This window comes from Bradyrhizobium sp. SMVTL-02, from assembly GCF_051853005.1.
GTDB lineage: Bacteria > Pseudomonadota > Alphaproteobacteria > Rhizobiales > Xanthobacteraceae > Bradyrhizobium.
On the sequence record NZ_CP182469.1, the window covers coordinates 6,052,601 to 6,110,087 of the forward strand.

The following is a 57,487-nucleotide window of genomic DNA, read 5'->3' on the forward strand; positions in this document are numbered from 1 at the left end:
TTGACGTCGCGGGTCGGAACGAGGTTCGAGGCAGGGCGAGCTTTCAGGGCCGCCTACTCCACCGCTCGGCGTTGACGGCGCCTTGCGGCACCTCGCCCCGCACGATCGCCTCCACCTGCCGCACGGTTTCCAGCGACTGGTACTCGATCGCCTGCGGCGTCAAACCGCCGACATGCGGGGTCGCGATGACGTTCGGCAGCTTCGCAAGCTCGGGCGTCGGCATCTGGTCCGGTGCACGACCGACGTCCATCGCAGCACCTGCGATGCGGTTCTCGCGCAGCGCGCGTGCCAGCGCCGCCTCGTCGACGAGATTGCCGCGGGAGAGATTGATGAAGACGGCATGCTTCTGCATGCGCGCCAGCGCGGCCTCCCCGATCAGGTTCTCGGTCTGCTCGTTGGCGATGGCGAGGCAGACGACATAGTCCGATGCGGCGAGAAGCTCGCCGAGACCGACTTGCCGGATTGCGGCAACGGTGACGGTTGCGAAGGGATCGGAGACCAGCACCCCCATGCGCAGCGCCTTTGCGATCTCGGCGAGATAGCGCCCGATGCTGCCATAGCCGATGATGCCAACCTTGCTGCCGGCGAGCTGGCGGCCCATCCGTGCTTCCGGCTTGCGGCCGGCCTGATAGTCCGCGGTCGTCCGCGACACGCCGCGCGAGAGATCGACCATGAAGCCGAGCGCGAGCTCGGCGACGGCCTGCACGAAGCCGGGCCCCGCGCGGGTCACGAGCACGCCGGCCTCCGAGGCTGCGTCCACGTTGACGTTGCGGATGTCGACGGCGCAGCGGACGAACGCACGCAGACGCGGCAACTGCGCAAAGATCTCACCGCGCCCCTCCGTCATGCGATCGGCGACGATGATGTCGACGTCCTTGGCGGCGCGCACGAGGCCGGCTGCATCCAAAGTCTCATCGCTGTCGTGCAGGATCACCTCGGCGGCCGCGCGCAGGCCGTTCAGGCTGCGATCGCCATAGTAATTGCGCCGCATCCCCGGCGTGTGCGCGAGCAGAACCTTCACGACAAGACTCCTTCAGTAGCCGAATGCCCGCGGCAGCGCGGTCGAGAGCCATGGCACGAAGGCGATGACGAGCAGGCAGAGGAACAGCAGGCCCAGATAGCCCATGATCGGCTTCACCGTCTGCTCGATCGGCACGTTGCCGATCAGGCAGGCGCCGTAGAGCCCGAGCCCGAGCGGCGGCGCGAACAGGCCGATGCCCATCGCGATGACGAGCACGACGCCGAAATGCAGGGGATCGACGCCGAGCTGCACCGCGACCGGCAAGAGCAGCGGCCCGAAAATGATCAGCGCGGCCGCGCCTTCCAGCACCGAGCCCATCACGATCAGCACGACGATCGCGAGCAGGATGAACAGCCAGACGCCCGAGGTCTTCGACAGCCCCAGCATGAAGTCGCCGACCGCGTGCGGCACCTGCTGCAGCGTCAGCGTGAACGCGAGCGACTGCGCGGCGGCGACGATGAACAGCACGAGGCCCGCGCGCGTTGCAGCCTGGACGAAGCTGTGCGCGGCCGTCCTGAAGTCGAGCTCGCGAAACACCAGGCTCCCGACGACCAGCGCATAGGCCACGGCAAAGGCGGAGATTTCGGTGGCCGTGGCAAAGCCGCTCTTGAAGCCGAAGAAGATCATGAAGATCAGGCCGAACGCGGCGATCGCGCCGCTCCAGAGCCCGGACACCGGCGCCTGCGGCGCGACTTCCTCGGCTTCCGCCGGCGGCTTGCCGAAGATGATGGAGACCGCGATCAGCACCAGCGCCATCAGCGCGGCCGGCAGCAGCCCGGCCATGAACAGGCCGCCGATCGACAGGTTGGCGACGAAGCCGAGGATGATCAGGTTGATGCAGGGCGGAATGGTTTCCGCCATGACCGCGGAGGCCGCCAGCAGCGCCACCGCGCCCCCCGGATTCTGCCTGGAGCGGCGCGCAGCCGGGATCAACACCGAGCCGACCGCGGCGACATCCGCCATCTTCGAGCCTGATATCCCCGAGAACAGCACCATCGAGGCGACCATCACGACGTTGAGGCCGCCGCGCATGCGGCCCACCGCGCGCTGCAGCAGCTCGATCAGGCGTACCGACATGCCGTTGGCTTCCATGAGGTAGCCGACGAGGATGAAGAACGGGATCGCTAGCAGCACGAAATTGTCGATGCCGCGTGCCATCTGCTGGGCGAAGATCACGCCGGGCAGCGCGCCCTCGACCCAGATGAAGATCAGCGCGGCGAGCGCCAGCGCAAAGCCGATCGGCAAGCCGCCGAACAGCGTTGCAAAGAAGCCGATCAGCATCAAGGTGCCTGCCGACGGCACCGAGGACGGCGACAGATAATCCCAGGCGAGATAAAGGCCGGTCACCGCGATGATTGCGACCAGCCCCCTGACGATATCAGGCAGCGGCCGCGCGCAGAGATGGTCGATCGCGAACACCGCCATGAACAACGCACCGATGCCCATCGGGTAGAAGGTCAATTCCAGCGGCAGCCCGGAGCCGGTGGTCTGGCCGGCGGTGAGCGAGCCCAGCTTGATGGCATTGTAGGCGACATAGCCGGAGATCAGCACGATCAGCAGCGCGCTGGCGGCATCGACCAGCGTGCGCAGCCGCACCGGCAACAGGTCGCGGAAGAAGGAGACGCCGACATTCTCGCCGCGCGCGAGCGCGCTCGCCGCGCCGAAGAAGGCCGAGCCGACCATCAATCCGCGGGCGACGTCGTCGGACCATTCGACCGGCGCGTTGAAGAAGAAGCGCAGCAGCACGGAAGCGCAGACCACCACGAGATCGGCGGCCAGCAGGATGGCCGCGATCGCGTCGCTGAGGCGAAGCAGAAGCGTCATGCTGCCGTGGCGGCCGCCCGAGAGCGGCACGGCCCCTGTCATCGCCATTTCGGACTTGGCCATCAGGCTTGCGTCGCGCGGATCATGTCGATGACCGGCTTGGATTCCGGCCGCGCCTTGATGAAGTTCTCGATCTGCGGCGCGACGCGCTTCTTGAAGGCTTCGCGGTCGCATTCGGCCACCGTCACGCCCTTCTCGCCGAGCGCCGCCAGCGCCTCCTTCTCGACTGCGAGCCCATGAGCACGTGTGTCGACCGCGGCCTTCTTCGCGGCATCGAGAAAACCCTCGCGCAGCTTCGGATCCATGCGGTTGTAGGTCATGTCGCTGAAATAGATCGCGAGCGGCGAGAAATTGTGCTGCGTCAGCCCGTAGAATTTCGACGTCTCGAAGAACTTGCTGGCGAGGATCGTCGGCGGATCGTGCTCGAGGCCATCGAGCACGCCGGCCTGCAAGGCCGTATAGATCTCGCCGAACGCCAGCGGCGTCGCAGCCGCCCCCATCAGGCGCAAACATTCGGTGATGACGGGGTTGGGCAGGGTGCGGATCTTGAGGCCGGCGAGATCCTCCGGAGTCTTCACCGGCTTCTTCGCCAGCACGCTGCGCGAGCCGAAATTGTAGGCCCAGGCGATGATGCGGATGTTGCCACCCTTGAGCAGGGCATCCTCGATCGGCTTGGCGGCGCCGGCATCGAACGCCTTGGTCTGCTGCGGGAAACTCGAGAACAGGAAGCCGAGATCGAAGGTGCCGACCAGCGGTACCAGATTGGCCGAGATCGACGAGCCCGACACCATGAGGTCGATGACGCCGAGCTTCACCGAATTGATGACGTCGATCTCCTGGCCGAGCTGGTTGTCCGGAAAAAACGCGACCTCGACCTGCTCGCCCAGCCCATTGCCCTTCAGGTTCTTGACGAGGTTGTCGTAAAAGACGCGGCCGTTGGCGTATTTGGGATCGTTCGGCAGCGAGGAGGAGCATTTCAGCTTCATCGTCGCAGCCTCGGCGCGGCCGATGATCGCGGGAGAGAGAACGAGGCCGGCGGTGACCGCCGCCGATGACTTGATGAACGCGCGACGGTTCACGGGCACGATGGTCATGGTGCGGTCTCTCCCCAATTATTCTTTTTGCAGCCGCGATCATTGTCGCGGCGTGTTGGCTCGACTGTATGGCCAAAGCGACGGCACAGGCAAGGGATGCGGCGGCGGCGTCGCGATGGCACGAGCGACAGGCGCTGTGCGGAAGCCGCGACGGAACGCCTTTGTTTATCGGTGTTTTCGCGCATGCCGCACGGCAGCGACAACTCCTGCCATGCAGGATTGCGAGGGATCGATCCAATTCAGGTATGGATCAATGCCGAACGCATATCGATTGGATTGTACGAAGCACACGAACGAAAGCCGCGGGATCGTGGTCCCGCGGCTCGCGAGGTCTAAGCTAAACGTCAGCGCGAATGCGCGGCGCTGAGCTGGCCGCCCGCAGCGTGGACATCACGCGAGGGACGCAGCGCGTGGGCGCCGTCGCCGAGCAGGGCCTGCGCCGCGAGCGCGATCGCCCAGAAGGCGGGGAATTCCCAGCCGCCCTTCGGATTGGTGAAGAAGAAGCCGGCCGCGCCATGCACCGTGAAGATCGCGCCGAGCAGGATCGGAATGCCGGCCAGCGCAGCGTAGCGGGTCCAGACGCCGAGGATGAGGGCGACGCCGCCGAGAACTTCCACGGTCATGATGAGATAGGCGAGCTCGGGCGGGAAGCCGAGGCTGCCGAAGAACTTTGCGGTGCCAGCCGGGGTGAACACGAACAGCTTCAGGCTGGCATGGGCGAGGAACAGCGCGCCCAGGGTCACGCGCAGCACCAGTGCGGCATAAGGGGCGGTACGGGAATCGATCATGGCGGTCTCCTTTGCGGCGCACCATGATCTATTCTCAAATCGATGATAATCTGCTATTTTCGAAATATACTTCACACCAATGGAGTGAGTAGCTCTTGCTCGACCGCCTGACCAGCCTGGAAGTCTTCGCGAAGGTGGCCGCCACCGGCAGCCTCTCCGGCGCGGCCCGGGCGATGGGACTATCGCAGACCATGGTCACCAAGCATGTCGCTTCGCTGGAGACCCGGCTCGGCACAAAGCTGTTCCATCGCACCACGCGGCGGCTCTCCATCACCGAGGCCGGACGGAGCTATCTGGAAGCCGCCGAGCGCATCCTCGCCGACATGGAGGCCGCCGACGCCGCGATCGCGCTCGAACGCGTCGAGCCGCGGGGGCTGCTGCGCGTCAATGTCCCGGTCGTGTTCGGCACAAGACAGATTGCGCCTGCGATCGCAGAGTTCTCGGCAGCCCATCCCGAGGTCACCGTCGAGCTCGGTCTCAACGATCGCCTCGTCGACCTCGCCGAGGAAGGCTGGGACCTCGCGATCCGCATCGGCAGCTTGCGCGACTCCAGCATGGTGGCCCGAAAGCTCGCGCCGAACCGCCTCGTGGTCTGTGCCGCACCTTCCTATCTTGCCAGCCACGGCACGCCGCGCACCGTCGCCGACCTCGCCGGGCATAATTGCCTCGGCTACACGCTCTCGCAGCAGGCGAGCGCGGCGGAATGGCTGTTCGGCGCCGAGGGCGAGATCCGCGTCCAGGTCAGCGGCACCTTGCGTGCCAACAACGGCGATGCGCTGCGCGCGGCGACGCTGGCCGGCCTCGGCCTTGCACGACAACCCACCTTCATCATCGCCGATGATCTGCGCTCGCGCGCACTGGTCGCGCTGCCGCTCGACCAGCCGGAGATCCAAACCTCGGCGGTGCATGCGGTCTACCTGCCCGACCGCCGACCGCCGGCCAAGGTGCGCGCCTTCATCGACTTTCTCGCCGCGCGCTTTGCGCCCGTGACGCCCTGGGACCGCGGACTGCCGTGAGGCGCTACGGCCGGACGCGCCGGCCGGGCAGACATCCTGCCCGATCTGTCGCACGCCAAGCGTGAGCCGGCGCACAGACAGTGTCATGGCCGGGACGTAGAAAAGGTGTCATCATCGCGCGCATTGCCGATGGAGGTGACATCATGCGCCGTCCAGTCCTTTCCAATTTGCTGCTTGCGTCCGGCCTTCTTGCTCTCACACAACTGACAATGCCGGCCGGTGCCGCGGCCGAAGCACGGCTCGCGCTGGTAATCGGCCAGTCCGCCTATCGCACCGTGCCGGAACTGCCCAACGCCGCCAACGATGCCAAGGGCATGACCGAGCTGCTCGGCAATGCCGGCTTCACCGTCACATCGGCAGCCAATCTCGATCAGAACGAGATGCGCGCGACGATCTCGGACTTCGCCGGCAGGGTCAGCGCCAGCGGCGCCGACACCGTCGCGCTGGTGTTCTATGCCGGCCATGGCCTGCAGATCGACGGCGAGAACTATCTGGTGCCCGTCGACCTCGATCCGAAGCGCGAGGCCGACATTCCGCTCCAGGGCGTGCGGCTGAACGACATGCTCAACACGCTCGGTGCGCTGCCGACGCGGGCGCGCATCTTCATGCTTGATGCCTGCCGCAACAATCCGTTCCCCGCGCTCAGCGGCGCCGGCCACGGGCTTGCGATCGTCGACACCAAGGCCGGCGCGCCCGGCTCCTTCATTTCCTATTCGACCTCGCCCGGCGCCGAGGCGGAGGACGGCAACGGCATCGACAGCCCCTACACCACGGCTGCGCTGACCATCGCCAAGCAGCCCAATCTGCCGATCGAGGAGGTGTTCAAGCGCATCCGCATCGCGGTGGCGCAATCGACCGACGGACGGCAGATCCCCTGGGAAAGCTCGTCGCTGACGACCGACTTCAAGTTCTTCGGCGGCGACAGCAGCGGTCAGCCAGCTCTCCCGGGCGCATCCGCCATGGCGCTCGCCAGCGGCTCGCGCAGCGTCGCGGACTGGCGCCGGGATCTGCAGGGCAAGGAGCCGAAGGCCGCCTATGAGCTCGTGATCGCGGACGACACCGTAGAGGCGTATCAGGCCTACATCGAGCTGTACGCGCAGGACGCCCGCACGCCGCGCCTGCGCACGGTCGTGGAGCGCCGGCGCCAGATGCTGGCCTGGGAGCGCGCGGTCGCGATCAACACCCGCGCCTCGTTCGAGGCGTATCTGGCGAACTGGGACAATAGCGATCTCGCGGCAACCGCGCGCAGGCTGCTGCTCCGCGTGCAGAACCGCAACTATGCCCTGCCCGTGGCCGCGGCGTCGACGCCTGCTCCGATCGCCGTCGCGATGGCGCCGACCTGCCCGTGCTCGACGCCCACGCCTCCGGCCTCTCCGGTCAACCCGGCCGTGGCGCCCGTGATCAAGAAGCGCGTCGACGACACCCCGCCGAAGCGCAAGGTGGTCGAAACGCCGCCGAAGCCGCGCCGTCCGCCGCCTGAGAACGTGGTCTACGAGCGCGCACCGCCGCCGGATCGCGGCCCGCCGCCCGCCGCCGTGATGCAAGGCATCGGCATCGGATTGGCCTCGGCATGGGCCTGGGTGGCGGCGGCGGAGGGATGGGACACGGCGACTACAACCGCGGCAGGTATTGAGAGGACGTCGCGAGATTCGGAGGGCAAACATGCCCTCCGTCATTGCGAGCGCAGCGAAGCAATCCAGATTGCCGCCGCGGTGGAATCTGGATTGCTTCGCTTCGCTCGCAACGACGTCGGATGTCGAGAGATTGCGTCTGCCGCCTTCCAATCCGGAAATGCTGTAGTCTAATCGATCGACACAGGCTTTCCGGGGACCTCGATGCCGCACGACGCCGACGCCAAGAGCGCAAAAGAGCACGCATGGCCGCTGCTCCGCTCGCTCGCCTCCTATTCGCTGCCGGGCGATCTGATCGCGGGGCTGACGCTGGCGGCGATAGCGATCCCGGAGCAGATGGCCACGGCGCGGCTCGGCGGCTTTGAGCCGCAGATCGGCTTCTTCGCGTTCATGGCCGGCTCGCTCGGCTTCGCGCTGCTCGGCGGCAACCGCTTCCTGTCCTGCGGCGCCGATTCCACGATCACTCCAATCTTCGCCGGCGGGCTTGCGGCGCTCGCCACTGTCGGCTCGCCGCAATATCAGGGGTTTGCGATCGCACTGTCGCTGATGGTCGGCGCGATGATGCTTGCCGGCGGCGCCTTTCGCCTCGGGGGCATCGCCAACCTGCTGTCGGTGCCGGTGATGGTCGGCTTCCTCGCCGGCATCTCCGTCCACATCATCGTGTCGCAATTGCCCGGCGTGCTGGGGCTGAGGTCGCCGAGCGGGCCGACGCTCGATCGCATCGGCGTGCTCGCAGGCGAACTTAACCGCAGCAATCCCTTCACGCTGTGCATCGGCCTCGGTGTGCTCGCAACGGTCTTCGTCTCCGAGAAGATCAGCGCGAAAATTCCGGGCGCGCTGATCGGGCTCGTCGTCGCGACGCTGGCCGTGATCGCGCTCGGTCTCGAGAGCAAGGGCGTGAGCGTGGTCGGCGCGGTGCCGGGGACGCTGCCGCGGCTCACCCTGCCCGAGCTTGCGCTGGAGCATTGGGTGCATCTGGTGCCGCTCGCCTTCGTGATCACGGTCGTGGTGATGGTGCAGACCGCCGCGACCACGCGCTCGTTCCCGTCCGATCCCGACAAGCCTGCCGACGTCGATCGCGACTTCCTCGGCGCCGGCGCCGGCAGCGTGCTGTCCGGCCTGTTCGGCGCGTTTCCGGTCAATGCCAGCCCGCCGCGCACGGGGATCGTCGCCGAGACCGGCGGACAATCGCAGCTCGCGGGGCTTGCAGCGGCGGCGATCGTGCTGGCGCTGCTCGCATTCGGCACCGGGCTGCTGCGGCACGTTCCGGACGCGGCGCTCGGCGGCATTTTGCTGTTCGTCGCGCTGCGCATCGTCCGCACGAAGCAGATCGTGACGGTCTACCGGCAATCCCGAAGCGAATTCCTCCTGATCCTCGCCACGGCGGCACTGATCATCGTGCTCCCGATCCAGCAGGGCGCGTTCCTCGGCATCGTGCTGTCGCTGCTGCACGGCATCTGGAGCACGACGCGGGCGCGGCTGGTCGAGTTCGAGCGCGTGCCGGGCACCACGATCTGGTGGCCGGCCCATCCGCACATCGGCGGCGAGCGGATCGACGGCGTTGCCGTGATCGGGCTGCAGGCGCCGCTCTCGTTCCTGAACGCACCGGGTTTCCGCAGCGACGTCGCGAAGGTGCTCGGCACGGCGAGGCCGCAACTCCTGGTGTTGGAAGCGAGCGGCATGGTCGAGATCGACTTCACCGCGGCGCAGATCCTGCTCGACATCTTCAAGGCGTGCAACGAGCAGGGCGTCACCGTCGCACTGGCCCGGCTGGAATCGGTGCGCGCACAGGACGCGTTCGAGCGCTTCAGATTGTACGAAGCCCTGCCCCGCGAGCGCGTCTTCCACAGCGTGGACGAGGCCGTGCGCAAGCTGGCGAAATAGTCGTCCTTACTGCGCCAGCTCGGGATGGTCCTGCTGCACCCTCTCGCGCATCCAGCTGGCATGGATCGCGCGAAACAGGATCTGCGCGGTCTTGAGATCGCCCGCCTCCATGCAGAGATCGACGATGCGACGGACCGCATCGTCGCGCATCAGTCCATCCGATATCTTCATCGCGATCTCCATCGCGACCTTGGCGGCGCGCTCGTAGCGCGCGCTTTCGCGCTTGTCGTTGCGTGCGGCCCCCGCGGCGCTCGCGGCCGCCGCCTCGCAGATCGCACGAATGCGCGCCGCGGCCTCGATGTCGCCGAGCGGCCCCTCGATGGCTTCGTCCCAGATCTCCCGCCGCGTCTTGCGCGCGAACCAACTCATCGCTCCACCGTCCGCGCTCTTCGCGCCGTCATCTCGCCGCGCTGCCGCCTCTCCCCAGCATAGAGAGCCCCGCCGAGATCGGCGAGGCGATTCTTCCGTCACGCTCCATACGCATTCAGGACGTCCGCCGTGGGCCGATGGCCTCGAACTGCGCCTTCTGCTCGTCATTCAGCGTGGCGTAGAAATCCTCCAGCGCTGCGCGCACCGACTTGACGCCGTCGAGCATCACATCGAGCCGCTTGCGGACCGCGGCCAATCGCGCCGGCGGCGTCATCACCTCGCTGGGCTGGCAGGCCGCCTTCAGCGATGCACTGACCTTGGCACTGGTATCCTGGAGCACCTGCAGCGCGGCGCGCTGGGTGTCGTTGGGGTGAAGCCTCGCCTCGATGTCGGTGCCGGGCCAATCGAGCGCGGCAGACGCACCGCAGGTCTGGACCAGCGATCCCCCGCTGCCGTTGGACGCCGTTGTGCGACGCTGATCTTCGGCCAGCGCATTGAACCGCGCCTTCTGTTCGTCGGTGAGCGAGCCATAGAAGCCGTCGAGGGCGGGCTGAACGAGATCGACGGCCTTCACCATGGCCTCGACACGCTGCTGCATCGCCGCCAGCCGGCCGGGTGCCGTCGCTGCGACCTGCGACGGACAGGACGCGCGGATCAGCGCGGCAGCGTCGATCGAGGCACTGCCGAGCGCATCGAGACTGGCGCCTTGCGCCTCGGTCGGCTGCACCACCGCGGCGATCTGGTCGATCGGCAGACCGACGATCTCGCGGCGGTCGCTGCCGCACAGCTGATCCAGCGCAACGCCGCGCGCTTGCCGCCGTCCCTGCGGGCGCTGCGGCAGATAGGCCGAGAGGCCGTCATAGCCATAGGGCCCGAAGAGGCCGGCATAGATGTCCGGATAGCCGTAGCCCCAGAAGCCGAGACCGTCGCCCCAGATGGTGTAGTCGTAGAAGTCGTTGTAGGCGAACGGCCAGAACAGCGGTCCGACCCAGCCGTAGCCGCCGCCTGGATGCTGCCACCATCCGCTGCTGGCGCCATGCCAGCCCGCAAGCGCGGCCGCAGCCGTGATCTGGGCGCGCGCTGCCGGGTTGCTGATGAGACGACCGTTCTGGAAGGCGCTGGAATGCAAATTGAGCGCGTTGCGGAAGTTCGCGGGGCGCACGGACGCGTTGCGGATCTGACCGAAATTCGAACCGTGTCGGGCGCCCGTTGCAAACCGCATCGCGCGATGATGACCGCCGCCGTGCGCGTGCCCGAAACCGTGGCCATGGAAATGGCCGCCGCCGTGATGGCCTCCGCCATGGCCACCGCCGTGATGGCCACCGCCATGGCCGCCACCATGGCCACCGCCGTGGCCACCGCCGTGACCGCCGCCGCCTTTGCCCAAAGCCGTGCCCGTCAGCAGGCAGGCAAGCGCCATCACGGCAATTCCAATGACCGGTCGCAACATCGCATCCTCCCGCAAAGCCGCGCCATTGAGGCATCGGAAATTGTCGGGAATTGGAACCGGTGGGACTGCCGAAAGTTCCCGGATTGCGTTACGCCTCCGGCACGATCTTGCCGGGGTTGAAGATGTTGAGCGGATCGAGTGCCTTCTTCAGTGCCCGCATCGCCTCCAGCGCCTCGGGACCGAGCTCGGCCTTGAGGTATTTCTGCTTGCCCTGGCCGATGCCGTGCTCGCCGGTGCAGGTGCCGTCCATCGCCTGCGCGCGCTCGACCAGGCGGTGCATGAACTCCTCGCCGCGCGCCATCTCGTCGGCGTCGTTGGTATCGCAGACCAGCGAGCAGTGGAAATTGCCGTCACCGACATGGCCGACGATCGGCGACAACAAATTGAGACGCTTGAGATCCTCCTCGGTCTCGCTGACGCAGTCGGCAAGTCGCGAGATCGGCACGCAGACGTCGGTTGCAACCACGCCGATGCTGTCGCCGGGACGCAGCGCCTTCACCGACCAATAGGCGTCGTGCCGCGCCTGCCACAGCTTGGTGCGATCCTCCGGCTTGGTGGTCCAGGAGAATTCGCCGCCGCCGCAGTCCTTTGCGATCTCGCCGAACGCCTTGGACTGCTCGGCGACCTCGATCTCGCTGCCGTGGAACTCCATCAAGAGCAGCGGCGTCTCCGGCAGCGTCAGCTTGGAGTATGCGTTGCAGGCCTTCACCTGCGCGGCATTGAGCAACTCGATGCGCGCCACTGGAATGCCGGTCTGGATCGCCAGGATCACGGCCTGACACGCCCCGTGTACCGTCTCGAACGACACCGCACCGGCCGCAATCGTATCGGGAATGCCGCGCAGGCGGATGGTCAATTCCGAGATGATGCCGAGCGTGCCCTCGGCGCCGACGAACAGATGCGTGAGGTCGTAACCCGCGGATGATTTCTTCGCGCGCGTACCCGTCGTGATGATCTCGCCGTCGCCGCGCACCACCTTCAGCGCCAGCACGCTGTCGCGCATGGTCCCGTAGCGCACCGCGTTGGTGCCCGAGGCGCGGGTCGAGGCCATGCCGCCGAGGGAGGCATCCGCGCCGGGATCGATCGGGAAGAACAGGCCCTGGTCGCGCAGATGCTCGTTCAGCGCCTTGCGGGTGACGCCGGGCTGGATCACGCAGTCGAGGTCCTCGGCATGCACCGCGAGCACCTTGTTCATGTCGCGCAAATCGATCGAGATGCCGCCGGCAGGCGCGTTGACCTGGCCCTCCAGCGAGGTGCCGGTGCCGAAGGCGATCACGGGCACGCGGTTCTTCGCGCAGATCCGCACCACGTCCTGGATGTCGGCGGTCTCCTGCGCCATCACCACGCCGTCCGGCGGCTGATTGACGATCCACGTGGTGGTATGGCCGTGCTGCTCGCGGACGGCCTGCGAGGTGATGAGGCGATTGCCGAAGCGTGCGGCAAGCTGTTCCAGCGCGCTCGCGAGGGCTTTCGGCTCCGGCCGCGGCGGACCATTGGTGATGGTCGTACCCACGGAAATTCCTCCCGACGAGAAGAGACCGTGGCAAAGGACATATAACCGGTCAAGTCAAGGGACCGGACGCATAGCTTGGGAAGGACACATGCCGGAGACCGCCGCCACAGCGCCGAGCGCAGAGCCGTTCCGCTCTTCGATCATGCAGGTCGAGCCGCAATGGATCGACTACAACGGCCATCTCAACATGGCCTATTACAACGTGATGTTCGACCGGGCGATCGACGAGTTCTGGCTCGAGCTCGGGATTGGCCCGGTCTACAAGAAAGAGCGCCACGGCTCGACCTTCACCGCCGAATGCCATGTGCGCTATTTGCGCGAGATCCATCTCGGCGACCCCGTGCAGATCCTGGTGTGGCTGCTGGACGCCGACGACAAGCGGCTGCACACCTTCGAGGAGATGATGCACGGCACCGAGGGCTGGCTGTCGGCGACCTCCGAGAACATGTCGCTGCACATGGACATGAAGGCGCGGCGCGTCGCGCCGTTTCCGCCCGACATCCAGCAGCGCATTGCCGGGGTCGCCAAGTCTCACAGCGCCCTGACGCGCCCCCAGGGCATCGGCCGCAGCGTGGCGATGCCCTCGAAGCGGTAAGTTCAGCGCGATCGAGCAGCAGCGGCTTGATCGCGCGCCGGCCGTAGGGGGCCGTAGGGAAGCACCTATATCCTGTTGCGGCCGCGCGCCAAGCCGACCACGGCCGAGACCAGGAACAGGACGACCGCGATGAAGAAGATGATCTTGGCGATCTCGATCGAAGCGCCGGCGATGCCGCCGAAGCCCAGGATGCCGGCGATCAGTGCGATAACCAGAAACGTCACAACCCAGCCTAGCATGGTCAAACCCTCGTCTTGATGTCTCTCGGCACGGCTGGCCGCGCCACCTGCCCAGACAATCTCGACGCGGGAACGATGGTTCCGGCACGTACAACGGCGAAATTCGCACCTCGCGCTGGAACAAATCGGGCCGCCGCGCACGTGGAAAACCCACCTCGCCGCCCCATATAGGGGCCAATCCCTGTTAAGAAGGCTCCCTCCCGTCACCCCGCGGTGCCATCGTGGGGCCAAATGATTCGCATGACCGAGCCGAGCAAGATCACCAGCGTTTCCGACCACCAGCCCGCAGCCGGCGGCATCGCCGCGCGTGCGCGCGCCTCGGTGGGCCCGAAATATTTGTCCGGGCTCAATCCCGAGCAACGCGAGGCGGTGGAGACGCTGGACGGCCCGGTCCTGGTGCTGGCCGGCGCCGGCACCGGCAAGACGCGCGTGCTGACCACGCGCATCGCCCATATCCTGAGCCAGGGCCGCGCCCGCCCCGCCGAGATCCTGTCGGTGACCTTCACCAACAAGGCCGCGCGCGAGATGAAGCACCGGCTCGGCCAGATGCTCGGCCACGCCGTGGAAGGCATGCCGTGGCTCGGCACCTTCCACTCCATCGGCGGCCGCATCCTGCGTTTCCATGCCGAGCTGGCGCAGCTCAAGTCGAACTTCACCGTGCTCGATGTCGACGACCAGGTGCGGCTCTTGAAGCAGTTGCTGCAGGCCGAGAACATCGACGACAAGCGCTGGCCGGCGCGCATGCTGGCCGGCCTGATCGACGGCTGGAAGAATCGCGGCCTGATGCCCTCGCAGGTGCCCTCGGGCGAAGCCGCGATGTTCGGCAACGGCAAGGGCGGCAAGCTCTATGCGAGTTATCAGGAGCGGCTGAAGATTTTGAACGCCGCCGATTTCGGCGATCTGCTGCTCGAGAACATCCGCATCTTCCGCGAGCACCCGGATATCCTCCGGCAGTACCAGCAGCGCTTCAAGTTCATCCTGGTTGACGAGTACCAGGACACGAACGTCGCGCAATATCTGTGGCTGCGGCTGCTGTCGCAGGCGCCTTCGTTCGCCTCTCCCCGCGTGCGGGGAGAGGCCGACGCACTCGGCAGCGCAATTGCGCGCCAGAGTGCGGCGGGTGAGGGGGACTCTCCGAGCACCGAGCTCATGGAGACAGCCCCTCACCCCGACCCTCTCCCCGTGAAGGACGGGGAGAGGGAGAAAACCAAAAACATCTGCTGCGTCGGCGACGACGATCAGTCGATCTATGGCTGGCGCGGCGCCGAGGTCGACAACATCCTCCGCTTCGAGCACGATTTCCCCGGCGCCAAGGTGATCCGCCTCGAGCGGAACTATCGCTCCACCGGCCACATCCTCGCCGCCGCCTCGCATCTGATCGCGCACAATGAAGGCCGGCTCGGCAAGACGCTGCGCACCGAGGACCAGGACGGCGAGAAAGTCACCGTCACGGGCTCGTGGGATTCGGAAGAGGAAGCCCGCGGCATCGGCGAGGAGATCGAGCAGCTGCAGCGCCAGGGCGAGAAGCTCAACGAGATCGCCATTCTGGTGCGCGCCTCCCACCAGATGCGCGAGTTCGAAGACCGTTTCGTCACGCTCGGCCTGCCCTATCGCGTCATCGGCGGCCCACGCTTCTACGAGCGCGCCGAGATCCGCGACGCGCTGGCCTATCTGCGCGTCATCAATTCGCCCGCGGACGATCTCGCCTTCGAGCGCATCGTCAACACGCCGAAGCGCGGCCTCGGCGATGCCACCATCCAGATGCTGCATGACCACGCCCGCAAGCGCCGCATTCCCCTGTTCGAGGCGGCGCGCGCCGTGGTCGAGACCGACGAGCTGAAGCCGAAGGCGCGCGGGTCCTTGCGCGATCTCGTCGCCCAGTTCGACCGCTGGCGCGCCCAGCGCGAGGTCACCGCCCACACCGATCTCGCCCAGATCGTGCTCGACGAGAGCGGCTATACCGAGATGTGGCAGAAGGACCGCTCGGCTGACGCCGCGAGCCGGCTGGAGAACCTGAAGGAACTTGTGCGCTCGATGGACGAGTTCGAGAACCTGCAAGGCTATCTGGAGCACATCGCGCTGATGATGGACCGCGATGGTGAGACCGATGAAGATAAGGTCTCGCTGATGACGCTGCATTCGGCCAAGGGGCTCGAATTCGACAACGTGTTCCTGCCGGGCTGGGAGGAAGGCCTGTTCCCGAGCCAGCGCACGCTGGACGAACAGGGCCGCGCCGGCCTCGAGGAAGAGCGCCGGCTCGGCCATGTCGGCCTGACCCGCGCGCGCCGCCGCGCCATGATCTATTTCGCGACCAACCGGCGCATCCATGGGACATGGTCGACCACGATCCCGTCGCGCTTCCTCGACGAATTGCCTGCGGCCAATGTCGAGATCACGGAGTCCAAGGGCGGCTCGGCCTGGGGCGGCACCGGCGGCTACGGCGCCTCGCGCTTCGACGACATGGAGGCGTTCGGCTCCAGCTACACGACGCCGGGCTGGCAGCGCGCCCAGGCCAACCGCAACCGAGGTGGTGGCCGCAATAGCGGTGGCCGAAGCGGCGGCTTCGAGGAAGAAGCCACGACGTTCTCGTCGTCCTCGTCATCCGGACCGGATTTCGGCAGCTTCTCCTCGCGCCGGCGCGGACCACTGACGATCGAGGGCGAGCTGGTCGCCAAATCCACAGGAACGACCTCCGAATTCTCGCTCGAAGACCGCGTCTTCCACCAGAAATTCGGCTACGGCCGCGTCACCAAGATCGACGGCAACAAGCTCACCATCGCCTTCGACAAGGCCGGCGAGAAGAAGGTCGTGGACAGCTTCGTGCAGCGGGCGTGAGGCCCGACATGGCTCAATATGTTGCCATCATCGAGGACGCAGATCCCGACGCCGTCAGCCTGTGGTTTCCGGACCTGCCGGGCTGCATCTCCGACGGCGACGACGTGGACGAGGCCCTGGAGAATGCACCCGAGGCACTCGCATTCTACGCGCACGACCTCAGCGACGAGGGCCGCCGGCTTCCCCCGCCGAGGACGCTGGCCGAGCTCGAGGCCGACCCAGAGTTTGCCGAGGACCTCAGGAACCACACGGCCGTCGTGATCGAATGGCCTCCCGCCACGGACGCCGAGTGAGGACTGTTCGCCGCACTTGCCGGACTCTCGACGGTTCTCCCCCGAACAGCCCTTGACCACCGCGAACTTCCCCGTATCAGATAAACCCATGGTCCGGGGCTCCATCACATTGATCGTGCTGGCATTGGTTATGCCGTCGCTTGCGGCGGCCGAGACCATGAGCTTTGGCGATTCGATCGGGAAGCTGGCGGCGAGTTGCGGCGCGGAAATCGTCGCCAATTGCCGCGGCGTCAATCCGGACTCGACCCGGCTCAAGGAGTGCCTGTCGCGCAACCGCGACGTGCTCTCGCCGCAGTGCCAGAGCGACTATCTCCGCGTGTTCGACGCCATCCAGAAGCGCGTCGCCGCGCGCGTCACCGTGGCGCAGGCCTGCCAGCGCGAGATCGTCAAGGTCTGCGGCGGCTCGACCAAGGAGACCAGCAAGTCGATCCCCTGCCTGGTCTCGGCGCCCAAGGGCATCAGCAACAACTGCCTGAAGGCCGTTGACGACGCGGGGTATCGCTGATGCGCGCGAAGGGGCTCTCGACCGTCGGACTAAGCGTTGCGTTCGGTCTCGCCCTGCTCGCGGGCGCCGCGCGCGCGCAGACGGCTGCGCCGACCCGCGACGAGATCGTCGGCAAGCTCAACCATTTCGAACAGGCCGCCGAGGTCGACCTTCCCGCGCTGAAGCAGCAGGTGATGGAGCGCGCCAAGACCAGGATCAAAAACGATCCCGGCCCGGTGAACCGCCCGCTGATCGCGCCTGACCTCGCGAGCCTGCCCGCCTTCAACGCGCAGATCCAGTTCGACGCCGACACGCCGATCATCCAGCCGGCGTCCTACCAGACCGTCGGCCGCATCGCCGACGCCCTGGTTCACGCCTCTCTGCTGCCCTACACCTTCCTGATCGTCGGCCATGTCGAATCCAATTCGAAGACGCGGGAGGCCAACGCGATCCTGAGCCAGCGCCGGGCAGACGCGATCCGCGACGTGCTGGTCAACACGTTCAAGATCTCGACCAAGCGGCTGCATCCGATCGGCCTCGGCGAGGAGCAGTTTCTCGACCGGGCCAAGCCGACCTCGGCCGTCAACGGTCAGTTGCAGATCCTGACCTACGCCAAGGTGCCCGAGGACGCGCCCGCGCATCCGGCCGCGGCACCTGCGCCTGCGGCGAAAAAGCCCGCCAAGAAGCGGTAAGCAGACGCTCCCAAGCGTCCCACGGAACCCTTTGAAGTGCTGACCCTTTTGTGGTCTGTCCCACAGCGCGACGATATGGTCTTGCGCGACAATAGTGCCGGTTTGTGCACCGCTCTATCCGGTGCTATAGCCTTTGCTCGTCCTTCCCCAGACCCCGTGCTGCATGAGACCAAGATGGGTGGCTTTTTTCAACGCCAACTTGCCGTTTATGTCGAGTACCATCGCGATCCCCGGAACACGGCGATGCATGTGGTGGGCATCCTCCTGCTGTTCACGGGCGCGGTGATGCCGCTGACGCTGGTGAAGGTCCCGCTGTTCGGGTCCGAGGTCAGCCTGGCGGTGATCCTGGCCCTGCCGGTCCTGATCTACTGGCTGCTGCTCGATCTGGCGCTCGGGGCCGGCATTCTGGCCGTCTCCATCGTGCTGTTCTCGATCGCGTCGACCATTGCGAACGGAGTCAGCACTGTCGCGATGTGGGGCATTTTCGCTGCCCTGGTCGCGCTCGGCTTCGCCGCGCAGGCCATCGGGCACAAGGTTTTTGAGGGGCGCGAGGCCTCGCTGTTCACGTTTCCCTCGCATCTCTTGCTGGGACCGATGTTCGTCATGGCAAAATTATTCATTGCACTGGGCTTCCGTCGCGACCTTGCCGCGATTCTGGCGCCTCTTCCGGCCAATTCCCTTTCAACCCGATAGCTCCAGAAGCGAAACAGCAAACCTTTCTTCATGGCTCTCGTACTGGTTACCGGTGGCAGCGGTTTCATCGGACATCATCTCGTAGAAGCGCTCCGCGCCCGTGGGCAGCGGGTGCGCGTTCTCGATGTTCGTCCGCCGGCCGCGCCGAACTCTGACGTCGACTATGTTCATGGCTCGGTGCTGGACGGCGCCGCGGTCGATACCGCGCTGTCCGGCGTCGATCAGGTCTATCACCTCGCCGGCCTGCCCGGCATGTGGGTCGCGAACAAGCAGGACTTCCACGACGTGAATTGCCGCGGCACCGAGGTCGTGCTGGCGGCCGCGAGGAAGCGCGGCGTGTCGCGCTTCCTGCACTGCTCGACGGAATCGATCCTGTTCCGCTATACCGACCTCAACGGCGTTCCGGCCGAAGAGGCGCTGCAGCCGGCCGAGGCGATGCCGGGCGCCTATACGCGCTCGAAGTCGCTGGCCGAGCATCATGCCGCCAAGGCCGCGGCCGAGGGCTTTCCGCTGGTGATCGGCACGCCGACCATGCCGATCGGTGCCGCCGACCACAATCTGACGCCGCCGACCGCGATGCTCTGGTACTTCCTGCAGAAGAAGGTGCAGCCGCATCTCAACTTCCTGGTCAATCTGGTCGACGTCCGCGACGTCGCCATGGGACTAGTGCTGACCATGGAGCGCGGCCGCATCGGCCAGCGCTACATCCTCGGCGGCGACTGCGTGCCGCTGGGCAACATCCTGCGGATGATGTCGGCGATGAGCGGTCGCCGCCAGTTCCCGGTCGTCGTGCCCGGCAAGATCGCCGAACTCTCCGGCATCATGCTCGAATATTTGTCCGACAATTTCACGCGCCGCCCGCCCAACGGCACCGCCGAGGGCGTGCGCATCGCGCTGGCCGCGAGCGACCTCTCGATCGGCAAGGCACGCACCGAGCTCGGCTATTCGCCGCGCCCGATCGAACCGGTCCTGCGCGAAACCATCACCCATCTGCTCGCCCGCAACGGCCAGCAGCCTTCCGGCGCCATCGAGCATCACGCGCTGTCCTCGCGCGCGGGCTGACGCCGCCGCCTAACGCAAAGAACCTTCATGTCCTTCGATTTCAGCAAGCTTCTCTCTGTCGCCTGGGGTGGCTGGACCACGACCTGGCCGACGCAACTGCTCGCCCTGATCTGGCTCGCCTGGCTCGCCAGCTGGGTCGGCGCCTCGTTCTGGCAGGGCCGCACCCAGAAGCAGGTCATGACGCTGGAATCCGGGCGCTATCGCATCCCGATCCTGGTCGGCGGCATCCTGTTCACGCCGTGGACCGCGGAAGTGCTGAACGAGAAGCCGCTCTGGGTGTTCAGCAACATCGCTGTCTACATCACGGCGCTGATCGTGCTCGCCGGCATCTCCTTCACCTGGTGGGGACGGCTGCATCTCGGAAAATTCTGGTCCAACACCATCACCCACAAGGAAGACCACCGCGTCATCGACACCGGCCCCTACGGCATCGTGCGCCATCCGATCTACACCGGCCTGATCGCCGGCATGCTCGCGACCGGCATCGCGGTCGGCACGGTGACGGCCATCCTCGGCGCGATCCTGATCTCGCTCGGCATGTGGCAGAAAGGCCGGATGGAAGAGGTGTTCCTGTCGAAAGAGCTCGGCGAGGACGCCTACGGCGCGTATTGCCGCCGCGTGCCTATGATCATTCCGTTCACCTCGCCGCGGTGAAGGCGGACTCCGCCTACTGCTTTCTCCCCGCGACGCTACTGCTCAGTCCCGTCATCCCGAGGTGCGAGGCCTGCGAGGCCGAATGCATCGCAAGCCGAAGCCTCGAAGGATGCACGGCCTAGATCCAGCCGGGCCGTGACGCGTTGCGCCGGTTCGCACCTCAGGATGACGGGGGTAGAGTCGGAACGCTGGCGTCATCAGGAACCGCCCCTTCCCCCGCTTGTTATCTCCCGACACCTGCACCAGCCGCAGAGCATCGAGCCATGTCTGATGCCTACGATTATTTTCGTGCACACGCCATCGCCGCCGCCCGCAAGGCGCGGGCGATGCCGCCGGGACGGCCCAAGCAGAAGCAGCGCACCGTGGCGCGGGTCTATCACCTGCTATCCAAGGAAGCTGCGCTGACTCCGAACGTCCATCATCTCGACGATTTCCGCGCGGCGCGGCGGCTGGAACGGCAAATCGGCCGCTGATGTCGGTCCATGCAAATTTGGTCATCTGCCATTCCGCGGGAATAGACGTCCGTCCAGTTCAGCGACGGTTGACCTTTTTACCGCCAGCCAGTTGGATGCGCGCGCAACGAGGCACGACGACATTCTATCGTGGATCCGGAGAGGTCGACGATCAGGCCTGAGCCCGCGCGGGGTTTCGGGCGATCCGCCGTGGACTGTGCCTCAGAGTTCGACAGGGGCTTCTCATGAGCTTTTCCAGTATCTTCGCGCAGTTCGTCGCGTTCGTCGGCGGCGTCGCGCTGCAATGGCGCAAGATGACCGGCACCGAGCCGCCGCCCGCCTGGGGCCAGGCGCCCGCCATTCCCGAAGCCAAGCCGCAAGGCGCGATCCCGACGCTGAAGATGCCGACCGCGCGCGGCTGGCGCGAGGGCCAGAAGCCGACGGTTGCACCCGGACTCAAGGTCAATGCCTTTGCGACCGGCCTCGACCATCCGCGCTGGATCGAGGTGCTGCCCAATGGCGACGTGCTGATCGCGGAGGCGACGCAGATCGCAGGCGCTCCGCGCAGCGTGTTTCACTACGCGATGCAGGCGACGATGCGGCGCGCCGCGGCGCTCGGGTTCTCCGCCAACCGCATCACGCTGCTGCGCGACAAGGACGGCGACGGCGTTGCCGAAGTTCGCGGCGCCTTCATGGAGAACCTCAACCAGCCGTTCGGCATGGCTCTGGTCGGTGACACCTTCTACGTCGGCAACACCGACGGTGTGATGGCCTTTCCTTATGTCGCCAATGCCGACCGCATCACGGCGCCGGGCAAGCGGCTGACCACCTTCAAGCCGGCCGGACACTGGACACGCAGCCTGCTCGCAAGCCCCGACGGCAAGAAGCTCTATGCCGGCGTCGGCTCGCTCAGCAACATCGCCGAGATGGGCATGGAGGTCGAGGAAGGCCGCGCCGCGATCTACGAGCTCGATCTCGCCGCCGGCACGCATCGCATCTTCGCGGCCGGCCTGCGCAATCCGGTCGGCCTCGCCTGGGAGCCGACGACCGGCGTGCTCTGGACCGTCGTCAACGAGCGCGACGGGCTCGGCGACGAGACGCCGCCGGACTATCTCACCTCGGTGCGCGACGGCGGCTTCTACGGCTGGCCCTATTGCTACTGGGGCAAGACGGTGGACGATCGCGTGCCGCAGGATCCGGCGATGGTCGCCAAGGCGATTCAACCGGACTATGCGCTCGGCGGCCACACCGCTTCGCTCGGCCTGTGCTGGATGCCCGCAGGGACATTGCCCGGCTTCCCCGACGGCATGGTGATCGGCCAGCACGGCTCGTGGAATCGCAGCAAGCTGTCCGGCTACAAGCTGGTGTTCATCCCGTTCGAGAACGGCAAGCCCTCCGGCCCCGGTCGCGACATCCTGTCGGGCTTCCTGTCCCCGGACGAGAAGGAATCCTACGGCCGCCCAGTCGGCGTCGTGATCGGCCCCGACAAGAAGTCGCTGCTGATGGCCGACGACGTCGGCAACGTGATCTGGCGCGTCACGGGGGCGTAAGACGCGATAGTCGAGATAGGAGCCGCGGCTCCCTGCACCTCTCCCGCTTGCGGTAGAGGTCGGCGCGTTCCGGGCGATGCGAAGCATCGTCCCGAGCGCCGGGTGAGGGCTCTCTCCTCTGGGGGAGTGTCCCGCTGCGGAAACACCCTCTCCCAAGCCCTCCCCCGCAAGCCGGGGAGGGAGCGCACCGGTGTTCGGACTAACGAAGTCTCACGCCAACTACGTCCCCACACACAGCGTGGCGCGCTGCTTGCGCAGCAGCGCGATCACGGACAGTGCGGTGATCAGGCCGGTCTTGGGATTTTCGGACGGGATGTTCTCGATCGACATCGAGAAGCGTGCCGAATCGGCCTCGACCTCGACGCGGTGAACGTTGCGCGTCATCGTGGGGTCGGCCCAGACCTGCATCTGGGTGCGATCGGGACCGATGCCCGCCAGCGACAGCGCGACGGCGACGTTGACGTTCGCCGGAAAGCCTCTTGCTGCCTCGCGCGCGCTGCCCTCGAACAGTTTCAGCGGCTCGCGCAGATTGTCGATATCGATGTTGTTCTGGACGATGAAGGGCGCGCCCTTCAGCCCGTCGATCGGCTTGCGCGTCACCATCTTCACCGAATGGATGGTGCCGATCGCGGCGGCGTTGACGGCATCAAGCCCGATCAGCGCACCGGTCGGCACGATGATGCGGCCGCCATTGGCGCGGGCGAGATCGACCAGATCGAAATTGTCGAGCAGCCCGCCGACGCTGACGACGACCGCGGCCCTGCCGCGCTTCACCGCGGGCTCGACGATCGCACGCAATTGGCTGCTCGGCGCGCATTCGACCACGATGTCGGCAGCGTCACCGAGTTGGTCGATCGGCAGGACTTTCGGCGGACGACGCAGGCCGTTGATGAAGGCCTGATGCTTGGCCGGATCGCGCACCGCGACGGCTGACAGCGCCAGTCCCTCGATGCCTTGATCGAGGGCGGCTGCAATCTTGGTGCCAATCGAGCCCAGCCCTGCAATGGCCACCCGCAATTCGCCCGAAACCTTCTGATCCGTCATCGCATCACACCTTCTGTCCAGGCTGATGTCATAGCCTCTCAAGCGTCCCGCGCATAGCTGCGCAGGCGGCCCTCAAGAACGGCCAGCATGGCATCGCGGGCCGGATCGCGCGAACCGCGCAGCCAGGCGAGCGGCAGCCGGCCGACCGGGCCGTTCTGCTTCGGCCGCAGCGGCACGAAGCGCACGCCTGAGACGGCCATCCGCGTGGTCCAGCGCGGCACGATCGCAACCCCGAGCTTCGTTGCCACCAAGTTGATGATGGTCTGCTGCTCGTCGGCAACCTGCACGATGCGCGGCGTCAGGCCGGCCTGCTCGAACAGCTCCACGGCTCGAACGTCTCGCAGATAACGCGAGCTTCGGCCGCCGATCCTACCGTCACTTGACGCCGTAGCGGGCGAACGCGTCGGCGATCTTGAGGTCGATGAGCTTTGCAGCCGAGACGTCGCGGTTGCCGCCGGCGCCGTCACCCTGCCTGAGCCTGGCAAGTCCGCGTCCATAGAGCGCGCTTGCCAGGTTCGGCGCCAGGCGCAACGCGGAATTGTAGTCGTCGATGGCCGCGGCGAACTGGCCCATCTTCAGATGGATCAGCGCGCGTGAATCGTATGTCGCGGCATCGCTCGATCCCGACCGAATCACCCTGTCGCAGTCGACGAGCCCGGCCTGCAGATCGCCGATGATCGCCCGGGTCCAGCAGCGCCCGCTCCATGCCCACGTCAAGTTCGGATCGAGCCGGATGGCCTCGTCGAAATCGAGCGCGGCTCGATCATACTGGTTCAACTTCAGACGGGCTTCGGCACGGTTGGCAAAAGCGCTGCCATAGGCCGGGTTGAGCCTGATCGCCTCGTCGAAGGACTTGACCGCGTCCTCATATGCCCCCTTCCGCAAATAGGCGACGCCGCGATTGTTCACCGGCTTGACATAGCCTGAAGCGAGCTCGATCGCCCGATCGAAATCGCTGATCGCACGGTCGTATTCCGCCGCTGCGGCATAGGCGTTGCCGCGATTGTTGTAAGCCAGAGCCAGCGCCTCCGGCCTGGCATCACCCGAATTGATGAGCGCCGTACAGCCGGCGATCCGAACCTGGGCCGGAATAGTGTCCGCACCGTTGCACTGCTCAATGTTCTGGAGGTGACTTTTCTTCTGCGGCTGCTGCGCGACCGCGGGCGAGCCGATCGACAGCAGCACGAGAACGGCCGCGACGCTGGCGATGATGGCGGCCCTGATCGTCATGTCCGTGCCGCTTCAGCATCCCCTGCAGATGTTCGGCCTGGGACCACTCCCCTGCTCCGGCGCCGCGGCAGTCGTGCGCTTCTTCACCAATTTGCTCTTGCCCTCTTCGATGAGAGTCGAGAACTTGACCGCGCCGTCATCCGCGATTTCGATATGCGGCGTGGTGCCCCGGATTCCCATCGTTGCAACGGGCGTATCGACTTTCATGTCGCCGCTCTTCGCGATCTGGCCGGCGACGAAAGTCGCCGTTCCCCTGGCCAGATTGAAGAACGTTGCGTTGGATTTGCCCGCCGGCTCGTACACGTACTCGTCGAGGGTCATGCGGGCGTTGCTCGACAGATTGAACGACGAGCCATCGCTGAAATTGATGCTGACCCGGCTGTCCGCCCCGGTTCGCACGACGTCGCTCAGATACACGACATCGCCGACCTTGGTTTGCGCAGCCGGATCGCCGAGCTTCGCCTGGACGACGACCGCACCTGCGTGCTCGATCGAGACCGAACCTGCAACGGCGACGACCTTGCCGATGGGTTTCGGCACAACGTTCTCAGGGCCGCGTGTTGCGGGATTGACTTGAGCCTGCGCTGGCGCAGCGAGAACACACGCCGCGGCCCAAATGAAGCCAGTCACAAAAACCGCAATCGTATGCCTGCACATGACCCGCCCCTTTCCGAGAAGATCTGCGTGGCGCCTGATGGGAGCTATGTGAGCTTCGACCAAGCTCGCAATTCGTGCATTGTGAGTATCTACAACCTGGATCGATCCTAACGGACCGGTCCTCCAAAAAAGCAATTCTTCCGTGCATGATCTTAGGCTCAAGCCGTTTGCCTGGCCAGCGAAAGTGGGCTAGATTTCGCATAGCTCAAGCGTCAACTTCTTGAGAGCGCAAATTGCTGTTGCGGGGAAGCATCTCCGCTGAACCTGCCATCACGTTGCCTATACCAATAAAGTTCGCATTTCAAACCAGACGTTTTCGGCGTGCAGGCCTGGGGTTGCTAACGCCAAAAATTGCGCCCGCGGCGTAGCAATACCGACAAGAAGCCGCGGCACCGCGCCGAGCCCGAATTGTTCGGCGCGCGAGGCCACGGCCATGTCAGTTGCGTTCGGCGTTGGCCCCCAGAACGGGGGCACCAAGACCTTTCCCCTCCAGATCATCGGCATCGTTCAAAGCACGTTGGGATACGTTACCCTCACGCGCGATGACGGTCCGGCCACGCAGGTCAGCATCGGCGACCTTGTCTGCCGCCATGACGTAATAGAGACGGCTGCGCATGCGCAGATCGGGATTCGGCTTCTCGACGACACCATATTCAGCGTCGGCAGCGGAGCTCGCGTCGAACTGCGCGAGTTCGCCTCCGAATCCGACTGCGCCTCGCGTTCGACCATCGTTGCGGTCAGCAGCGGAAGCTTTGCATTCGCGGCCGGACGGCTGGCAAACAGCGGCACCCTGACGGTCGATACACCTCTTGGCAGCGTTCGCGGCCGCTCCCATGCGACCGGCTTCGGCATCCTGACCATGGCGGCGCTGACTTTCGCGATGGTGAAAGAGGCGCAGGGCTCGGACCCCGACGCCACCTATCTCGACAGCGATACGCTCAGTTACAAGGACCTGCAGCACGGCGCCTTCGAGCTCATCACCAAGGAGCGGGTGCCTCGGCACATTATCGTCGACGATCCAGGCGAAACCGTCATCCTGCACAGGATCGGCTCCTCCGTCAGTGTGAATCAGGTTACCAACAGCGCTGCTCGCATGGAGGAGCTGCACGCAGCTCAACAGGACGTGCTCGCCAATCTCACGCGAGGCCCAACTGGATCCAGTACGCCGCCCGGCGTCATCGCCCCCTCGCTGCAGCACATCAACTTCAACCCGGACAACGCGCCGGCGCCGCTAAACCTGCTTCCGCCACTGCCGCCGGCCGACATCCCCTTGATCGTACGCCCGCCGCCATCACTGAACGTGCCGGGCGGACCCACCGAGATCGACACCATCGCATTCAACGACACGTTCACCGCGACAACCGGCACTTTCACCGCCAGCAGCCCGCTCAATGGCGCCCTCACCTTCGGCCTCAGCGGCGGGACGGCCGGCACCACGGTCGTTAATGGGGAAACCTACGATCTCTCGCAGACCGGGCCGTATGGCACCCTGTATCTGAACAGCGCATCCGGCGCCTACACTTTTGTTCCGAATGCGCAAGCCATCAATGCCCTGTCGTCGCCGACGACCACGAGTTTCGTCATCACGGTCTCGGACACCGGGTTCTCGACGAGCCGAACATTCGTCGTCAACATTCTCGGCGTCAACGATACGGCCATTATCTCCGGCAACGCCGCCGGCACAGTGGTGGAGGCGGGCGGCGTCGCCAATTCGGCGCCCGGCACACCGAGCGCAACCGGCACGCTGACAGACGCCGACGTCGACAATCCGCCCAACACCTTCACGGAAGTCAGCTCGCCGACCAGGAGCGCGGGCGGCTACGGTACGTTCACGATGACAGCCGGCGGCGTGTGGACCTACACGCTCGACAATGGCAACGGTACAGTGCAGTCGCTGAACGTCGGCGATACGCTGATCGATCGGTTCACCGTGACCACGATCGACGGCACCCCGCAGCTGGTGACGATCACCATCAACGGCACGAATGACGCCGCAATCATCTCGGGGACTGCGATCGGTTCCGTCGTCGAGGCGGGCGGCACTTCGCCTGGCACCCCGGTCGCGACGGGCACGCTTCTCGCAGCGGACGTCGACAATCCCGCCAACACGTTCGTGGCGGTCGATACGCCGACTGCAAGCGCGCACAGCTATGGCAGCTTCACCATCACCGCGGCTGGATTATGGACCTTTACGCTCGACAACAACAATACCGCGGTCCAGGCGCTCAACAACGGTGCCACGCTGACAGACAGTTTCACGGTGACCTCGGCCGACGGCACCCCACAGACGGTGACGATCACGATCAACGGCAGCAACGATGGGGCAATCATTTCCGGGACGACGCGCGGCGCGGTCGTAGAGGCCGGAGGTGTGGCCAATGGTACGCCCGGCACGCCGACCGCGACCGGGACATTGACCGATCTCGACCCTGACAATGCGGCCAATACCTTTACCCCGGTGACCACGCCAAAGACGAGCGCCGGCGGCTTCGGCACCTTCACGATGACCGCGCTTGGCACGTGGACCTACACGCTCGACAACAGCAACGGCGCAGTGCAGGCGCTCAATGTCGGCGCTACGCTGAACGATCAGTTCACCGTGACCACGGTCGACGGCACGCCGCAGCTGGTGACGATCACGATCAACGGCACCAATGACGCCGCTTCCATTTCCGGAACGACGACGGGTTCGGTGCTCGAGGCCGGCGGCATCGCTTCCGGCACGCCAGTCGCGACCGGCACGCTCACCGATACCGACCTGGACAATCCCGCCAACACCTTCACGGCGGTGACCTCGCCCAGGGCCAGCGACGGCGGCTACGGCACTTTCACGATGACCGCGTCCGGGCTGTGGACCTATACGCTCGACAACAACAACGCAGTGGTCGACGCGCTGGATGTCGGCGACACGCTCACCGACCATTTCACGGTGACGTCAATCGACGGCACCACGCAACAGGTGACGATCGCCATCCATGGCGCCAGCGACGCCGACCCCAACGACTTCGACAATCTGGCGACGGGATCAACCGTCGTCTCCGATCCCCCGTTCGTCTTCGGCACGCCTGGACACGACAGCGTCGCCGGTGGCGGCAGCGTTTCCCAGATCGTCTACGGCGGCGCCGGTGACGACACCCTCAACGGGACCGGCGTGAACGACACCATCTACGGCGGATCCGGTAACGACACGATCAAGGGCAACAACGGGGCCGACCTCATTTACGGCGGCTCCGGGCAAGACACGATCGGCGGCAGCAATGACAACGACACCATCATCGGCGGGTTCGGTGCGGACAAGCTCACGGGCAGCAACGGCAATGACGTCTTCGTCTATCTGTCGGCGGTCGACTCCAGAGCCGGCCAGTTCGATACGATCACCGATTTCGGATCGGGAGCCGACAAGATCGATTTGACGGCGCTCGGCGCGCTCGGATTCGTGATCCTGGCGTTGAGCTCGACAAGCTCGCCGGTGCCGCCCCACACCATCGCCTGGCTCTACGACAGCTCGGCAAACGAAACCATCGTGTATGTCAATCCAACCGATCAGACCCTGGAGATCGGCGATTCCAGCCTGCTGGAAGTTCATCTCCAGGGTGTCGCGACCATCGATTCCTCGGACTTCATCGTGGATCAAGCCGCGGCACCGGTGCTGGCGGCGAGCGATACAATCGATCCGGCCGCCGCCACGCTGGGCGATGCGGCGGTCATGACATCGACTACCTCCGATGCCTCCACCGAGGCGACGAACAGCAGCGGCTCCATTTCGTTGGACGGCAGCACGACCGCAATCGATGTGAGCTTTCCCTTCGATACCAATCGGGATCTCAGCAGCCACGAGATCGCCGCTTCCACCCCGGACGAGACTGCAACACTCCCCGGCCCGTCACAACCGGCAGTCCATTCGCTGTCGATGGAGCCCGTCAAATTTGTCTTCGAACCACCCCGGACCGACGACGGCATCCATCCAAACGGAAACACCGCAACCGGTACGACGGAGCAAGATCATGCCGTCACTTTCAGCGTGCCGGATGCGCTCGTTGCCAGCGACCAGCATCCAGAGAGCGGCAAGGCTGCCGAGGCGCATGGCCATGCAAGCCTTGCCGATACCGCCAGTGCGCTTCTCGATGTCGCCTCGGAGAAAGGTCTCGGAAACGGCGGCAACCCTCATTCGGATCAATCCCAGGAAAGCAAACACAGTCATGCCTCGATAGAGAGCCCCGACAAGTCCAATGGACAACCTCATTCTGCGCCAGACGACACGCACGGCCCGCACGGAGACGAGAAGGCCCATCCGCCGGGGCCGGGCGATTCCTTCAAATTCCTGACCCCGGCGATGGAGAACTCCAGCATCGCTTTTGTGGACGATCTCGCAGTGCCGCTCGATCGTCATGAACGCGCAGCACATGACAACGGACATGGTCACGCCACGGCACCGGACGAGGGTCCGCAGCTGGACGATGGCGCTCACGGCGTGGGCGGCTCAGGCGGGCCTCATGGGCAGCACGATCTCCTGGTGTGAGCTCGATCCGACAGGCGAGGCCAAGACCATGTCAGTCGCGTCCGGCGTTGAACCCAGGGATAAGGCCGGTGCGACTCTCCCTCACCAGATCATCGGCGTGGTTCAGACGGCGATTGGTTACGCCACTCTCAGGCGTGACGCCGGCACTGCAGCTCAAGTCAGCGTTGGCGCCCCTGTCTGTCACGGTGACATAGTCGAGACGACCACCGGCGGGCGGATCGGAATTCTGCTGATCGATGGCACCGTTTTCAACGTCTGCAGCGGCACTCGCATCGAGCTAAGCGAATATGTTCGCGATCCCGGCGGTGCCGTGCATTCGATCGTGCTTGCGGTCACCAGAGGAAGCTTTTCCTTCGCTGCCGGCCGATTGGAGAACGGCGCCGCCCTGACGTTCGACACGCCGCTTGGAAGCATTCGCGGGCGCTCCAATTCGAGCGGTTTCGGCGTGTTGACGCTTGCGGCGTTGACCTTCTCGATGATGACCGACGCAAACGCCGCGGATCCGGACGCCGCATTCCTGGATGACGACAAGATCAACTACAAGGACCTGCGGCACGGCGTCTTCGAGCTCATCACCAAGGAGCCGATGCCGCGACACATCATCGTTGAAGATCCCGGCGAGACCGTTGTCCTGAGCAGGATCGGCTCCTCCGTCAGCGTCAACCAGGTTGCCAATAGCGCGTCTCGAATGGAGGAGCTGCACGCAGCTCAACAGGACGTGCTCGCCAATCTCACGGAAGGAGCGACAGGTTCCAGCACGCCACCTTTTGCCAATTCGCTTTCCTTCGAGCACATCAATTTTACGCCGGCGGACAACACGGCTGCGCCGCAAAGCCCGCTTCCACCGCTTCTTCCGATCAACCTGCCCTCGATCGAACGGCTGCCACCGTCGCTTACCTTGCCGGCCGGGCCGGTCGAAATCGACACGATCGCTTTCGACGAGTTCAGCGCGACGAGCGGCACTTTCACTGCCAGCAGCTCTGGCGGCGGCGCCGTGACCTTCGGCCTGAGCGGAGGGACATCCGGCAGCACGACACTGAACGGAGTGACGTACAATCTTTCGGAGACCGGCCCCTATGGCACCCTGTACCTCAACAGCACAAGCGGCGCCTACACCTTCGTTCCGAACAGCGATGCAATCAATGCCCTGTCGTCGCCGACGACCACAGCCTTCCTCATCACGGTCTCGGACGGCTCGTTGTCGCTGAGTGAGCCCTTCACGATCAACATCAACGGCGCCAACGACGCCGCCACCATCTCGGGCAACACCGGTGGCTCGGTTGGAGAGGCGGGCGGCGTCGCCAACGCTGCTCCGAACATCCCAACCGCAACCGGCACGCTTACAGACACCGACGTCGACAACCCGTCCAACACCTTCAAGGCGGTCGATTCGCCCACCAGAAGCACGGCCGGCTACGGCACCTTCACGATGACGGCAACCGGTGTGTGGACCTACACGGTGGACAACACCAATAGTGCGGTACAGGCCCTCAATGTCGGCGATACTCTGACCGATACCTTGACGGTGACCAGCATCGACGGCACCCCCCAGGTCGTAACGATCACGATCCACGGCAGCAACGACGCCGCAGTCATTTCCGGGGCCGTGACCGGTTCAGTCGTGGAGGCCAGCTGCCTGTTGCCGGGCGCGCCGATCGCGGGCACGCTCGTCGACGCGGACGTCGACAATCCCTCCAACACGTTCGTGGCGATCGGCTCGCCGACGGCAAGCTCGGGCGGCTATGGCAGCTTTACGATGACGTCAGCCGGCGTGTGGACTTATATGCTCGACAATGCCAACCCGGCCGTGCAGGCGCTGAACATTGGCGGCGTGCTGACCGACAGCTTCACGGTAACGACCATCGACGGCACCCCTCAGGTGGTGACGATCACCATCAACGGCAGCAACGACCCGGCCGTCATCTCCGGCGTCGCGACCGGCTTGGTGGTCGAGGCCGGATGTGTAGCCAATGGGGCGCACGGTACGCCTGCGGCGACAGGCACGCTGACCGACACCGATCCCGACAACACGCCCAACACCTTCATCGCGGTGAGCTGTCCGACGACGAGCGCGGGCGGCTTCGGTAGCTTCACCATGACGGCGTCGGGTACGTGGACCTACACGCTCGACAATGGCAACAGCACAGTACAGGCTCTCAATGTCTGCGATACCCTGACCGACGAGTTTACCGTGACGACCATCGACGGCACGCCGCAGGTCGTGACCATCACGATCAAAGGCGCGAATGACGCCGCCATCGTTTCTGGTGTCACGACAGGCTCGGTGGTCGAGGCGGGCGGCATCTCGCCCGGCACGCCGGTCGCGACCGGCGCGCTCGCCGACACCGACGTCGACAATCCGTCCAACACTTTCACTGCTGTGACCTCACCCACTGCAAGCGACTGCGGCTACGGCACGTTCACGATGACTGCCGCGGGCGTGTGGACCTATACGCTCGACAACCACAATTGCGTGGTGGACGCGCTCAATGTCGGCGACACGCTCACCGATCACTTCACGGTCACGACCATCGATGGCACCAGGCAACACGTGACGATCTGCATCCGTGGCGCCAGCGAGGCCGATCCCAACGATTTCGACGACCTGGCCGCGGGGGCTGCCGTCGTATCAGCCCCTCCGTTCGTCTACGGAACTCCTGCAGGCGACTGTATCACCGTTTGCGGTGATACTCCTCGGATCGTCTATGGCGGCGCCGGCAACGACACCGTTAACGGGGCCGGCGTGAACGACACCATCTTCGGCGGCTCGGGCAACGATACGATCAAGGGCAACAACGGGGATGACGTCATCTACGGTGGCTCGGGACGGGACAATATCGACGGCGGTTGCGGGAACGACGCCATCACCGGCGGGATCGGCCCGGACAGGCTCACCGGAGGCAATGGCGACGATGTCTTCGTCTATTTGTCGACAATGGATTCCAAAGCAGGTCATTTCGACACGATCAATGATTTCAATTCAGGATGCGACAAGATCGATTTGACGGCGCTCGGCGCGCTCGGATTCGTGATCCTGGCATTGAGTTCGGCAAGCGCATCTGTGCCCGCGCATACCATAGCCTGGGTCTACGACAGCTCAGGCAATGAAACGATCTCATATGCCAATCCGACGGACCAAGCCCTTCAGATCGGCGATTCCGGCATGCTGGAGGTTCATCTGCAGGGGATCGCGGCCATCGTCTCCTCGGACTTCATCGTGGATCAAGCCGCGGCACCGGTGCTGGCGGCGAGCGATACACTCGATCCGGGCGCCGCCACGCTGGGCGATGCGGCGGTCATGACATCGAGTACCTCCGATGCCTCCACCGAGGCGACGAACAGCAGCGGCTCCATTTCGTTGGACGGCAGCACGACCGCGATCGATGTGAGCTTTCCCTTCGATACCAATCGGGATCTCAGCAGCCACGAGATCACCGCTTCCACCCCGGACGAGACTGCAACACTCCCCGGCCCGTCACAACCGGCAGTCCATTCGCTGTCGATGGAGCCCGTCAAATTTGTCTTCGAACCACCCCGGACCGACGACAGTCCAAACGGAAACGCCGCAACCGGTACGACGGAGCAAGATCGTGCCGTCACTTTCAGCGTGCCGGATGCGCTCGTTGCCAGCGACCAGCATCCAGAGAGCGGCGAGGCCCATGGCCATGCAAGCCTTGCCGATACCGCCAGTGCGCTTCTCGATATCGCCTCGGAGAAAGGTCTCGGAAACGGCGGCACCCCTGATTGGAGCCAATCTCAAGCAAGCAAACACAGCCAAGCGTCGATAGAGGCCGCCGACAAGTCCAATGAACAACCTCATTCTGCGCCAGACGACACGCACGGCCCGCACGGAAACGTGCAGGCCGATCCGTCCGCGCCGGGCGATTCCTTCAAATTCCTGACCCCGGCGATGGAGAACTCCAGCATCGCTTTTGTGGACGATCTCGCAGTGCCGCTCGATCGTCATGAACGCGCGGCACACAACAACGGACATGGTCACGCCACGGCACCGGACGACGTTCCGCAGCTGGACGATGGCGCTCACGGCGTGGGCGGCTCAGGCGGGTCTCATGGGCAGCACGATCTGCTGGTGTGAGCTCGATCTGCTGAAACCGCTGTTCCTTACTTCCGCGCGGCGGGCGGCGGCGTCGCCATCGCGGCGGCAGGCGCCGGTGGCGTCAGATGCCGCGGGACGATGATGGTCTGGCCCGGGGTGAGCTGCGCGTTCTCCGCCAGCGAGTTGCTCTGCGCGAGCGTCCACAGCGGCACGCGATTGGCCGCGGCGATGCTCTCCATGGTGTCGCCGCGACGCACCGGCACCCGCACGCCGCTGTCCCACAATTCGACCAGCGTATCGGCGGGCACGAGATAGCGCAGCGGCACGGCACCGGCCTGGGTCTGCGGCGGAATGCGCGGCAGCTGCGTCACCATCTCGACGATCTGGCGATGGATCTCGTCGGACTTCTCGATGTTGATGTGCGAGACGCGGCTGTTCTCTTTCAGATCGTAGCTCGCATAATGGCCGCGATAGCCAGGCACCGCCACGACGTCGCCGCCGCCGAGCACGCTGTCGGACATGAAGATGTTGATGAAGCGCTCGACATTGAGCGGCACGTCGCCGGTCGCATGCGCGGGATCGATGGCGATCACCAGGCTGATCGGGATGTTCTCCTTGGCTGCCATCTCGGAGATGATGACCGAGCATAGCCCGCCCATGGAATGGCCGATCAGCACGATCGGCGCGGGGCTCTCCTTGTAGCTGGCGATGGCGCGGTTGCCGATCAGCCGGCAGACCGTGAATTCATAAACGTCGGCCGAGAAGCCAGCCTGCGTCAGTTTCTCGCTGAGCCGGTCCATGCCGGTCGAGAAGATCGGCCCCATGGCACCGCGGAACAGGTAGACTTTCGGCGGCGGCAGCGGCTCGGCGGGCGGAACGGGAGGCGTCGATGTGACTGTCGCGGCCGGGCGCTTCGACTTGGCGGGTGAAGCCACGGCTATGCCGTTGCCCAAGGCGAGCAACGCCACCGCTGCCAGCACGACTAACCGCCTCAAATCAATCATCAATCCAGCAGTCCCGCGACGGGAGGCAAAGGGCGTCTCCCAAACCGGCTTAGTGACGACCGATTTGGTGGATTTTGGGGCGCGGGAACCGTGGCGCGACGCACCGTCGCGGGTCAAAGCTCCGTGACCTGCCGGATGAGCTCGCCCCCGACCCGTCATTGCCGGCCCTTGAGCCGGCTGCGATGCGCGGCCTGCTTGGCGCGGTTGCCGCACCGCCTTGCGCGACTGCGGGTGTGGTCGGCGAACAGCATTCGTGCAGTTATGGCCCTCGCACGCCTTGACGTCGGACAGTCTTCCTCGCAGACGAACTTCGCCATCGCCTCGCCGACGGGCAGCAGAAGAGCTTCGGCTGATTGCCAGCGCCGCATCCTCTGCCGTGCAAGGCCTTCCTCATCGTGGCGAGGCGCGATTTGCAGGAACGCCTCATCGCGCTCCAGGATGCTGTTCAACGGGCCAAGCTCGTGCAGCGCCTTCGCGGTCAGCGGCCTGCCGGCATGCTCCAGAACAAAGCCCCTGAACCACTCGCGCAACGCGCGGGCCTGATGGGCGACCTTGTCGAGCTCGCCCGGCTTGGCGCGCCCCATCAACGCGTCCAGCTCCTCCGCCGGCACCAATTTCGCCTGCGACAGCCAGTCGACCAAGCCATCGCCATCGCCGATCCAGTCGACCGCTGTATCGACCGGTGTTGCAACCGAGTTGAGAAAATCGAGGCCGAGTGGGTCGGCGATGAACATGGCGGGCGGTCCATGAGCGCAGTCCTTGGCCGACGAATAACGGCTGATCGATAGTAACCATTAAAATGGCAGTTGCGACTACAAGAGCGACGTCGCGCTCTATCCGTCATTCCAGGAAAATTTCCGCAAGCACAAGCCGCCCTTCCTGGCGGTCTGGGGGAAGAACGATCCGTTCTTCATTCCGCCCGGTGCCGCAGCGTTCAAGCGCGACAATCCCAATGCAATCGTGCAGTTCTTCGACACCGGCCATTTCGTGCTGGAAACGCACGCCCGGGAGATCGCGGAGAGCATTCGTGCGTTTCTGGGGTGAGATGAGCTGTGGCGATCTTCGATTGCCGCATGGCGCGCCGGCCTAAAGCGGCAGCATGCGGTTCAAGAGGTCGAGCAGCGTGCGCTGCTCGGCCTCGCTCAGCGGCGCCAGCATCTTGCGGTTATAGGGCTCCGTCAGCCTCGCCCCCTCGGCGATGAGCTTTGCCCCCTTTGGCGTCAGGATGAGCTCGACCGCACGGCGATCGGACCTCGAGCGGTTGCGCTTGATGAAGCCGGACGATTCGAGCTCGTTCAGGATCTTGATCAGGTTCGGCAAGCGCAGCCGGAGCAGGCTGGCGAGGCTGCTCGGCGGCACGCCGGGATTGTCGCGAATGACGGCGAAGATCGCGTAGGTTGCCGGCGTCAGCCCCAGTGCGGCGAATTCCTCATAGAAGCCTTCGAAGAACTTCAGCTGCGCGAGGCGCAGCATGAAGCCGGGTGTGCGCTGAAGCGCATTCAGGTCCAGCGCTTCCTCCTGCAGTTCGGCAGATTTGGCGCCGGATTTCGGGGTCTTCGGGCTCATGATATGCATCCAAAGCGGGCCAAATTGACACTCTCGAAAATAGCTATAAAATATAACTATTATGAAGCGGCACCAAGACCGCCCATGGGAGGGACACAATGAACAGCAAATTCCTGCATAGATTGTGCATGCTGGCGGCAATGCTGACCACCGCACCGGCGTTCGCCCAGGACGCTGTGAAGATCGGCATCCTCAACGACCAATCCGGTCCGTTCGCGAGCTATCAGGGCATCGGCTCGGTCGTCGCCGCCAGGATGGCGGTCGAGGATTACGGCGGGAAGGCTGCCGGCAAGCCGGTCGAGGTCGTCGCGGCCGACCATCAGAACAAGACCGATATCGGGATCGGCATCGCCCGGCGCTGGTACGAGAACGAGAGCGTCGATGCGATCTTCGACATTCCGAACTCGTCGATTGCGCTCGCGGTGGCCGGCATGAGCGCCGAGAAGAACAAGGTCTTCGTCGGATCGGGCGCCGGCACGGTGCTGCTGACCGGCGAGAAGTGCACGCCGAACACGGTGCACTGGACCTACGACACCTATGCCTATGGCCGCGGCCTCGGCAAGGCGATCGTGCAGCAGGGCGGCAAGAAGTGGTTCTTCATCACCGCCGACTATGCCTTTGGCCATGATCTGGAGAAGCAGGCCGCGGAGGCCGTGAAGGCGTCCGGCGGCGAGGTGCTCGGCAGCGTGCGGCATCCGCTGGGAACGGCCGACTACGCCTCCTTCCTGCTCCAGGCCCAGGCATCTGGCGCGAACGTCGTCGGCTTCGCCAATGCCGGCGACGACACCATCACCTCGATGAAGCAAGCCGCCGAGTTCGGGCTGACCAGGGATCACAAGCTGGTCGGATTGATCCTGGGCATGAACGGCCTTCCCGCGCTTGGGCTGAAATTTGCGCAAGGCGCGCAGATCATGAATCCGTTCTACTGGGATCTCAATGACGGCACGCGGGCGTTCGCCAAACGGTTCGCCGAGCGCATTCCGTCAAAGGCCTATCCGAACGACATGCAGGCCGGCGTCTATGCCTCTGTCATCCACTACCTCAAGGCGGTCGACCAGGTCGGCAGCGCCCGGGACGGCAAGGCCGTCGTCGCCGCGATGAAGGAAACGCCGACCGACGATCCGCTGTTCGGCAAGGGCTACATCCGCAAGGACGGCCGCAAGATCCACCCGCTCTACCTGCTCCAGGTGAAGGCCCCGGAGGAATCGACGTCGGCCTGGGATCTCTTGAAGGTCGTCACCACCATCAAGGGCGAGGACGCGTTCCGCGCCCAGAACGAAGGCCAGTGCCCGCTCAGCCGCTGACGGCCGAGCCGAAGCGCAGGCTCAACAATTCGCTGCGCAGGCTGGAGAGCGTGCCGGTGCGTGTGACTGCGGCTTTGGCGTGATGAACTCGATTGGCGGCCGGGATCCACCTCACCCTAGGGGAGAGGTGAATCCTTGGCGCATCGAGTCAACCAAAGCTCATATCGTCTTCAGGCTACACCACGTGCGCTCAGTTCCTCGCCGGAGCCGTCGCCGCCGCCGACCGCGCCTGCCGCGGCGCGCCGGGCTCGGCGACGGGGGCAGCCGGAGCGCGCGAGCGCATGACCGCGGCCTCGATCTCGGCGATGACGCGGCGCTGGATCGCCTCGCTCTTGTCGATCGAGATGTGGCCGACGCCGGTGCCGCGTACGTCGACATTGTCGAGCTTGCCGCGCAGGTCCGCCGCGGCCCGCACCGGCTCGCCGGGACCATCGCCGATATAGATGTTGATGTAGCGCTCGGCGCCCGTCGATAGCCTGGTCTTGAACACGGAATCGAGGCCGATCGCGAGCTTTACGGGCACGCCGAGCTGGTTGAGCTTCGCAATCATGTCAGGCAGTGCGGTCGCGCCGGAGGAATGGCCGACCAGGATGATGGTCTTGATGCGGCCGGCCTTGTAGGCGGTCGCGGCTTCATCGGCGAGCGAGGACCAGGACACGAAGTTGGCGACGGTCACCGGGATGCCCTCCGCCTGGAGGCGGGCACCGATCGTGTCGAGGCCGAGCGAGAAGATGTTGAGCACGCCGCGCAGCAGGTAGACGTGCGTGGTCGCGACCTGGGCCTGGCCCGGGGCCGCCCTCGCGGTGGTCGGGCTGATGGCAACAGCTGACAGCAGAAGCAGGCAAATCGCCCACACACGGAGGGCGGGCAATTGGCTGGCGCCGGCGGTGTGACGGCCGTTCGGTCTCATCGATGTTTTCCCTGGGGACAATACGCTTGGCGATTGGCCGGAATCGTAGCCACGGCCTGCTCACAGACGCAACAAAGAGCCGCGTAAGCGACAATCTTAGCAGCAAGCCGTGGCGGTTGTGCAACACTTGCCCGGAACCCGCCCCTGAAGAGCCGGTTTCGAGACGATTTTTCTCCGACCAATTGCGACCGGGCAAGGGCATTCCTATTTCAGGGCACCGCTGACCCGCCCTTCCCGGCAGATCCAGCCTCCCTCCCCCAGCCTTTTGCCCCCAAGCCTTGCGGCCATCATGTCCTCCATCATTTCCGTCGCCAATCTGTCGAAGACCTATGGGTCCGGCTTCAAGGCGCTCAAGAACGTCAATCTCGACATCAAGCGCGGCGAGATCTTTGCGCTGCTCGGGCCGAACGGCGCCGGCAAGACCACGCTGATCTCGATCATCTGCGGCATCGCCAACCCGAGCGAGGGTCGCGTCCTCGTCGGCGGCGAAGACATCCAGACCTCGTACCGCAAGGCGCGCTCGCTGATCGGCCTGGTGCCGCAGGAATTGCACACCGATGCCTTCGAGAGCGTGTGGGCGACCGTGAGCTTCTCCCGCGGCCTGTTCGGCGAGCCGAAGAACCCTGCGCACATCGAGAAGGTGCTGAAGGACCTCTCGCTCTGGGACAAGAAGGACAACAAGATCATCACGCTCTCCGGCGGCATGAAGCGCCGCGTGATGATCGCGAAAGCGCTGTCGCACGAGCCGCAGGTCCTGTTCCTGGACGAGCCGACCGCCGGCGTCGACGTCGAGCTGCGCAAGGGCATGTGGGAAGTCGTGCGCACGCTGCAGCAGTCCGGCGTCACCATCATCCTCACCACGCACTACATCGAGGAAGCCGAGGAGATGGCCGACCGCATCGGCGTCATCAACAAGGGCGAGATCGTGCTGGTCGAGGACAAGGCGACCTTGATGCAGAAGCTCGGCAAGAAGCGGCTGACCGTCCACTTGCAGGGCAAGGTCACCTCGCTGCCGGAGAGCCTCGCCCATTACGAGCTCGAGCTCTGCGATGGCGGCGCGACGCTGGTCTACGACTACGACACCAAGGGCGAGCGCACGGGCATCACCAGCCTGCTCAGCGACCTGCGCACCGCAGGCATCCGTTTCAACGATCTCGACACGACGCAATCGTCGCTCGAGGACATCTTCGTCGACCTCGTGAGGACGTCATGAATCACCGCGCCGTCCGCGCCATCTACCTGTTCGAAATGGCGCGCACCTGGCGCACGCTGCTGCAAAGCATCGTCTCGCCGGTGGTTTCGACCTCGCTCTATTTCGTGGTGTTCGGCGCCGCGATCGGCTCGCGCATCAGCCAGGTCGAGGGCGTCAGCTACGGCACCTTCATCGTGCCGGGCCTGATCATGCTCTCGGTGCTGACGCAGAGCATCGCTAACGCGTCCTTTGGCATCTACTTCCCGAAATTCACCGGCACGATCTACGAGATCCTGTCGGCGCCGATTTCCTATTTCGAGATCGTGCTCGGCTATGTCGGCGCGGCCGCGACCAAGTCGATCATTCTGGGCCTTATCATCCTGGGGACAGCCGGCCTGTTCGTGCCGCTGCATATCCACCATCCCATCTGGATGCTGGCCTTCCTGGTGCTGACCGCGGTGACCTTCAGCCTGTTCGGCTTCATCATCGGCATCTGGGCCGACGGCTTCGAGAAGCTGCAGATGATCCCGATGCTGGTGGTGACGCCGCTGACCTTCCTGGGCGGCAGCTTCTACTCCATCGACATGCTGCCGGCGGGCTGGCGCACGGTCGCGCTGCTCAACCCGGTCGTCTATCTGATCTCCGGCTTCCGCTGGAGCTTCTACGAGATCGCCGACGTCAGCGTATCCGTCAGCATCGGCATGACGGTGGCATTCCTGACGATATGCCTCGGCGTGATCTGGTGGATTTTCCGCACCGGATATCGGCTGAAGAACTAGCCATCATTCCGGGGCGCGCGTGGCGCGAACCCGGAATCCATTCAGCCACCGGCGCTGCCGCTCGATGGATTCCGGGTTCGCCCTTCGGGCGCCCCGGAATGACGGCCGTGGACTCACCGGTAGCAATGAAAGCGGTGATAGCCGTCGTAGTACCCGTGGCAGCGGTGACGATAGTGGCGGTGAGGAATGCCGAACACGCCCTCCACCGCACCCACGGCGCCGCCGACACCGGCGCCGACCGCGCCACCGACTACGCCCCCCACCGGACCGGCGATCCGGTTACCTTCATAGGCCCCTTCCTGCGCGCCGCGCACGATGCCCTGGGCATGGCTGGCGTGCGGCAGAGCCAGCAGTGCGAGCAGGACGGCGGCGGCTGCGAACAGCAGGCGGACAGGCAAGCCTGCCGGCAGGACGGCGGCGGTAACACGGGCTTTGTTCATCTTCAGTCCCAGGGAAGTACGGAGCAAGCGGCGGCGAAAGCCGCCAATGGCAGGCCATCATCAACGCGCCGAGCGGCCAAATGGTTGCGCCTTTGTGACGAATTGTCGGCGACATGAACGCGTGTCCGCTCGCGAAAATGTCAGCATCGCCGCCAGCTGCGCCGGCACAAAGCGGCCTTGCTTACATCAGGCATCACGTTAACGATGGGCGGACGGGCCCGGTGGAACGAAAGCCGGATTGCAGGCATATTGCATGCCGGGGGACGGAGAGCCGCGGTGTTATTGTTCGAGCATGATCTTTTCGGAAAACCGCTACACACTTTTTCCGGATCATGCTCTGGCGTGAACAGGCCGGAGGCCAGAACCCAGATGCGTTTCCAGATGCGTTCGTTTTTTATTGCTTTCACCTCCCTGATGCTTTTGAGCGCGGGCACCGCGCAGGCCAAGGTCGAGATCACCGTCGACAAGGACAATCAGCAGATGACCGTCGCCGTCGACGGCGTCGCGCGCTATCACTGGCCGGTGTCGACGGGCATCCCCTCGCGCGAGACGCCGAACGGCGCCTTCCGTGCCTTCCGCATGGAAGAGGATCACTTTTCCAAGGAATTCGACGACGCGCCGATGCCGCACGCGATCTTCTTCACCAAGGTCGGGCACGCCATTCACGGCACGGACTCGGTCGGCCGGCTCGGCTCACCGGCCTCGCATGGCTGCGTGCGGCTGTCGCGACAGAACGCATCGACGCTCTATGCGCTGGTGCAGCAGCAAGGCGTGCTCAACACGACGGTGACGCTGACCGGCTCGGCGCAGGTGGCACTCGCTCGCAATCCGCGCGGCCGCAGCAACACTGCCGTGGCCGCCCGCGCTCCGCAGCAGCCTGCCGAAGAGCAGTATGCGACCACGGGTGATCCCGTGAACCTGACGCCGCCGCAGCAACCCGCCCGCCGCTACATGCCGCAGGACGACAATTACATCTATCCGGCGGACGGCAGCGACACCGGCGCGCGCTATCCGGCGCCGCGCCCGATCACGCGCCCCTATGGCACGCAGGCCTATCAGCAACTGCCGCAGCCGACCTACGACCAGGGCTATGGCCAGCAGGGCTACTATTATCAGCAGCAGCAGCAGCAGCCTCGCCAGTATTATCAGCCGCGCAATTATTACTATCAGAACTGACGCGGCCGCCACCGAGCGCCCTTAACAGTCGGGGCACCATGCCGTCACGTGCCACGACCATCCTGACCGTGCTCGCGGTTCTTGCTGCAGGACGAGCTATGGCCTTTGATCTCGAGGCGCATCGCGGCGGGCGGGCGCTGCTGCCGGAGAACACCCTGCCCGCGTTTGCCAACGCGCTGTCGACGGGCGTCGACACGCTGGAGCTCGACGTCGGCGTCACCGCCGATGGCGAGGTCGTCATCTCGCATGAACGCGGGCTCAATCCGGATCTCGCACGAGATGCGAGCGGCGCCTATGTGGCCGCCCCCGGCACGCCCTTCGTCAAGCTGCGGCTCGAAGAGGTCAGGAGTTATGACGTCGGTCAGATCCGCCCGGACAGTGCCTATGCCAGGCAATTCCCCGAGCAGCGCGCCGTGCCGGGGACGCGCATCCCCACGCTGAAGCAATTGTTCGCGCTGGTGCGCAAGTCCGGCAACACCAATGTGCGCTTCAATATCGAGACCAAGATCGATCCGAACCATCCGGATGAGTCCCTCGATCCGCAAGCTTTCGTCACAAAACTGCTCGGGCTGATCGAGGCCGAACGGTTCACCGACCGCGTCATGATCCAGTCGTTCGACTGGCGGACCCTGCAGCTCGTCCAGCAGCGAGCGCCGAAGATTCCAACCGTGTACCTGACGCTCCAGCGCGGCTCGGCTCCAACGGTGGCGCTCGACAAGGCCACCAGCTGGACCGCGGGTTTCAGCCCGGCCGATCACGGCGGCTCGTTGCCGCAAACCATCAAGGCTGCGGGTGGCGCGATCTGGTCGCCCTATTTCGGCGACGTGACCGCGGCGCTGGTCTCCGAAGCCCACGCGCTCGGCTTGCGCCTCGTGGTCTGGACGGTCAACAAGCGCGAAGACATGGCGCGGATGATCGATACTGGCGTCGACGGGATCATCTCGGACAATCCGGACCTGCTGCGACAGGTCGCCAGCGAGAAGGGAATTGCGCTGCCGGCGGGGACGCCTGTGGAACCGTAGGCCCGGGGTCCTACTCCCCGTCCCTCAAACGCCGGTACAGCGCGCCCAGGATGGTCGAGTAATCGTCGGTCCACACCCGCACCCGGTCGTCGGCTTCGGTCTGCTCCCACGATTTGGAGGCGGCGAGCTTGCCGACATCTTCCTCCTCGCGCGCGGAGATGACGACGTCGGTCGAGAAGATGTAGTCGGAATCGCGCCCCGAATCCTCGTTGAAGACCCAGCTCTTCAAGTCATTGGCGTCGGCGATGCCGACCACGACGGTCTCGAGATCGAGGTGGCGGTTGGAGACGTGCATCACCACGGCGCCGTGCGGCGCGAGCTTGTCCTTGTAGATCTTCATCGCCTCTTCGGTGGCGAGATGGATCGGGATCGCATCGGACGAATAGGCATCGACGATGATGAGATCGTAGGCGCCGTCCGGCTCCTTGGCGAAGGTGAGGCGGGCGTCGCCGATGACAGGCTTCAGGCCCGGCAGGCAGCTCGAGATGTAGCGGAAATTCCTGGGGTCACGCGCCGCGTCCACCATGGACTGGTCGATCTCGAAAAATGTCCAGTCCTCGCCCGGCTCGGCGGCGCAGGCGAGCGTGCCCGAGCCGACGCCGATCGCGGCGACCTTGAGCGGCGCGCCCTTGCGCTCGCGGATCGCGGCGACGGCCTGACCGATGCCGCCGTCCTTGTGATAATAGGTGATCGGCTCGGGCCGGCCGGTGACCGGCGTGCCGTCATTGTTGCGGATGCGCTCGGCGCCGTGGATGGTGGTGCCGTGCATCAGCACGTGGAAATAGCCGCCGGGCGTCTCCACGATCTTGTGCACGCCGAAGAAGCTGCGCACCGTGGTGACGCGGCCCTCGTCCGCCGGATAGATCCGGATCAAGGCCAGCGCCAGCGCGACGGTGGCGAAGATCTTCCAGCGCCCGGCATTGAGCGCCAGCGTCAACACCGCGGCGAGCGCGCCGACGGCACCTGCGACCCAGACACGGTGATCCTCGAACCAGGTCGAGAGATTGCCGGTCGTATAGGACGGCGCGATCAGCGCCACCGCGAGCGCGGCGATTGCCAGCCAGTACCATCTGACGATGCCGGCGAGACGCTCGTTCGCGGACGGGCGGCACAGCGCGGCGAGCGCGATCAGGATCGGATATTCCGCGATCCACGAGAAGGTGAAGGGCGCGACCAGGCCGGCAAAGAGACCGCCGACCATGCCGCCGAACGACAGCGCCACATAGAAGCCGGTGAGATATCTGGCGGCCGGCCGGGTTCGCGCCAATTCGCCGTGACACGCCATGGCGATGACGAAGAAGCACAATTGATGACCGCCGAGCGTCAGCAGCAGATTCTGCTCGCCGCCGAAAGCCAAGAGGACGACGACGCCGGCGATCGCGACCGGCTGCAGCATCAGCATCCATTTGTGCGGCAGCAGCGGCCGCGACTGGAACACGATCACCCAGGTCAGCAGGTACAGCGACAGCGGCAGCACCCAGAGCAGTGGCGCCGCCGCGACGTCGGTCGAGATGTGCGCCGTCACAGCGATGAGCAGGCCTGACGGCACCGCGGCGAGGAAGATCCAGCGCAGCCGCCTCGGAAGCCGCGGCGCCGGCGCGTTGACGTCCTCGGTTCGCGCATCAGTCACGGCGAGCTTCGGCGAGCGCAGCAGCAGCACGCCGCAACCGCTAATCAGGAGGATCAGGAGCCCATAGCCAACCGTCCAGAACCGGTTCTGGGTGTGCAGCGTGAACATCGGCTCCAGCAGGAAGGGATAGGACAACAGGGCCAGGAAGCTGCCGATGTTGGAGGAAGCATAGAGGAAATAGGGATCATGGCCGGCCGGATGGCCGGTGCGGACGAACCAGGCCTGCAGCAGCGGATTGTTGGCGGCGAGCGCGAAGAACGGCAGCCCGATCGAGACCACGAACAGGCCGAGCAGCCAGAACGCGTAGCCCGAAGCCGGCGGCTCGCCATACGCCGACGCGATGCCGAGCGGCAGCGTGGCGAAGGCCGCGATCAGCAGCACCAGATGCACCGTGACCGGAACGATCCGGTTCCTCGCCTGCATCAAGAGATGCGCATAGGCATAGCCCGCCAGCAGCAGCGACTGGAAGAACACCATGGCCACCGACCATACCGCCGGCGAGCCGCCGAGCCGCGGCAGCACCATCTTCGTGAACAGCGGCTGCACCGAGAACAGCAGCAGCGCGCTGACGAAGATCGCAGCGGTGTAGACCGTCAGCAGCAGCCGGTTGCGCGACGACGAAGGCTGCTCCGTGGCGGCGGGTTGCACGGTCGAATCCATGAAAGCTCCGGCAAAAGCGTTTTCCAGCGAAGTGGGCACCGGTTCGCGCGAGAAAACGCGTCGGATAAGTCCCCCGGCGGGCGCCGGACGCGCGCAATGGAGCACACTGCGCCTGAACGGGCAATAAAGGGGCTCGTGATGTTGCAGCGACGAATGCTTGATATAGAGATGTCACTCCGGGTCCGGTCGTTCCGACCCATCCCGGAATGGCCGGGGAACATTTTGAATCTTTCATGAGCGAAACCGACGTCGTCATCATCGGCGCTGGCCATAACGGCCTCACCTGCGCGGCCTATCTCGCGATCGCGGGCCTGCGCGTGCGCGTGGTCGAACGACGCAAGGTGGTCGGCGGAGCCGCGGTCACGGCGGAGTTTCACCCCGGCTTTCGCAATTCGGTCGCGGCCTACACCGTGAGCCTGCTCAATCCGCAGGTGATCGGCGACCTCAAGCTCGCCGAGCAGGGCCTGCGCGTGGTCGAGCGCCGCGCGCAGAACTTCCTGCCCGCGCCCGACGGCAGCTATCTTCTCACCGGCGAGGGGCGGACCAAAGCGTCAGTCGCGCGGCTCAGCGCGCGTGACGCGGAGGCGCTCGACGGCTTCTCGCGCGAGCTGGAAGACATCGCCGACGTGCTCAGGCAATTCGTACTGCGCGCACCGCCGAACCTGCTCGACGGCTTCGGCACGAACGCGATCCGCGAGGCCGTGAACGCATTGCAGAGCGCCAACATCCTGCGCGGCCTGACGCTGGAACAGAGCCGCAGCCTGCTCGATCTCTTCACCCGCTCGGCGGGCGAGATGCTGGACGAGCGTTTCGAGCATGATCTGGTGAAGGCGCTGTTCGGCTTTGATGCCATCGTCGGCAACTACGCCAGCCCCTACGCGGCAGGATCCGCCTATGTGATGCTGCATCACGCCTTCGGCGAGGTGAACGGCAAGAAGGGCGTCTGGGGCCACGCCATCGGCGGCATGGGCGCGATCACGCAAGCGATGGCGCGCTCCGCCAGGGATCACGGCGTCGCGATCGACACCGATGCCGGCGTGCGCGAGGTGATCGTCGAGCGCGACCGCGCGGTCGGCGTGGTGCTGGAGAACGGCGAGACGATCCGCGCGAAATATGTCGCGGCCAACGTCAATCCAAAGCTGCTGTATACGCGGCTGATCGCGGCCGATGCGCTGCCGCAGGACTTCCTCGCCCGCATCAGGCACTGGAAGAACGGCTCCGGCACCTTCCGCATGAACGTGGCGCTGGACCGCCTGCCCTCCTTCACGGCGCTACCGGGCGAGGGGGACCACCTCACCTCCGGCATCATCCTGGCGCCAAGCCTTGCCTACATGGATCGCGCCTATCTCGATGCGCGCGCGCAGGGCTGGAGCCGACAGCCTGTCGTCGAGATGCTGATCCCCTCGACGCTCGACGATACGCTGGCGCCCGCCGACAAGCATGTCGCAAGCCTGTTCTGCCAGCACGTTGCGCCGGAGCTTCCCGCTGGAAAATCCTGGGACGACCATCGCGACGAGGTCGCCGATCTCATGATCGCGACGGTGGATGCGTGCGCGCCGGGCTTTGCGGCGAGCGTGCTCGGCCGCCAGATCCTGTCCCCGCTCGACCTCGAACGGCAGTTCGGTCTGCTCGGCGGCGACATTTTCCACGGCGCGCTGACGCTGAACCAGCTGTTCTCGGCGCGGCCGATGCTGGGCCATGCCGATTATCGCGGGCCTCTCAAGGGCCTCTATCACTGCGGCTCCGGCGCCCACCCCGGCGGCGGCGTCACCGGCGCCCCCGGCCACAACGCCGCGCGCGTGATCCTGCGGGACCACCGCGCGCTGTTCGGAAGCCGGTGATAGGGCTGTGGATGGGCTGTCGAGATGTCCGTGGACAGGCAGGGAACCTGATCCGGAGATGCTGGGGAGAAGGCGGTGGATAACCGCGGGACAGCTGGGGGATGAGCCGGTGGACGATGCCCTGATAAAGGGCTGACGGGCTGTGGACACCTCCCCCAAAACGACCTCGCCCGCCGAGGGCAATTCCCCGCGCGGGCGCTTGTCTGGACATCCTCAAGAAAGTAGCCCCCGCTGGAAATCGGAGGCGGAAATTACTTCAAGGAGGTGCTAATCGAACCGAACTTGTCGTTCATCGTGCTGCCCAGGCTGTTCACCACGGTGATGATCGCCAGAGCGATACCGGCCGCGATGAGGCCGTATTCAATTGCGGTCGCACCGGATTCATCGGACCAGAACTTCAAAACCATGCGCTTCAAGATACGCCTCCAATTCAATCACAGGCTGAGTTGGTCAGCCCCAACAGCCGCAAATCTACGGGCTGCAACCTTCGGTCCAGTTAATTCCGAGCTTCAAGTTGTGCGGAAAATTGCTCGCGAAGGTTCCCAAAATTGAGCCCGATACAACCACAGAGCATGCCTTCCCCCACGCACCGCGCCAGTTTCTCGATCGGCACCGAGGCTGCCGCACGGCGCGTCGTCGATGTACTCACCGAGGTGTTTTTCGAGGGCGACGCGGCGGTCGCCGCCTTCGAACGGCCGGACGGCCAGTGGGACGTCACGCTGCATTTCGCCGAGCCGCCGGACCAGGCATGGCTGCGCGAACTCATTGCAACTTCAGCAGGAAATGAGATTGCCGGCACGCTGGTGTTCGATATTGTCGAGGCCAAGGACTGGGTCAAGGCGAGCCTGGAGGATCTGGTCCCGGTGCCGGCCGGGCGTTTCGTCGTGCACGGCAGCCACGTCCGCGACCGCGTCGCGCCGAACAAGCTCAAGATCGAGATCGAGGCGGCGCTCGCCTTCGGCACCGGCCACCATGGGACCACGCGCGGCTGTTTACTCCTGCTTGACCACGTCCTGAAGAGTTCCCTTCCGCGCAATTTGCTCGACCTCGGCACCGGCACCGGCGTGCTGGCCATCGCGGCGGCCAAGGCGCTGCACCGGGCGGTGCTGGCCTCCGACATCGACCCGCCTTCCGTGCGGGTGGCGGCCGAGAACGCGACGCTGAATGAAGTCGGTCACCACGTCCGGGTGATCCGCGCCACCGGCTTCGCCGCGCCGGATTTTGCCCGCGCAGGCCCGTTCGACCTGGTGCTGGCGAACATCCTCGCCAACCCGCTGCGGCAGCTGGCGAGCCCGATGGCGCGGCACCTCGCGCCCGGCGCCCGCGTCATCCTCTCCGGCCTGTTGACCCACCAGGCCCCCGCCGTGATCGCCGCCTACCGCGCGCGCGGCCTTGTGCCACTGCGGCATCTGAGGATCGAGGGGTGGAGCAGTCTGTTGCTGAGGAAGGTGGAATAAAGCGCGCCCGCGGCGCCGGTGCGCTCCCTCGCCCCGCTTGCGGGGAGAGGGAGAGTCTTCGCCGGGACGGTGAGAACTGGACTCGCGGAGAGTCCCCCTCATCCGGATCGCGCTGGACGATGCTCCGCATCGCCAAGTGCAATCCGACCTCTCACCGCAAGCGGGCCGAGGTGAACAAACAGCACCCTACTCCGCCGGCTTGTCGTCCCGGCGCGCGGCGCGCTTGCCCCGCAGGGCGCGCCTTGCGCGGCGCTCGGCAAAACGGTCGATCATCTGGCTGATGAGGCCGCGCGGCTTCTTCGGTCCCGTTGCGGCGGCCGGGGCGCGGCGCACCGGCGGCGAGATCTTCTCAAACGTGAACGCTGGCATCGTGTGTCCCCTCGCCGTTGAGATGAACCACTTGCTCGAATTTCCCTGTCATCCGGACGAAGCGCAACTGCCGCATCCTTTACTCCACTCAACCGAATGGAACATTTTCAAGCACAGTCCATGCCAGATGCGATGAAAATGCGTCTAGATTGCGGACCGATGCCCATGATCCTAGAGTGATCCGCATGTTCGAAGCGCACTTCCAGACATTCGAGGAGCCCGAGGCCGGCGTTGCGCTGACCGCGCGCCTTGCCGCACTCCGCGAAGAACTCGCCCGCCGCAAGCTGACCGGTTTCGTCATTCCACGCGCCGACCAGCAGCAGAACGAATATGTGGCGCCCTCGGAAGAGCGGCTGGCCTGGTTGACCGGCTTCACCGGCTCGGCCGGATTCGCGGTGGTGCTGACCCGCGAGGCCGCCTTGTTCGTCGATGGCCGCTACACGCTGCAGGCAGCCAAGCAGGTCGATGGCAAGGCCTGGGCGGTGGAATCGCTGATCGATCCGCCTCCGGAAAGCTGGGTGTCGGCCCATCTGAAAGCGGGCGATCGCCTCGGATTTGATCCGTGGCTGCACACTTTTTCGGCAGCCGAGCGCCTGTCCGTCGCCTGCGCCAAGGCCGGCGCCGAGCTCGTGCCGGTCGAGGGCAATCCGGTCGATGCGATCTGGCAGGACCGGCCCCAGCCCCCGCTCGCTCCCGTGGCCGTGCACAGCCTGCAGCATGCTGGCGTCACCGAAGGCGAGAAGCTGACGCAGATCAGGGCCGAGATCGCCAAGCTCGGCGCGGATGCGCTGGTGCTGTCGGACAGCCATGCCGTGGCCTGGACCTTCAACATCCGCGGCGCCGACGTCGCGCATACGCCGCTGCCGCTCTCCTACGCGCTGGTGCCCAAGGACGGCCGCCCCACCATCTTCATCGACCACCGAAAACTCTCCAACCTCTCGCGCGACCATCTCGAACAGTCCGCCGACGTGCGCGAGCCCGATGCGATGGCGCCGACGCTGATGGCGCTGGCCAAGAGCGGCGCCGCGATCGCGCTCGACAACGCCACCGCGGCCGACGCGCTGAGCCGGCTGATCGCCGGCGCCGGCGGCAAGCCGGTGCGCGGCAACGATCCGATTGCATTGCTCAAGGCGGTCAAGAACGCGACCGAGATCAAGGGCACCAAGACGGCCCATGTGCGGGACGCCGTGGCGCTGGCGCGCTTCCTCGCATGGATCGATCGCGAAGCACCAAGTGGCAAGCTGACCGAGATCGACGCGGTCGAAGCGCTGGAGACCTTCCGCCGCGACACCGGCGCGCTCAAGGACGTCTCGTTCCCGACCATTTCCGGAACGGGGCCGAACGGCGCCATCGTGCACTACCGCGTCACCCGCAAGAGCAACCGGCGGATCGCGCCCGGCGATCTGCTGCTGATCGATTCCGGCGCGCAATATGAAGACGGCACCACCGACGTCACCCGCACCATGGCGATCGGCGAGCCGACTGCCGAGATGCGCGACCGCTTCACCCGCGTGCTGCGCGGCCACATCGCGATCGCGCGCGCGATCTTCCCCGACGGCACCACCGGCGCACAGCTCGACACGCTGGCGCGGCAATATCTCTGGGCCGCCGGCGTCGACTTCGAGCACGGCACCGGCCACGGCGTCGGCAGCTATCTTTCGGTGCATGAGGGGCCGGCGCGGATCTCGAAGCTCGGCACCACGCCACTGAAGCGCGGCATGATCCTCTCCAACGAGCCCGGCTACTACAAGACCGACGGTTTCGGCATCCGCATCGAGAACCTCGAGCTGGTGGTCGAAGCTGACATCAAGGGTGCCGAGAAGCCGATGAATGCGTTCGAGACGCTGACCTTGGCGCCGGTCGACCGCCGGCTGATCGATGTCGCGATGCTGAGCAGGGATGAGCTCGACTGGCTCAATGCCTACCACGCGCGCGTGAGGGCCGAGGTGCGGCCGGCGCTGGACGAGGCGACGAAGGCCTGGCTCGATCAGGCAACGGCGGAGCTGACATAGCGCATGGCACTACGCCACTAGCGCAAAGCTCCGCCGCCTTTGCCCGCGATCGTGGCCGGCTTGGCACGTTCCTTGAGCAGCTTCCCGTAAAACGACGGCTTCCGGCGCACTGTTCTATACAGTCCCAAAATCCGAATAGCCGCATTCCGAAACGCCGGTATCCGTGTTGCGCGAGCACGCTACAGTGATTTCGACGAGACGGACATCTATGCACGGCATGATCAGCAGGCCGCCGGAGGCGGCAACGAAAAACATCGCGAGCTCGCGCGTGATGTTGCTGTTGCTCGTCTGCATGACGGGGGTTGCGCCGATCTCGCTTTACATGCTGGTTCCAGCGCTCCCCGTGCTGGCGACGAATTTCGGCCGCGATATCTCGGTCGCGCAGATGACGGTGTCGCTGTACATGGTCGGCATCGCCTGCTCGCAACTCATCATGGGCCCGCTGTCCGACAAGTTCGGGCGGCGCCCGGTGCTGCTGGCAGGGCTCGCGCTGATGGTCGCGGCAAGCATCGGCTGTGTCTTCGCCGGCAGCCTGCCGCAGTTGATCGCCGCACGTTTCTTCCAGGCGCTTGGCGGGGCTACCGGCATGGTGGTGAGCCGCGCCATCATCCGCGATCTCTACGAGCGCGAGCGCGTCGGCGCGATGATCAGCCTCGTCATCGCCGTCATGATGATCGCGCAGATGCTCTCGCCACTGACCGGCGGCCTGATCGAGACCGCGTTCGGCTGGCGCGCGATCTTCTACGCGATCACCGCAGGCTCTCTTGCGGTCGCGATCGGCATCGCGCTCGCGTTGCCGGAGACGCGCCGCGACCGTGCAGCCGGCGGCGGCTTTCGCGGCGATGTCGGCAGCCTGATCAGGAACCGCGCCTTCGTCGGCTACGTGCTGTGCCAGGTGCTCGCCTCGCAGATCATCTTCACCTTCGCCGGCGGCGGTCCGTACATCGTGGTCACGCAGATGGGCCGAACCACCGTCGAATATGGTGCGTGGTTCGCCACCAGCAGCCTCGCCTTTCTCGTCGGCAATCTGCTCTGCGTGCGCTTCGCGCCGCGGCACTCGCTGGAGAAGCTGATCTGGTTCGGGCTGGCGCTGCAGCTCGGCGGCAGCATCTTGAACCTGCTCTGGAGCTTGACGGGACTGAACGCGGCCCCACCCTGGCTGTTCGGCACCCAGATGATCGTGATGGCCGGCAACGCCATCGTGATGGCAAATTCCGCGGCCGGCGCCATCAGCGTCCGCCCCGAGGCCGCCGGCACGGCGTCAGGCGCGATGGGCTTTCTGCAACAGGGCCTCGGCGCGCTGATGTCGCAATTCGGCGCCTATCTCGGCGGCCACTCGACGACGACGCTGCCGTTGACCGCCGCGGTGCTGGCGATCTCGCTACTCTGCGCCGGTGTGATGATCTTCGTCGTCCCGCGCCGCGAGGTGGTGGTGAGCGAAGAGCTGATCGAGCAGGCGGAGGAGGAAGAGACGGGGATGATGTAGAGGGGGCGGCCACCTCTCCCCGTCATTGCGAGCGTAGCGAAGCAATCCGGACTGTCACCGCGGAAAGATCCTGGATTGCTTCGCTGCGCTCGCAATGACGGAAGAAACGCTCACTCCCCGATCAGGTTCAGCCACTCGTCTTCGGTCAGCACCTTGACGCCGTGCTTGTTGGCGTCCGCGAGCTTCGAGCCGGCACCCGGGCCGGCGACGACGAGGTCGGTCTTCTTCGACACCGAGCCCGACACTTTCGCACCCAGCCGTTCCGCGGTCGCCTTCGCTTCGTCCCGCGTCATCTTCTCCAGCGAGCCCGTGAACACCACGGTCTTGCCGGCGACGGGCGAGTTGCTCTTCGGCTTCTCGGCGTCGACGATCTCGACCTCCCTGGTCAGACGCTCGACGATGCCGCGATTATGGCTTTCGCCGAAGTAATCGGCGATGCTCTTGATCACGGTGTCGCCGATCTGGTCAAGCGCATCCATATCCGCCATCGCCTCCTCGTCGCCCTTGGCGACCTTGAGGCAGGCATCGTGGAAAGCCTCCCACGAGCCGTAGCCGCGCGCCAGCGCCAGCGCCGTGGTCTCCCCGACATGGCGCATGCCGAGCGCATAGATGAAACGCTCCAGCGCGATTTTTCGCCGGCTCTCGATCGCGCCGAACAGGTTGCGCACCGAGGTCGCGCCGTAGCCCTCGATCTCCTCGAGCTTGAGTTTTGAATTGCGCTTTTCCAGCGTGAAGATGTCGGCGGGCTCCCTGACCCATCCTTCGTCGAAGAAATACTGCAGCTGCTTCTCGCCAAGGCCGTCGATGTCGAAGGCGCGCCGCGAGACGAACAGCTTGAGGTGCTCGATCTTCTGATAGGGACAGGCGAACTCGCCGGTGCAGCGTGCGCGCGAGCCCTCCTCGCCCGTCGCGGTCTCCTCGCGCGTGACATCGGTGTGCAGCGGGCAGGGGCACTTCTTCGGGAACTGGAATTCCCTGGCGTTCTTCGGCCGCTTGTCGAGGACGACGTCGACCACCTGCGGGATGACGTCGCCGGCGCGCTGGATCACGACGGTGTCGCCGATCCTGATGTCGCGGCCCTCGCGCAGCACCTCGCCCTTGTTGCCGATGCCCTTGATGTAATCCTCGTTGTGCAGCGTGACATTCTGCACGATCACGCCGCCGACACCGACCGGCTCGAGCTTGCCGACCGGCGTGAACGAGCCGGTGCGGCCGACCTGGATCTCGATGTCGCGCAGCACCGTCATGGCACGCTCGGCCGGGAATTTATGCGCGATGCCCCAGCGCGGCGTGCGCGAGACGAAGCCGAGCCGCTCCTGCCAATCGATGCGGTCGACCTTGTAGACGACGCCGTCGATGTCGTAGTCGAGCTCGGCGCGCTGCTCCTCGATCGCATGATGGAAGGCGAGCAGCTCTTCCACGGAGTGGCACAGCTTGGTCAGCGGATTGGTCTTGAAGCCGCAGCGCTCGAACCAGCCGATCATGCCGCTCTGCGTATTCTCCGGCATCGCGCTCATCTGGCCCCAGGCATAGGCGAAGAAGCCGAGGGGACGCGAAGCCGTGATGGTCGGATCCTTCTGCCGCAGCGAACCCGCTGCCGAGTTGCGCGGATTGGCGAAGGTGGTGTCGCCAGCCGCCTTCTGCCGCTCGTTGAGCGCGAGGAAGGCCTTCTTGGTCATATAGACCTCGCCGCGCACCTCGCAGATGTCGGGGACGTTGCGGCCTTTCAACTTTTGCGGCACGTCTTCGAGGGTGCGGATGTTGGCGGTGACGTCCTCGCCCACCGAACCGTCACCCCGCGTCGCCGCGGTGACGAGCTCGCCGCCCTCATAGCGTAGCGACATCGACAGGCCGTCGATCTTCGGCTCGGCGGAGAAATTGATCCTGTCGTCGTCGAGCTTCAGGAAGCGCACGATGCGGCCGACGAAGTCGCGCACGTCCTCTTCCGCAAAGGCGTTGTCGAGCGACAGCATGGGCACCGAGTGCCGCACCTTCCTGAAGCGCCCGGACGGTGCCGCGCCGACCTTCTGCGACGGCGATTCTGCGCTGACGAATTCAGGAAAGCGTTTTTCGATCGCGTTGAGGCGCTGACGCAGAGCGTCGTACTCGGCATCGGTGACGGTGGGCGCGTCCTCCTGATAGTAGCGCTCGTTGTGCCCCTCGATCTCGAGCGACAACCGCATATGCTCGACCTTGGCCTGCGCTTTGGTGAGATCGGCGACGTCGCGGAGCGGTTTCGATTTTGCTGCTCTTGCCATGGTGCTTGGATACGACGGAGCGGATAGCATGGTAAAGGCGTCTGGGTCCGGCGCGCGCTGCGCTCGTCCGGGAGACGAAGCCTAACTCGCCGCCTTCAGCAACCTCTCCGCGGCCGCCCTCGCCTCGGCGGTGATCTCGGCGCCGGCGAGCATGCGGGCGATCTCCTCGCGGCGATGGTCGGCGGCGAGCGCATTGACGCGGGTGGCGACGCGCTTGCCCTTGTCGAGGGCGTCCTTGGAGATGAGCAGGTGCTGGTCGGCCCGGGCGGCAACCTGCGGGGCGTGGGTCACGGCCATCACCTGCACCTTGCAGGCAAGCCGCGCCAGGCGCCCGCCGATGGCGTCCGCAACCGCGCCGCCCACACCGGTATCGATCTCGTCGAACACCAGTGTCGGTGCCGAGCCGCGGTCGGACAGCACGACCTTGAGCGCCAGCAGGAAGCGCGACAGCTCGCCGCCGGAGGCGACCTTCATCATCGGACCCGGCTTGGTGCCCGGATTGGTCTGCACCCAGAACTCGACGCGGTCGAAGCCCTGCGGGCCCGGCGCGGCCTCGTCGGTCGTGACCTGGGTCATGAATCTGGCGCGCTCGAGCTTGAGTGGGGCGAGCTCGGCGTTCACGGCCTTGTTGAGCTTTTCAGCCGATTTCTGCCGCGCCAGCGACAGCTTCTTGGCGGCGGCGGCATAGCGGCTGTCGGCCTCGATCGCGGCCTGCTCCAGCTTCTTCAGCTGCGAGGCGCCGGCGTCGATCAGCACGACGTCGGCGGCGTATTTGGCGGCAAGCGCCGCGAGCTGGTCGACCGGGGTCGAATATTTGCGCGAGGCGGCGCGCAGCGCGAACAGCCGCTCCTCGATGCGTTCGAGCTCGGCCGGGTCGAAATCGGTCGCGGCCAGCGCGGCCAGCAGGTGCTGGTCGGCTTCCTCCAGCGCGTTGATCGCGGCGTCGATCGCCTTCACCGCGGGCTCGACCAGCGCCGGCGAATTGACGCCGCGGCGCTCCAGCCGGCGCACCGCCGCGGAGAGCGCTGCGACCGGTGAATGGTTGCCGCCGACCGCCTCCTGCGCCTCGCGCAGATCGGAGGCGATTTTCTCGCCCTGCATCATCGCGGTGCGGCGGTGGGCCAGCGAGGTCTCCTCGCCCTCCCTCGGCGCGAGCTGCTTCAGCTCGTCGGAGGCGTGGCGCAGATAATCGGCCTCGCGCGCGGCGCGCTCCATGCCGGCGCGGTGCTCTTCCAGCGCGGTGTTGGCGGTACGGCGGGCGTCCCACAGCTCTTCGACGGCCGTGACGTCCTTCTCGAGGCCCGCGAAGGCATCGAGCAGGCGGCGGTGCGTGGCGGCATCGACCAGCGCGCGCTCGTCATGCTGGCCGTGGATCTCGACCAGCGCGGCGCCGACCGCCTTCAGCGTCTGCACGCTGATCGACTGGTCATTGATGAAGGCGCGGGTGCGGCCGTCGGCGAGCTGGACCCGGCGCAGAATCATCTCGCCGGTGTCGTCGAGACCGTTCTCGGCCAGGATCTTCGTCGCGGGGTGATTCTTCGGGATATCGAACACGGCGGTGACCTGCCCCTGCTCCGCGCCGTGGCGCACCAGGCCGGCGTCGCCGCGGCCGCCGAGCGCCAGCGCAAAGGCATCGAGCAGGATGGATTTGCCCGCCCCGGTCTCGCCGGTCAAAACCGCAAGGCCGGTGGCGAATTCGATATCGAGCCGTTCGATCAGGACGATGTCACGGATCGACAGACGCGCCAACATGGAACCCCAAAATTTCCTAGCCGAGGCCCATCTTCTTGAAGGTCTTGCTGATCCAGGACCCCTGATTCTCGCTCGGCTCGAGACCACCCGATTTTACAAGATTATAGGCGTCCTTGTACCAGCGGCTGTCAGGAAAATTGTGGCCGAGCACGGCGGCCGCGGTCTGTGCCTCGCCGACGATGCCGATCGCCATATAGGCTTCGGTCAGCCGGTAGAGCGCCTCCTCGACATGGCGCGTGGTCTGGTACTGGGTGACGACGGCCTTGTAGCGGTTGATCGCGGCGGTGTAGTCGCGCTTCTGCGCGTAGTAGCGGCCGACGTTCATTTCCTTGCCGGCGAGCTGGTCGCGGGCGCCCTCGATCTTGGCCTTGGCCGAAGTCGCATATTCGGACGTCGGATATTTGCGCACCACCTCTTCCAGCGAGGCGATCGCCTTCTCGGTGCGGGACTGGTCGCGGCTGATGTCCGGGATCTGATCGTAGTGCGAGGCGGCAATCAGGTACTGCGCATAGGCCGCATCCGGGCTACCGGGATGCAGCGTGACGTAGCGGGTGGCAGCGCCGATGCAGCCGTCATAGTCGCCGCCCTGGTAGGCGGCGTAGGCCGACATCAGCAGCGATTTGCGGGCCCAGTCGGAATAAGGATGCTGGCGGTCGACCTCCTCGAACTTCTTGTTCGCCGCCTTCATGTCCTTCTTCTCGTTCATGAGGTACAGGCCCTCATTGTAGAGCTTGTCGGCAGGCTCCTCGACGAAGGTGTCGTCCTTGGCGGTGAACTTGTCCCAGAGCTCGCCGGTGCCGCAGCCGGCCAGCGGCAGCGCGAGCAGGAGGAAGCTGGCGGCCTGGAGCAGCCCACGGGCCGCGATCGAGGCCTTAGGCGAAATCCAAAGAGGTCCGCGCCTCATACGCTGTGCCGACATGAGTTTTGCCCTGACGCCCTGTGATGCGGTGCCCGCCAGCCCATGAACCCGTCATGAGCGCGAA

General features: G+C 65.4%; 44 protein-coding genes and 4 pseudogenes. 25 read left to right on the forward strand and 23 right to left on the reverse strand.

The genetic code is table 11. From position 1 onward, the window contains the following. Positions 1-43: 43 nt before the first annotated feature. The 4 genes from ACNJYB_RS28980 to ACNJYB_RS28995 form a co-directional block, all read right to left on the reverse strand. Positions 44-1,021, reverse strand: a complete 978-nt coding sequence (locus tag ACNJYB_RS28980; RefSeq protein WP_439369969.1) for a hydroxyacid dehydrogenase — start codon at positions 1,019-1,021, stop codon at positions 44-46. Between the two features lie 12 nt (positions 1,022-1,033). Continuing rightward, on the reverse strand, positions 1,034-2,887 hold the full coding sequence (locus ACNJYB_RS28985) for a TRAP transporter large permease (protein WP_439375671.1): 1,854 nt from the start codon (positions 2,885-2,887) through the stop codon (positions 1,034-1,036). A 20-nt stretch (positions 2,888-2,907) separates the two neighbouring features. Continuing rightward, complete coding sequence (locus ACNJYB_RS28990) at positions 2,908-3,939, reverse strand: TRAP transporter substrate-binding protein (protein ID WP_439369970.1); 1,032 nt, start codon at positions 3,937-3,939, stop codon at positions 2,908-2,910. Positions 3,940-4,283: 344 nt separating this feature from the next. Continuing rightward, positions 4,284-4,727 (reverse strand): DoxX family protein, encoded by a 444-nt coding sequence (locus ACNJYB_RS28995; RefSeq protein ID WP_439369971.1) that lies wholly within the window; start codon positions 4,725-4,727, stop codon positions 4,284-4,286. 95 nt (positions 4,728-4,822) lie between these two features. On the opposite strand from ACNJYB_RS28995, the gene ACNJYB_RS29000 reads away from it, so the two are divergent. From ACNJYB_RS29000 to ACNJYB_RS29010, 3 genes and pseudogenes are all read left to right on the forward strand, one after another. Next, on the forward strand, positions 4,823-5,743 hold the full coding sequence (locus ACNJYB_RS29000; protein WP_439369972.1) for a LysR substrate-binding domain-containing protein: 921 nt from the start codon (positions 4,823-4,825) through the stop codon (positions 5,741-5,743). Positions 5,744-5,886: 143 nt separating this feature from the next. Beyond that, a pseudogene (locus tag ACNJYB_RS29005) lies at positions 5,887-7,376 on the forward strand (caspase family protein). Between the two features lie 202 nt (positions 7,377-7,578). Continuing rightward, positions 7,579-9,258, forward strand: coding sequence for a SulP family inorganic anion transporter (locus ACNJYB_RS29010; RefSeq protein WP_439369973.1), 1,680 nt, complete (start codon positions 7,579-7,581; stop codon positions 9,256-9,258). A 6-nt stretch (positions 9,259-9,264) separates the two neighbouring features. Here the strand turns inward: ACNJYB_RS29010 and ACNJYB_RS29015 are convergent, their stop codons facing one another. The 3 genes from ACNJYB_RS29015 to ACNJYB_RS29025 form a co-directional block, all read right to left on the reverse strand. Then, positions 9,265-9,627: a hypothetical protein gene (locus tag ACNJYB_RS29015; protein WP_439369974.1), complete on the reverse strand. Its 363-nt coding sequence runs from the start codon at positions 9,625-9,627 to the stop codon at positions 9,265-9,267. A 115-nt stretch (positions 9,628-9,742) separates the two neighbouring features. Then, on the reverse strand, positions 9,743-11,077 hold the full coding sequence (locus ACNJYB_RS29020; RefSeq protein ID WP_439369975.1) for a Spy/CpxP family protein refolding chaperone: 1,335 nt from the start codon (positions 11,075-11,077) through the stop codon (positions 9,743-9,745). Between the two features lie 88 nt (positions 11,078-11,165). Further along, on the reverse strand, positions 11,166-12,590 hold the full coding sequence (locus ACNJYB_RS29025) for an FAD-binding oxidoreductase (RefSeq protein ID WP_439369976.1): 1,425 nt from the start codon (positions 12,588-12,590) through the stop codon (positions 11,166-11,168). Positions 12,591-12,678: 88 nt separating this feature from the next. On the opposite strand from ACNJYB_RS29025, the gene ACNJYB_RS29030 reads away from it, so the two are divergent. After that, a complete protein-coding gene (locus ACNJYB_RS29030; protein WP_439369977.1) occupies positions 12,679-13,185 on the forward strand; it encodes a thioesterase family protein in 507 nt (168 codons plus the stop codon). Positions 13,186-13,250: 65 nt separating this feature from the next. Here the strand turns inward: ACNJYB_RS29030 and ACNJYB_RS29035 are convergent, their stop codons facing one another. Beyond that, entirely contained in the window at positions 13,251-13,424 is a 174-nt protein-coding gene (locus tag ACNJYB_RS29035; RefSeq protein WP_008556598.1) for a DUF1328 domain-containing protein, read from the reverse strand. Positions 13,425-13,655: 231 nt separating this feature from the next. On the opposite strand from ACNJYB_RS29035, the gene ACNJYB_RS29040 reads away from it, so the two are divergent. The 9 genes from ACNJYB_RS29040 to ACNJYB_RS29080 all read left to right on the forward strand — a co-directional run bounded on the left by ACNJYB_RS29040 (position 13,656) and on the right by ACNJYB_RS29080 (position 22,139). Further along, complete coding sequence (locus ACNJYB_RS29040; RefSeq protein ID WP_439369978.1) at positions 13,656-16,259, forward strand: ATP-dependent helicase; 2,604 nt, start codon at positions 13,656-13,658, stop codon at positions 16,257-16,259. Positions 16,260-16,267: 8 nt separating this feature from the next. Continuing rightward, positions 16,268-16,552: a type II toxin-antitoxin system HicB family antitoxin gene (locus ACNJYB_RS29045; RefSeq protein WP_439369979.1), complete on the forward strand. Its 285-nt coding sequence runs from the start codon at positions 16,268-16,270 to the stop codon at positions 16,550-16,552. Positions 16,553-16,640: 88 nt separating this feature from the next. Beyond that, entirely contained in the window at positions 16,641-17,057 is a 417-nt protein-coding gene (locus ACNJYB_RS29050; RefSeq protein WP_439369980.1) for a hypothetical protein, read from the forward strand. Beyond that, a complete protein-coding gene (locus ACNJYB_RS29055; protein WP_439369981.1) occupies positions 17,057-17,728 on the forward strand; it encodes an OmpA family protein in 672 nt (223 codons plus the stop codon). The genes ACNJYB_RS29050 and ACNJYB_RS29055 overlap by 1 nt, the downstream gene beginning before the upstream one ends. 174 nt (positions 17,729-17,902) lie before the next feature. Beyond that, entirely contained in the window at positions 17,903-18,421 is a 519-nt protein-coding gene (locus tag ACNJYB_RS29060) for a DUF962 domain-containing protein (RefSeq protein ID WP_439375672.1), read from the forward strand. A 30-nt stretch (positions 18,422-18,451) separates the two neighbouring features. Then, a complete protein-coding gene (locus ACNJYB_RS29065; RefSeq protein WP_439369982.1) occupies positions 18,452-19,483 on the forward strand; it encodes an NAD-dependent epimerase/dehydratase family protein in 1,032 nt (343 codons plus the stop codon). A gap of 27 nt (positions 19,484-19,510) precedes the next feature. Beyond that, positions 19,511-20,137, forward strand: a complete 627-nt coding sequence (locus ACNJYB_RS29070) for a methyltransferase family protein (protein WP_439369983.1) — start codon at positions 19,511-19,513, stop codon at positions 20,135-20,137. 263 nt (positions 20,138-20,400) lie between these two features. After that, positions 20,401-20,610 carry a hypothetical protein gene (locus tag ACNJYB_RS29075; RefSeq protein ID WP_212339627.1) on the forward strand — a complete coding sequence of 70 codons (210 nt, stop codon included), beginning with the start codon at positions 20,401-20,403 and terminating at the stop codon, positions 20,608-20,610. Positions 20,611-20,834: 224 nt separating this feature from the next. Continuing rightward, positions 20,835-22,139 carry a PQQ-dependent sugar dehydrogenase gene (locus ACNJYB_RS29080; RefSeq protein ID WP_439369984.1) on the forward strand — a complete coding sequence of 435 codons (1,305 nt, stop codon included), beginning with the start codon at positions 20,835-20,837 and terminating at the stop codon, positions 22,137-22,139. 219 nt (positions 22,140-22,358) lie between these two features. Here ACNJYB_RS29080 and ACNJYB_RS29085 read toward each other — a convergent pair whose 3' ends face one another. The 4 genes and pseudogenes from ACNJYB_RS29085 to ACNJYB_RS29100 all read right to left on the reverse strand — a co-directional run bounded on the left by ACNJYB_RS29085 (position 22,359) and on the right by ACNJYB_RS29100 (position 25,133). Then, on the reverse strand, positions 22,359-23,183 hold the full coding sequence (locus tag ACNJYB_RS29085) for an aspartate dehydrogenase (protein ID WP_439369985.1): 825 nt from the start codon (positions 23,181-23,183) through the stop codon (positions 22,359-22,361). Positions 23,184-23,221: 38 nt separating this feature from the next. Further along, a pseudogene (locus ACNJYB_RS29090) lies at positions 23,222-23,506 on the reverse strand (LysR substrate-binding domain-containing protein); the annotation flags it as partial. A gap of 52 nt (positions 23,507-23,558) precedes the next feature. Then, positions 23,559-24,413, reverse strand: a complete 855-nt coding sequence (locus tag ACNJYB_RS29095) for a tetratricopeptide repeat protein (protein ID WP_439369986.1) — start codon at positions 24,411-24,413, stop codon at positions 23,559-23,561. A 12-nt stretch (positions 24,414-24,425) separates the two neighbouring features. Beyond that, positions 24,426-25,133: a FecR family protein gene (locus ACNJYB_RS29100; RefSeq protein ID WP_439369987.1), complete on the reverse strand. Its 708-nt coding sequence runs from the start codon at positions 25,131-25,133 to the stop codon at positions 24,426-24,428. A gap of 370 nt (positions 25,134-25,503) precedes the next feature. Between ACNJYB_RS29100 and ACNJYB_RS29105 the strand changes: the two genes are divergently transcribed. Together ACNJYB_RS29105 and ACNJYB_RS29110 are read left to right on the forward strand one after the other, a co-directional pair. Next, positions 25,504-29,589: a VCBS domain-containing protein gene (locus tag ACNJYB_RS29105; protein WP_439369988.1), complete on the forward strand. Its 4,086-nt coding sequence runs from the start codon at positions 25,504-25,506 to the stop codon at positions 29,587-29,589. After that, positions 29,564-33,685, forward strand: coding sequence for a VCBS domain-containing protein (locus tag ACNJYB_RS29110; RefSeq protein ID WP_439369989.1), 4,122 nt, complete (start codon positions 29,564-29,566; stop codon positions 33,683-33,685). Before ACNJYB_RS29105 ends, ACNJYB_RS29110 begins: the two co-directional genes overlap by 26 nt. Before the next feature lie 26 nt (positions 33,686-33,711). On the opposite strand, the gene ACNJYB_RS29115 is transcribed toward ACNJYB_RS29110, so the two are convergent. Both ACNJYB_RS29115 and ACNJYB_RS29120 read right to left on the reverse strand, forming a co-directional pair. Continuing rightward, the gene (locus tag ACNJYB_RS29115; RefSeq protein WP_439369990.1) at positions 33,712-34,650 is read right to left on the reverse strand and encodes a LysM peptidoglycan-binding domain-containing protein; all 939 of its coding nucleotides are present in this window, start codon (positions 34,648-34,650) and stop codon (positions 33,712-33,714) included. 155 nt (positions 34,651-34,805) lie between these two features. Beyond that, a pseudogene (locus ACNJYB_RS29120) lies at positions 34,806-35,384 on the reverse strand (CGNR zinc finger domain-containing protein). Between the two features lie 76 nt (positions 35,385-35,460). Here ACNJYB_RS29120 and ACNJYB_RS29125 point away from each other — a divergent pair. Then, positions 35,461-35,694, forward strand: a pseudogene (locus ACNJYB_RS29125) (alpha/beta fold hydrolase); the annotation flags it as partial. Positions 35,695-35,736: 42 nt separating this feature from the next. On the opposite strand, the gene ACNJYB_RS29130 reads toward ACNJYB_RS29125, so the two are convergent. Further along, on the reverse strand, positions 35,737-36,216 hold the full coding sequence (locus ACNJYB_RS29130; RefSeq protein WP_439369991.1) for a MarR family winged helix-turn-helix transcriptional regulator: 480 nt from the start codon (positions 36,214-36,216) through the stop codon (positions 35,737-35,739). A 98-nt stretch (positions 36,217-36,314) separates the two neighbouring features. Here ACNJYB_RS29130 and ACNJYB_RS29135 point away from each other — a divergent pair, with 98 nt between their 5' ends. Beyond that, positions 36,315-37,520 (forward strand): ABC transporter substrate-binding protein, encoded by a 1,206-nt coding sequence (locus ACNJYB_RS29135; RefSeq protein WP_439369993.1) that lies wholly within the window; start codon positions 36,315-36,317, stop codon positions 37,518-37,520. A gap of 190 nt (positions 37,521-37,710) precedes the next feature. Here ACNJYB_RS29135 and ACNJYB_RS29140 read toward each other — a convergent pair whose 3' ends face one another. Beyond that, complete coding sequence (locus ACNJYB_RS29140) at positions 37,711-38,430, reverse strand: hypothetical protein (RefSeq protein ID WP_439369994.1); 720 nt, start codon at positions 38,428-38,430, stop codon at positions 37,711-37,713. 289 nt (positions 38,431-38,719) lie between these two features. On the opposite strand from ACNJYB_RS29140, the gene ACNJYB_RS29145 reads away from it, so the two are divergent. Both ACNJYB_RS29145 and ACNJYB_RS29150 read left to right on the forward strand, forming a co-directional pair. Next, the gene (locus ACNJYB_RS29145; RefSeq protein ID WP_439369995.1) at positions 38,720-39,643 is read left to right on the forward strand and encodes an ABC transporter ATP-binding protein; all 924 of its coding nucleotides are present in this window, start codon (positions 38,720-38,722) and stop codon (positions 39,641-39,643) included. Next, entirely contained in the window at positions 39,640-40,401 is a 762-nt protein-coding gene (locus tag ACNJYB_RS29150; RefSeq protein WP_439369997.1) for an ABC transporter permease, read from the forward strand. The genes ACNJYB_RS29145 and ACNJYB_RS29150 overlap by 4 nt, the downstream gene beginning before the upstream one ends. A gap of 113 nt (positions 40,402-40,514) precedes the next feature. Here ACNJYB_RS29150 and ACNJYB_RS29155 read toward each other — a convergent pair whose 3' ends face one another. Beyond that, a complete protein-coding gene (locus ACNJYB_RS29155) occupies positions 40,515-40,841 on the reverse strand; it encodes a hypothetical protein (RefSeq protein ID WP_439369998.1) in 327 nt (108 codons plus the stop codon). Between the two features lie 381 nt (positions 40,842-41,222). On the opposite strand from ACNJYB_RS29155, the gene ACNJYB_RS29160 reads away from it, so the two are divergent. Both ACNJYB_RS29160 and ACNJYB_RS29165 read left to right on the forward strand, forming a co-directional pair. Then, positions 41,223-42,017 carry a L,D-transpeptidase gene (locus ACNJYB_RS29160; protein WP_439370000.1) on the forward strand — a complete coding sequence of 265 codons (795 nt, stop codon included), beginning with the start codon at positions 41,223-41,225 and terminating at the stop codon, positions 42,015-42,017. Positions 42,018-42,055: 38 nt separating this feature from the next. Continuing rightward, positions 42,056-43,039: a glycerophosphodiester phosphodiesterase gene (locus ACNJYB_RS29165; RefSeq protein WP_439370002.1), complete on the forward strand. Its 984-nt coding sequence runs from the start codon at positions 42,056-42,058 to the stop codon at positions 43,037-43,039. 10 nt (positions 43,040-43,049) lie between these two features. Here ACNJYB_RS29165 and ACNJYB_RS29170 read toward each other — a convergent pair whose 3' ends face one another. Further along, a complete protein-coding gene (locus ACNJYB_RS29170) occupies positions 43,050-45,329 on the reverse strand; it encodes a fused MFS/spermidine synthase (protein ID WP_439370004.1) in 2,280 nt (759 codons plus the stop codon). A gap of 233 nt (positions 45,330-45,562) precedes the next feature. On the opposite strand from ACNJYB_RS29170, the gene ACNJYB_RS29175 reads away from it, so the two are divergent. Then, positions 45,563-47,170: a phytoene desaturase family protein gene (locus tag ACNJYB_RS29175; protein WP_439370006.1), complete on the forward strand. Its 1,608-nt coding sequence runs from the start codon at positions 45,563-45,565 to the stop codon at positions 47,168-47,170. A gap of 251 nt (positions 47,171-47,421) precedes the next feature. Here ACNJYB_RS29175 and ACNJYB_RS29180 read toward each other — a convergent pair whose 3' ends face one another. Continuing rightward, positions 47,422-47,577, reverse strand: coding sequence for a Flp family type IVb pilin (locus tag ACNJYB_RS29180; protein ID WP_129272625.1), 156 nt, complete (start codon positions 47,575-47,577; stop codon positions 47,422-47,424). Between the two features lie 165 nt (positions 47,578-47,742). Here ACNJYB_RS29180 and ACNJYB_RS29185 point away from each other — a divergent pair, with 165 nt between their 5' ends. Further along, complete coding sequence (locus ACNJYB_RS29185; protein ID WP_439370008.1) at positions 47,743-48,627, forward strand: 50S ribosomal protein L11 methyltransferase; 885 nt, start codon at positions 47,743-47,745, stop codon at positions 48,625-48,627. A gap of 186 nt (positions 48,628-48,813) precedes the next feature. On the opposite strand, the gene ACNJYB_RS29190 is transcribed toward ACNJYB_RS29185, so the two are convergent. Then, a complete protein-coding gene (locus ACNJYB_RS29190; protein WP_439370009.1) occupies positions 48,814-48,996 on the reverse strand; it encodes a hypothetical protein in 183 nt (60 codons plus the stop codon). A 185-nt stretch (positions 48,997-49,181) separates the two neighbouring features. Between ACNJYB_RS29190 and ACNJYB_RS29195 the strand changes: the two genes are divergently transcribed. Both ACNJYB_RS29195 and ACNJYB_RS29200 read left to right on the forward strand, forming a co-directional pair. Next, complete coding sequence (locus ACNJYB_RS29195; protein ID WP_439370011.1) at positions 49,182-51,008, forward strand: aminopeptidase P family protein; 1,827 nt, start codon at positions 49,182-49,184, stop codon at positions 51,006-51,008. A gap of 208 nt (positions 51,009-51,216) precedes the next feature. Further along, positions 51,217-52,494 carry a multidrug effflux MFS transporter gene (locus ACNJYB_RS29200; protein WP_439370013.1) on the forward strand — a complete coding sequence of 426 codons (1,278 nt, stop codon included), beginning with the start codon at positions 51,217-51,219 and terminating at the stop codon, positions 52,492-52,494. Between the two features lie 110 nt (positions 52,495-52,604). Here the strand turns inward: ACNJYB_RS29200 and ligA are convergent, their stop codons facing one another. The 3 genes from ligA to ACNJYB_RS29215 form a co-directional block, all read right to left on the reverse strand. Continuing rightward, positions 52,605-54,752 (reverse strand): NAD-dependent DNA ligase LigA, encoded by a 2,148-nt coding sequence (gene ligA / locus ACNJYB_RS29205; protein ID WP_439370015.1) that lies wholly within the window; start codon positions 54,750-54,752, stop codon positions 52,605-52,607. 81 nt (positions 54,753-54,833) lie between these two features. Continuing rightward, on the reverse strand, positions 54,834-56,504 hold the full coding sequence (gene recN / locus ACNJYB_RS29210) for a DNA repair protein RecN (RefSeq protein ID WP_439370016.1): 1,671 nt from the start codon (positions 56,502-56,504) through the stop codon (positions 54,834-54,836). 16 nt (positions 56,505-56,520) lie between these two features. Beyond that, the gene (locus tag ACNJYB_RS29215; protein WP_439370018.1) at positions 56,521-57,423 is read right to left on the reverse strand and encodes an outer membrane protein assembly factor BamD; all 903 of its coding nucleotides are present in this window, start codon (positions 57,421-57,423) and stop codon (positions 56,521-56,523) included. Positions 57,424-57,487: the final 64 nt, after the last annotated feature.

What these genes read in the sequence shown, in the direction of transcription:
- ACNJYB_RS29075 (WP_212339627.1), top strand. Translation starts at nt 20,401, where the DNA reads ATGTCTGATGCCTACGATTATTTTCGTGCACACGCCATCGCCGCCGCC.
- ACNJYB_RS28985 (WP_439375671.1), bottom strand. Translation starts at nt 2,887, where the DNA reads ATGACAGGGGCCGTGCCGCTCTCGGGCGGCCGCCACGGCAGCATGACG.
- ACNJYB_RS29130 (WP_439369991.1), bottom strand. Translation starts at nt 36,216, where the DNA reads ATGAGCCCGAAGACCCCGAAATCCGGCGCCAAATCTGCCGAACTGCAG.
- ACNJYB_RS29040 (WP_439369978.1), top strand. Translation starts at nt 13,656, where the DNA reads ATGATTCGCATGACCGAGCCGAGCAAGATCACCAGCGTTTCCGACCAC.
- ACNJYB_RS29145 (WP_439369995.1), top strand. Translation starts at nt 38,720, where the DNA reads ATGTCCTCCATCATTTCCGTCGCCAATCTGTCGAAGACCTATGGGTCC.
- ACNJYB_RS29180 (WP_129272625.1), bottom strand. Translation starts at nt 47,577, where the DNA reads ATGGTTTTGAAGTTCTGGTCCGATGAATCCGGTGCGACCGCAATTGAA.
- ACNJYB_RS29020 (WP_439369975.1), bottom strand. Translation starts at nt 11,077, where the DNA reads ATGTTGCGACCGGTCATTGGAATTGCCGTGATGGCGCTTGCCTGCCTG.
- ACNJYB_RS29200 (WP_439370013.1), top strand. Translation starts at nt 51,217, where the DNA reads ATGCACGGCATGATCAGCAGGCCGCCGGAGGCGGCAACGAAAAACATC.
- ACNJYB_RS29045 (WP_439369979.1), top strand. Translation starts at nt 16,268, where the DNA reads ATGGCTCAATATGTTGCCATCATCGAGGACGCAGATCCCGACGCCGTC.
- ACNJYB_RS29160 (WP_439370000.1), top strand. Translation starts at nt 41,223, where the DNA reads ATGCGTTCGTTTTTTATTGCTTTCACCTCCCTGATGCTTTTGAGCGCG.
- ACNJYB_RS29135 (WP_439369993.1), top strand. Translation starts at nt 36,315, where the DNA reads ATGAACAGCAAATTCCTGCATAGATTGTGCATGCTGGCGGCAATGCTG.
- ACNJYB_RS29015 (WP_439369974.1), bottom strand. Translation starts at nt 9,627, where the DNA reads ATGAGTTGGTTCGCGCGCAAGACGCGGCGGGAGATCTGGGACGAAGCC.
- ACNJYB_RS28990 (WP_439369970.1), bottom strand. Translation starts at nt 3,939, where the DNA reads ATGACCATCGTGCCCGTGAACCGTCGCGCGTTCATCAAGTCATCGGCG.
- ACNJYB_RS29030 (WP_439369977.1), top strand. Translation starts at nt 12,679, where the DNA reads ATGCCGGAGACCGCCGCCACAGCGCCGAGCGCAGAGCCGTTCCGCTCT.
- ACNJYB_RS29105 (WP_439369988.1), top strand. Translation starts at nt 25,504, where the DNA reads ATGTCAGTTGCGTTCGGCGTTGGCCCCCAGAACGGGGGCACCAAGACC.
- ACNJYB_RS29070 (WP_439369983.1), top strand. Translation starts at nt 19,511, where the DNA reads ATGTCCTTCGATTTCAGCAAGCTTCTCTCTGTCGCCTGGGGTGGCTGG.
- ACNJYB_RS29150 (WP_439369997.1), top strand. Translation starts at nt 39,640, where the DNA reads ATGAATCACCGCGCCGTCCGCGCCATCTACCTGTTCGAAATGGCGCGC.
- ACNJYB_RS29185 (WP_439370008.1), top strand. Translation starts at nt 47,743, where the DNA reads ATGCCTTCCCCCACGCACCGCGCCAGTTTCTCGATCGGCACCGAGGCT.
- ACNJYB_RS29010 (WP_439369973.1), top strand. Translation starts at nt 7,579, where the DNA reads ATGCCGCACGACGCCGACGCCAAGAGCGCAAAAGAGCACGCATGGCCG.
- ACNJYB_RS29060 (WP_439375672.1), top strand. Translation starts at nt 17,903, where the DNA reads ATGGGTGGCTTTTTTCAACGCCAACTTGCCGTTTATGTCGAGTACCAT.
- ACNJYB_RS29140 (WP_439369994.1), bottom strand. Translation starts at nt 38,430, where the DNA reads ATGAGACCGAACGGCCGTCACACCGCCGGCGCCAGCCAATTGCCCGCC.
- ACNJYB_RS29065 (WP_439369982.1), top strand. Translation starts at nt 18,452, where the DNA reads ATGGCTCTCGTACTGGTTACCGGTGGCAGCGGTTTCATCGGACATCAT.
- ACNJYB_RS29095 (WP_439369986.1), bottom strand. Translation starts at nt 24,413, where the DNA reads ATGACGATCAGGGCCGCCATCATCGCCAGCGTCGCGGCCGTTCTCGTG.
- ACNJYB_RS29190 (WP_439370009.1), bottom strand. Translation starts at nt 48,996, where the DNA reads ATGCCAGCGTTCACGTTTGAGAAGATCTCGCCGCCGGTGCGCCGCGCC.
- ACNJYB_RS29195 (WP_439370011.1), top strand. Translation starts at nt 49,182, where the DNA reads ATGTTCGAAGCGCACTTCCAGACATTCGAGGAGCCCGAGGCCGGCGTT.
- ACNJYB_RS29110 (WP_439369989.1), top strand. Translation starts at nt 29,564, where the DNA reads ATGGGCAGCACGATCTCCTGGTGTGAGCTCGATCCGACAGGCGAGGCC.
- ACNJYB_RS29055 (WP_439369981.1), top strand. Translation starts at nt 17,057, where the DNA reads ATGCGCGCGAAGGGGCTCTCGACCGTCGGACTAAGCGTTGCGTTCGGT.
- ACNJYB_RS29170 (WP_439370004.1), bottom strand. Translation starts at nt 45,329, where the DNA reads ATGGATTCGACCGTGCAACCCGCCGCCACGGAGCAGCCTTCGTCGTCG.
- ACNJYB_RS29165 (WP_439370002.1), top strand. Translation starts at nt 42,056, where the DNA reads ATGCCGTCACGTGCCACGACCATCCTGACCGTGCTCGCGGTTCTTGCT.
- ACNJYB_RS29050 (WP_439369980.1), top strand. Translation starts at nt 16,641, where the DNA reads ATGGTCCGGGGCTCCATCACATTGATCGTGCTGGCATTGGTTATGCCG.
- ACNJYB_RS29215 (WP_439370018.1), bottom strand. Translation starts at nt 57,423, where the DNA reads ATGTCGGCACAGCGTATGAGGCGCGGACCTCTTTGGATTTCGCCTAAG.
- ACNJYB_RS29155 (WP_439369998.1), bottom strand. Translation starts at nt 40,841, where the DNA reads ATGAACAAAGCCCGTGTTACCGCCGCCGTCCTGCCGGCAGGCTTGCCT.
- ligA (WP_439370015.1), bottom strand. Translation starts at nt 54,752, where the DNA reads ATGGCAAGAGCAGCAAAATCGAAACCGCTCCGCGACGTCGCCGATCTC.
- ACNJYB_RS28995 (WP_439369971.1), bottom strand. Translation starts at nt 4,727, where the DNA reads ATGATCGATTCCCGTACCGCCCCTTATGCCGCACTGGTGCTGCGCGTG.
- ACNJYB_RS29175 (WP_439370006.1), top strand. Translation starts at nt 45,563, where the DNA reads ATGAGCGAAACCGACGTCGTCATCATCGGCGCTGGCCATAACGGCCTC.
- ACNJYB_RS29115 (WP_439369990.1), bottom strand. Translation starts at nt 34,650, where the DNA reads ATGATTGATTTGAGGCGGTTAGTCGTGCTGGCAGCGGTGGCGTTGCTC.
- recN (WP_439370016.1), bottom strand. Translation starts at nt 56,504, where the DNA reads ATGTTGGCGCGTCTGTCGATCCGTGACATCGTCCTGATCGAACGGCTC.
- ACNJYB_RS29080 (WP_439369984.1), top strand. Translation starts at nt 20,835, where the DNA reads ATGAGCTTTTCCAGTATCTTCGCGCAGTTCGTCGCGTTCGTCGGCGGC.
- ACNJYB_RS29035 (WP_008556598.1), bottom strand. Translation starts at nt 13,424, where the DNA reads ATGCTAGGCTGGGTTGTGACGTTTCTGGTTATCGCACTGATCGCCGGC.
- ACNJYB_RS29085 (WP_439369985.1), bottom strand. Translation starts at nt 23,183, where the DNA reads ATGACGGATCAGAAGGTTTCGGGCGAATTGCGGGTGGCCATTGCAGGG.